This is a genomic window from Sphingomonas sp. (assembly GCF_048595155.1).
Classification (GTDB): domain Bacteria; phylum Pseudomonadota; class Alphaproteobacteria; order Sphingomonadales; family Sphingomonadaceae; genus Sphingomonas_I.
Genome location: NZ_JBMDXN010000038.1, coordinates 1 through 57,671 on the forward strand (window position 1 = coordinate 1; position 57,671 = coordinate 57,671).

At 64.0% G+C, this 57,671-nt stretch carries 49 protein-coding genes (1 of these 49 running past the window's edge); 27 read left to right on the forward strand and 22 right to left on the reverse strand.

Annotation, left to right across the window (positions count from 1 at the left end):
- A partial coding sequence (locus tag ACOJSI_RS06080; protein WP_420137368.1) for an alkene reductase occupies positions 1 to 1,090 on the reverse strand: 1,090 nt, incomplete at its 3' end.
- A 33-nt stretch (positions 1,091 to 1,123) separates the two neighbouring features.
- Here ACOJSI_RS06080 and ACOJSI_RS06085 point away from each other — a divergent pair.
- The gene (locus ACOJSI_RS06085; protein WP_420137369.1) at positions 1,124 to 2,257 is read left to right on the forward strand and encodes an NADH oxidase; all 1,134 of its coding nucleotides are present in this window, start codon (positions 1,124 to 1,126) and stop codon (positions 2,255 to 2,257) included.
- Positions 2,254 to 2,829, forward strand: coding sequence for a TetR/AcrR family transcriptional regulator (locus ACOJSI_RS06090; protein ID WP_420137370.1), 576 nt, complete (start codon positions 2,254 to 2,256; stop codon positions 2,827 to 2,829). Before ACOJSI_RS06085 ends, ACOJSI_RS06090 begins: the two co-directional genes overlap by 4 nt.
- A 156-nt stretch (positions 2,830 to 2,985) precedes the next feature.
- Here the strand turns inward: ACOJSI_RS06090 and ACOJSI_RS06095 are convergent, their stop codons facing one another.
- The gene (locus tag ACOJSI_RS06095) at positions 2,986 to 3,450 is read right to left on the reverse strand and encodes a MarR family winged helix-turn-helix transcriptional regulator (RefSeq protein ID WP_420137371.1); all 465 of its coding nucleotides are present in this window, start codon (positions 3,448 to 3,450) and stop codon (positions 2,986 to 2,988) included.
- Between the two features lie 186 nt (positions 3,451 to 3,636).
- Between ACOJSI_RS06095 and ACOJSI_RS06100 the strand changes: the two genes are divergently transcribed.
- From ACOJSI_RS06100 to ACOJSI_RS06110, 3 genes are read left to right on the forward strand one after another with little or no spacing between them, the layout of a single operon-like run.
- Positions 3,637 to 5,064 carry an aldehyde dehydrogenase gene (locus ACOJSI_RS06100; RefSeq protein ID WP_420137454.1) on the forward strand — a complete coding sequence of 476 codons (1,428 nt, stop codon included), beginning with the start codon at positions 3,637 to 3,639 and terminating at the stop codon, positions 5,062 to 5,064.
- Between the two features lie 42 nt (positions 5,065 to 5,106).
- Entirely contained in the window at positions 5,107 to 5,943 is an 837-nt protein-coding gene (locus ACOJSI_RS06105) for a p-hydroxycinnamoyl CoA hydratase/lyase (RefSeq protein WP_420137372.1), read from the forward strand.
- Positions 5,944 to 5,948: 5 nt separating this feature from the next.
- The gene (locus ACOJSI_RS06110) at positions 5,949 to 8,066 is read left to right on the forward strand and encodes an acetate--CoA ligase family protein (RefSeq protein ID WP_420137373.1); all 2,118 of its coding nucleotides are present in this window, start codon (positions 5,949 to 5,951) and stop codon (positions 8,064 to 8,066) included.
- A gap of 10 nt (positions 8,067 to 8,076) precedes the next feature.
- Here ACOJSI_RS06110 and ACOJSI_RS06115 read toward each other — a convergent pair whose 3' ends face one another.
- The 8 genes from ACOJSI_RS06115 to ACOJSI_RS06150 form a co-directional block, all read right to left on the reverse strand.
- Entirely contained in the window at positions 8,077 to 9,378 is a 1,302-nt protein-coding gene (locus ACOJSI_RS06115; protein ID WP_420137374.1) for an MFS transporter, read from the reverse strand.
- Positions 9,379 to 9,438: 60 nt separating this feature from the next.
- Positions 9,439 to 10,605, reverse strand: coding sequence for a 4-hydroxybenzoate 3-monooxygenase (gene pobA, locus ACOJSI_RS06120; protein WP_420137375.1), 1,167 nt, complete (start codon positions 10,603 to 10,605; stop codon positions 9,439 to 9,441).
- Positions 10,602 to 11,546: a Gfo/Idh/MocA family oxidoreductase gene (locus ACOJSI_RS06125; RefSeq protein WP_420137376.1), complete on the reverse strand. Its 945-nt coding sequence runs from the start codon at positions 11,544 to 11,546 to the stop codon at positions 10,602 to 10,604. The genes pobA and ACOJSI_RS06125 overlap by 4 nt, the downstream gene beginning before the upstream one ends.
- Positions 11,543 to 12,400 (reverse strand): class III extradiol dioxygenase subunit beta, encoded by an 858-nt coding sequence (locus ACOJSI_RS06130; protein ID WP_420137377.1) that lies wholly within the window; start codon positions 12,398 to 12,400, stop codon positions 11,543 to 11,545. Before ACOJSI_RS06130 ends, ACOJSI_RS06125 begins: the two co-directional genes overlap by 4 nt.
- A complete protein-coding gene (gene ligA / locus ACOJSI_RS06135) occupies positions 12,400 to 12,810 on the reverse strand; it encodes a protocatechuate 4,5-dioxygenase subunit alpha (RefSeq protein ID WP_420137378.1) in 411 nt (136 codons plus the stop codon). Before ligA ends, ACOJSI_RS06130 begins: the two co-directional genes overlap by 1 nt.
- On the reverse strand, positions 12,807 to 13,832 hold the full coding sequence (locus ACOJSI_RS06140; RefSeq protein WP_420137379.1) for an amidohydrolase family protein: 1,026 nt from the start codon (positions 13,830 to 13,832) through the stop codon (positions 12,807 to 12,809). Before ACOJSI_RS06140 ends, ligA begins: the two co-directional genes overlap by 4 nt.
- On the reverse strand, positions 13,829 to 14,710 hold the full coding sequence (locus tag ACOJSI_RS06145; protein ID WP_420137380.1) for a DUF1932 domain-containing protein: 882 nt from the start codon (positions 14,708 to 14,710) through the stop codon (positions 13,829 to 13,831). Before ACOJSI_RS06145 ends, ACOJSI_RS06140 begins: the two co-directional genes overlap by 4 nt.
- Before the next feature lie 75 nt (positions 14,711 to 14,785).
- Positions 14,786 to 15,973 carry a LysR family transcriptional regulator gene (locus tag ACOJSI_RS06150; RefSeq protein WP_420137381.1) on the reverse strand — a complete coding sequence of 396 codons (1,188 nt, stop codon included), beginning with the start codon at positions 15,971 to 15,973 and terminating at the stop codon, positions 14,786 to 14,788.
- 94 nt (positions 15,974 to 16,067) lie between these two features.
- Between ACOJSI_RS06150 and ligK the strand changes: the two genes are divergently transcribed.
- The 5 genes from ligK (at position 16,068) to ACOJSI_RS06175 (ending at position 20,634) form a co-directional block, all read left to right on the forward strand.
- A complete protein-coding gene (gene ligK / locus ACOJSI_RS06155; protein WP_420137382.1) occupies positions 16,068 to 16,739 on the forward strand; it encodes a 4-carboxy-4-hydroxy-2-oxoadipate aldolase/oxaloacetate decarboxylase in 672 nt (223 codons plus the stop codon).
- A complete protein-coding gene (locus ACOJSI_RS06160; protein WP_420137383.1) occupies positions 16,732 to 17,787 on the forward strand; it encodes a 4-oxalomesaconate tautomerase in 1,056 nt (351 codons plus the stop codon). Before ligK ends, ACOJSI_RS06160 begins: the two co-directional genes overlap by 8 nt.
- Complete coding sequence (locus ACOJSI_RS06165) at positions 17,784 to 18,665, forward strand: amidohydrolase family protein (RefSeq protein ID WP_420137384.1); 882 nt, start codon at positions 17,784 to 17,786, stop codon at positions 18,663 to 18,665. Before ACOJSI_RS06160 ends, ACOJSI_RS06165 begins: the two co-directional genes overlap by 4 nt.
- Positions 18,666 to 18,813: 148 nt before the next feature.
- Positions 18,814 to 19,398 carry a carboxymuconolactone decarboxylase family protein gene (locus ACOJSI_RS06170; RefSeq protein WP_420137385.1) on the forward strand — a complete coding sequence of 195 codons (585 nt, stop codon included), beginning with the start codon at positions 18,814 to 18,816 and terminating at the stop codon, positions 19,396 to 19,398.
- A 27-nt stretch (positions 19,399 to 19,425) separates the two neighbouring features.
- Complete coding sequence (locus tag ACOJSI_RS06175; RefSeq protein WP_420137386.1) at positions 19,426 to 20,634, forward strand: zinc-dependent alcohol dehydrogenase; 1,209 nt, start codon at positions 19,426 to 19,428, stop codon at positions 20,632 to 20,634.
- 52 nt (positions 20,635 to 20,686) lie between these two features.
- Here the strand turns inward: ACOJSI_RS06175 and ACOJSI_RS06180 are convergent, their stop codons facing one another.
- Both ACOJSI_RS06180 and ACOJSI_RS06185 read right to left on the reverse strand, forming a co-directional pair.
- Positions 20,687 to 22,192 (reverse strand): tryptophan halogenase family protein, encoded by a 1,506-nt coding sequence (locus ACOJSI_RS06180; protein WP_420137387.1) that lies wholly within the window; start codon positions 22,190 to 22,192, stop codon positions 20,687 to 20,689.
- A gap of 114 nt (positions 22,193 to 22,306) precedes the next feature.
- Positions 22,307 to 25,474: a TonB-dependent receptor gene (locus tag ACOJSI_RS06185; RefSeq protein ID WP_420137388.1), complete on the reverse strand. Its 3,168-nt coding sequence runs from the start codon at positions 25,472 to 25,474 to the stop codon at positions 22,307 to 22,309.
- A 270-nt stretch (positions 25,475 to 25,744) separates the two neighbouring features.
- Between ACOJSI_RS06185 and ACOJSI_RS06190 the strand changes: the two genes are divergently transcribed.
- The 3 genes from ACOJSI_RS06190 (at position 25,745) to ACOJSI_RS06200 (ending at position 29,257) form a co-directional block, all read left to right on the forward strand.
- Positions 25,745 to 26,980: an ROK family transcriptional regulator gene (locus ACOJSI_RS06190; protein WP_420137389.1), complete on the forward strand. Its 1,236-nt coding sequence runs from the start codon at positions 25,745 to 25,747 to the stop codon at positions 26,978 to 26,980.
- Positions 26,981 to 27,066: 86 nt separating this feature from the next.
- Positions 27,067 to 28,332, forward strand: a complete 1,266-nt coding sequence (locus ACOJSI_RS06195) for a sugar MFS transporter (protein ID WP_420137390.1) — start codon at positions 27,067 to 27,069, stop codon at positions 28,330 to 28,332.
- 25 nt (positions 28,333 to 28,357) lie between these two features.
- Complete coding sequence (locus ACOJSI_RS06200; RefSeq protein WP_420137391.1) at positions 28,358 to 29,257, forward strand: ROK family protein; 900 nt, start codon at positions 28,358 to 28,360, stop codon at positions 29,255 to 29,257.
- 2 nt (positions 29,258 to 29,259) lie between these two features.
- Here ACOJSI_RS06200 and ACOJSI_RS06205 read toward each other — a convergent pair whose 3' ends face one another.
- Entirely contained in the window at positions 29,260 to 30,732 is a 1,473-nt protein-coding gene (locus ACOJSI_RS06205; RefSeq protein ID WP_420137392.1) for a carboxylesterase/lipase family protein, read from the reverse strand.
- Positions 30,733 to 30,796: 64 nt separating this feature from the next.
- A complete protein-coding gene (locus tag ACOJSI_RS06210) occupies positions 30,797 to 31,558 on the reverse strand; it encodes an SGNH/GDSL hydrolase family protein (protein ID WP_420137393.1) in 762 nt (253 codons plus the stop codon).
- A 301-nt stretch (positions 31,559 to 31,859) separates the two neighbouring features.
- On the opposite strand from ACOJSI_RS06210, the gene ACOJSI_RS06215 reads away from it, so the two are divergent.
- From ACOJSI_RS06215 to ACOJSI_RS06235, 5 genes are all read left to right on the forward strand, one after another.
- Positions 31,860 to 32,726, forward strand: coding sequence for an OmpA family protein (locus tag ACOJSI_RS06215; protein ID WP_420137394.1), 867 nt, complete (start codon positions 31,860 to 31,862; stop codon positions 32,724 to 32,726).
- Between the two features lie 252 nt (positions 32,727 to 32,978).
- Positions 32,979 to 33,596: a DMP19 family protein gene (locus ACOJSI_RS06220; RefSeq protein WP_420137395.1), complete on the forward strand. Its 618-nt coding sequence runs from the start codon at positions 32,979 to 32,981 to the stop codon at positions 33,594 to 33,596.
- A gap of 332 nt (positions 33,597 to 33,928) precedes the next feature.
- The gene (locus ACOJSI_RS06225; protein WP_420137396.1) at positions 33,929 to 35,035 is read left to right on the forward strand and encodes an MBL fold metallo-hydrolase; all 1,107 of its coding nucleotides are present in this window, start codon (positions 33,929 to 33,931) and stop codon (positions 35,033 to 35,035) included.
- A gap of 37 nt (positions 35,036 to 35,072) precedes the next feature.
- On the forward strand, positions 35,073 to 36,068 hold the full coding sequence (locus ACOJSI_RS06230) for an MBL fold metallo-hydrolase (RefSeq protein WP_420137397.1): 996 nt from the start codon (positions 35,073 to 35,075) through the stop codon (positions 36,066 to 36,068).
- A 65-nt stretch (positions 36,069 to 36,133) separates the two neighbouring features.
- Positions 36,134 to 36,529: a cupin domain-containing protein gene (locus ACOJSI_RS06235; RefSeq protein WP_420137398.1), complete on the forward strand. Its 396-nt coding sequence runs from the start codon at positions 36,134 to 36,136 to the stop codon at positions 36,527 to 36,529.
- A gap of 7 nt (positions 36,530 to 36,536) precedes the next feature.
- On the opposite strand, the gene ACOJSI_RS06240 is transcribed toward ACOJSI_RS06235, so the two are convergent.
- Together ACOJSI_RS06240 and ACOJSI_RS06245 are read right to left on the reverse strand one after the other, a co-directional pair.
- The gene (locus ACOJSI_RS06240) at positions 36,537 to 36,989 is read right to left on the reverse strand and encodes a tRNA (cytidine(34)-2'-O)-methyltransferase (RefSeq protein WP_420137399.1); all 453 of its coding nucleotides are present in this window, start codon (positions 36,987 to 36,989) and stop codon (positions 36,537 to 36,539) included.
- A gap of 171 nt (positions 36,990 to 37,160) precedes the next feature.
- Positions 37,161 to 40,553, reverse strand: a complete 3,393-nt coding sequence (locus tag ACOJSI_RS06245) for a glycosyl hydrolase 2 galactose-binding domain-containing protein (protein WP_420137400.1) — start codon at positions 40,551 to 40,553, stop codon at positions 37,161 to 37,163.
- Between the two features lie 433 nt (positions 40,554 to 40,986).
- Here ACOJSI_RS06245 and ACOJSI_RS06250 point away from each other — a divergent pair, with 433 nt between their 5' ends.
- The 6 genes from ACOJSI_RS06250 to ACOJSI_RS06275 are packed head-to-tail and all read left to right on the forward strand — an operon-like array spanning position 40,987 to position 47,126.
- Positions 40,987 to 41,934: a glycosyltransferase family 2 protein gene (locus ACOJSI_RS06250; protein ID WP_420137401.1), complete on the forward strand. Its 948-nt coding sequence runs from the start codon at positions 40,987 to 40,989 to the stop codon at positions 41,932 to 41,934.
- A gap of 5 nt (positions 41,935 to 41,939) precedes the next feature.
- Complete coding sequence (locus ACOJSI_RS06255) at positions 41,940 to 43,013, forward strand: acyltransferase family protein (protein ID WP_420137402.1); 1,074 nt, start codon at positions 41,940 to 41,942, stop codon at positions 43,011 to 43,013.
- A complete protein-coding gene (locus ACOJSI_RS06260) occupies positions 43,006 to 44,037 on the forward strand; it encodes a glycosyltransferase family 4 protein (protein ID WP_420137403.1) in 1,032 nt (343 codons plus the stop codon). The genes ACOJSI_RS06255 and ACOJSI_RS06260 overlap by 8 nt, the downstream gene beginning before the upstream one ends.
- Before the next feature lie 4 nt (positions 44,038 to 44,041).
- The gene (locus ACOJSI_RS06265; protein WP_420137404.1) at positions 44,042 to 45,136 is read left to right on the forward strand and encodes a glycosyltransferase; all 1,095 of its coding nucleotides are present in this window, start codon (positions 44,042 to 44,044) and stop codon (positions 45,134 to 45,136) included.
- Entirely contained in the window at positions 45,117 to 46,151 is a 1,035-nt protein-coding gene (locus ACOJSI_RS06270; RefSeq protein ID WP_420137405.1) for a glycosyltransferase family 8 protein, read from the forward strand. Before ACOJSI_RS06265 ends, ACOJSI_RS06270 begins: the two co-directional genes overlap by 20 nt.
- 30 nt (positions 46,152 to 46,181) lie before the next feature.
- Positions 46,182 to 47,126, forward strand: a complete 945-nt coding sequence (locus tag ACOJSI_RS06275) for a polysaccharide pyruvyl transferase family protein (RefSeq protein WP_420137406.1) — start codon at positions 46,182 to 46,184, stop codon at positions 47,124 to 47,126.
- 69 nt (positions 47,127 to 47,195) lie between these two features.
- Here the strand turns inward: ACOJSI_RS06275 and ACOJSI_RS06280 are convergent, their stop codons facing one another.
- Complete coding sequence (locus ACOJSI_RS06280; protein ID WP_420137407.1) at positions 47,196 to 48,629, reverse strand: lipopolysaccharide biosynthesis protein; 1,434 nt, start codon at positions 48,627 to 48,629, stop codon at positions 47,196 to 47,198.
- Between the two features lie 555 nt (positions 48,630 to 49,184).
- On the opposite strand from ACOJSI_RS06280, the gene galE reads away from it, so the two are divergent.
- The gene (gene galE / locus ACOJSI_RS06285; protein WP_420137408.1) at positions 49,185 to 50,207 is read left to right on the forward strand and encodes a UDP-glucose 4-epimerase GalE; all 1,023 of its coding nucleotides are present in this window, start codon (positions 49,185 to 49,187) and stop codon (positions 50,205 to 50,207) included.
- 29 nt (positions 50,208 to 50,236) lie between these two features.
- Here galE and ACOJSI_RS06290 read toward each other — a convergent pair whose 3' ends face one another.
- Positions 50,237 to 51,088 carry a glycoside hydrolase family 16 protein gene (locus ACOJSI_RS06290; protein WP_420137409.1) on the reverse strand — a complete coding sequence of 284 codons (852 nt, stop codon included), beginning with the start codon at positions 51,086 to 51,088 and terminating at the stop codon, positions 50,237 to 50,239.
- A 187-nt stretch (positions 51,089 to 51,275) separates the two neighbouring features.
- Between ACOJSI_RS06290 and ACOJSI_RS06295 the strand changes: the two genes are divergently transcribed.
- Entirely contained in the window at positions 51,276 to 52,709 is a 1,434-nt protein-coding gene (locus ACOJSI_RS06295; RefSeq protein ID WP_420137410.1) for a hypothetical protein, read from the forward strand.
- Between the two features lie 14 nt (positions 52,710 to 52,723).
- Here the strand turns inward: ACOJSI_RS06295 and ACOJSI_RS06300 are convergent, their stop codons facing one another.
- The 4 genes from ACOJSI_RS06300 to ACOJSI_RS06315 form a co-directional block, all read right to left on the reverse strand.
- Complete coding sequence (locus ACOJSI_RS06300) at positions 52,724 to 53,596, reverse strand: polysaccharide biosynthesis tyrosine autokinase (protein WP_420137411.1); 873 nt, start codon at positions 53,594 to 53,596, stop codon at positions 52,724 to 52,726.
- 4 nt (positions 53,597 to 53,600) lie between these two features.
- The gene (locus ACOJSI_RS06305) at positions 53,601 to 54,992 is read right to left on the reverse strand and encodes a GNVR domain-containing protein (protein ID WP_420137412.1); all 1,392 of its coding nucleotides are present in this window, start codon (positions 54,990 to 54,992) and stop codon (positions 53,601 to 53,603) included.
- Between the two features lie 12 nt (positions 54,993 to 55,004).
- Positions 55,005 to 55,790: a polysaccharide biosynthesis/export family protein gene (locus tag ACOJSI_RS06310; protein ID WP_420137413.1), complete on the reverse strand. Its 786-nt coding sequence runs from the start codon at positions 55,788 to 55,790 to the stop codon at positions 55,005 to 55,007.
- An 84-nt stretch (positions 55,791 to 55,874) separates the two neighbouring features.
- Entirely contained in the window at positions 55,875 to 56,630 is a 756-nt protein-coding gene (locus tag ACOJSI_RS06315) for a sugar transferase (RefSeq protein ID WP_420137414.1), read from the reverse strand.
- A gap of 643 nt (positions 56,631 to 57,273) precedes the next feature.
- Here ACOJSI_RS06315 and ACOJSI_RS06320 point away from each other — a divergent pair.
- A protein-coding gene (locus tag ACOJSI_RS06320) for an outer membrane beta-barrel protein (protein ID WP_420137415.1) crosses the window boundary here: on the forward strand, positions 57,274 to 57,671 show its beginning. 805 nt of this gene lie beyond the right edge of the window; 398 of the gene's 1,203 nt are visible here — the first part of the coding sequence; it begins with the start codon at positions 57,274 to 57,276; its stop codon lies beyond the right edge, outside the window.

The window sequence follows — 57,671 nt, forward strand, 5'->3', positions numbered from 1 at the left end:
GCGCAACCAGATCGGGATTGGCAATGAAGGGGCGCCCGAATGCGATTGCGTCGGCGTGGCCTGCGGCGAGCGCCGCCTCGCCCGATGCGAGATCATAGCCGTTATTGGCCATATACGGCCCTTTGAACGCCCGACGCAGCACGCCGAAATCGAAGCCGGGCACGATATCCCGCGGGCCGCCGGTCGCTCCCTCGATCATATGCAAATAGGCCAGGCCGAATCGGTTCAGGCCTTCGACGGCGTGGAGGAAGAGCGGGGCGGGATCGCTGTCGCGCGCGTCATTGACCGGGGTGACCGGCGACAGGCGTAGACCCGTCCGATCGGCACCGATTGCGGCGGTGACGGCATCGACAACCTCGAACAGGAAGCGGGCGCGGTTTTCGATGCTGCCGCCATAATCATCGGTACGGTGGTTCGATCCGTCGCGCAGGAATTGATCGATCAGATAGCCGTTCGCGCCATGGATCTCGACGCCGTCAAAGCCGGCCGTGCGTGCCATCGCGGCCGCATGCGCGAAATCGTCGACGATCCGCCGGATTTCGTCGCGTTCCAGCGCACGCGGTTCCGCATGCGGCTGGAATCCGCGTTCGGTAAAGGCCTGCCCCTCGGGGGTAACCGCGGAAGGGGCGACCGGCTGAGCGCCACCGGGCTGAAGCGAAGGGTGCGAGATGCGACCGACATGCCAAAGCTGGACGACGATCGTTCCGCCGTTGGCGTGAACCGCGTCCGTCACACGGCGCCACGCCGCGATCTGATCGTCGGTGTAGCACCCTGGCGTCCAGGCATAGCCTTTTGCGTCAGCGCTGATGTGGGTTGCCTCACTGATGATCAGGCCGGCCGATGCGCGCTGGGCATAGTAGGTCGCGGCGGAGGGGCGCGGCACATCGCCGGCCAAAGCCCGGCTTCGTGTCAGCGGCGCCATGACGACACGGTTGGCGAGCTGGAGCGCGCCGAGCCGGGTGGGCTGGAAGAGCAGGCTGGAGGCGGTGTCGAGTGGCACGCGATAGTCCTTGCCGAAGGGGAGGTCGGCGCCGGCAAATATTACGATACGGACCGTGTCACAATGCTTGAAAAGAGTGAACAGGCTCATTACGATACGCAGCGTATCGCTGGAATATGAGCCATGGCGTTGATCAATTACGAGCTGCGTTCGCGCATCGATGACGCCGGCAGGCTGCGTGTGTGGCTGGAGGAATTGGAGGTGGCCGCGCCTGCTGCCGACGAGGTGGTCGTGCAGGTGGAGGCCGCGCCGCTCAATCCGTCGGATCAGATATTGTTGTTCGGACCGGCCGATCCAAAGACGCTGAAGCAGACGGGAAGCGCCGCCTTTCCCGTCATTGAGGGGCAGGTGCCGGCCGAGCGACTTCCCGCCATTTCGGGCCGGCTGGGGCAGGCTTTGCCGGTCGGGAACGAAGGGGCGGGTACCGTCGTGTCGGCAGGCGACGCCGCCAAGCACCTGGTGGGGCGCCAGGTGGCGATCCGCGCGGCAACCGGCACTTATTCGCGCTACCAGACGGTCAAGGCGGCCGCCTGTCTGCTCCTTCCGGAGGGCGTCTCCGCCCGCGAAGGTGCGGCGGCCTGCATCAATCCGCTGACCGCGCTTGGCATGGTCGAGACGTTACGGCGAGAGGGGCATAGAGCGCTCGTCCACACGGCGGCGGCCTCCAACCTCGGGCAGATGCTGAACCGACAGTGCCTCGCCGATGGCGTACCGCTGGTGAACATCGTTCGCAGCCAGGCGCAGGTATCGCTGCTGCACGAGCAGGGTGCCCGCTATGTGATCGACAGCAGCGCCGATCATTTCCAGGACGCGTTGGTCGCGGCCCTGGACGAGACGGGGGCGACGCTTGCCTTCGATGCGATCGGAGGCGGGACGATGGCGGCCACGATCCTGTCCGCGATGGAAAAGGTCGCGGCGCGCCGGCTGTCGACATACAGCCGCTACGGCTCGCCGACGCACAAGCAGGTCTATATTTACGGCGGGCTCGATCCCAGCCCGCGCGTGCTGGATGGGCAATTCGGCATGGCATGGGGCGTTGGCGGGTGGCTGATGACCTGGTTCTATGACCGGATCGGCAGCGATGCCGCCGCCCCGCTCCTGAAACGGGCGGCGGACGAGCTCACTACCACTTTCGCCAGCCAGTTTTCGGATGAAATCGGGCTGGCCGAGATGCTCTCGCTCGATGCGATCCGCGCATATACCCGCCGTGCGACCGGAGAGAAATTCCTCGTCCTGCCGCAGCAGGATCGCGCATGACGGTCGCGCGGGGCCGCAAGCGCGACGAGACATCGCGGCAGGCGATCCTGAGCGCGACCTTCGCGCTGCTGGAGGAACAGGGGTTCGACCGCCTTTCGATCGAGGGGGTGGCGGCGCGCGCGGGAACCGCCAAGACCACCATCTACCGCTGGTGGCCGAGCAAGGGCGTGCTCGCCGTCGAGGCGTTCCTGGCTACGACCGAACCCCTGATCGCCTTTCCCGACAGCGAGTCGCCGCGCGAGGATATCATGCGGCAGATGCGATCGCTGGCGGCGCTTTACCGCGGGCCGACAGGACGATTCGTGCGCGAGATGATCGGCGCGGCGCAGCATGATGCGGCGATGAGCACGGCGTTTGTCTCCGGTTTTCTGGAGCCGCGACGCGCGCAGGCGAAGGCGGTGTTCCATCGCGGCGTCGCGGCCGGCGAGTTTCGCGCCGACCTGGATGCCGATATCGCGATCGATGCACTATACGCGCCCATCTACTATCGCCTGCTCGCGTCCGGTGGAGCGATCGACGACGCATTTGTCATTGGCCATGCGGAGCTGGTGCTGCGCGGCCTGCAACCTTGATGCCGGCCAGGCTGTTCGTGCTCGCGCTGGGCACCGGTGCTCCTGTTGCTGCTGGCCGCAGTCTTGGAGAGTGCGGCGCTGGTCTGGGGCTTGGCCCATGTTGCGGCTTCAGGTTGTTGCCGCGCTGATCCTGGCGGCCGAGCGATGCGAGAATGGTTAGCGGCAAGCCTCCAGCGCTTCCAGGCGGCGGAGCAGGGCGATCAGTGTGGCGCGGTCTGCGCTGTCGAAGCCGGAGAGCAGTCGCGCTTCGTGTGAGCCGAGGCGTTGGAGACAGTCGACGATCATGTCGGTGCCTTGAGCGGTCAGGGTCAGCGCGAAAGCGCGGCGATCGTCGGCATCGGCCTGGCGGTCGATCAGGCCGAGACCGACCAGTTCGGTGATGAGCGACACCATGTTGGCGCGCTTGATCCCGAGCGCGCGACCAACCTCCCCCTGGTTGATGCCGGGATTGGCAGAGACCACCGACAGGATGCCGAACAGCACCTGGCGCATGCCGGTGCCCTCGACCGCGCGCGCGAAATCGCTGCCGAACAGGTGGGACGCACGGCGCAGATGGTAGCCGACAAAGTCTTCCAGCGGCCCCAATGCCGTGTTGCCCCGCGCATTGTCGCTGCCCGTCAAAATCTTCTCCCTGCTCCCGCTCAGCACCGTGCGTGATCCCGCCAGTCTCCGCAACAACAGCTGCGTTCCGCGCCGGCGAACGCCAGCTGCTGAGCCGTGCAAACCCGCTTGAAATCACCGCGCAGCTTAGAGTAAGCTATGTGGTATAACAATATTGGAGAGTGCGTGGTGGCAACGTCCGTATCAATGCTCGTCGCCGGCGAGGATCATCCCGTCGCCACCAGCTTCGATCGCATCAACCCTGTCACCGGGGACGTGGCGACGACCGCGCCCGCCGCCAGCGCCGACGATGCGCGCGCCGCAGCGGATGCGGCGGCGGCGGCCTTTCCCGCCTGGTCGGCACTCGGCCCCAATGCGCGCCGTGCCTTGCTCAACAAGGCGGCGGCGGCGCTGGAAGCCAAGGCTTCCGATTTCGTCGACGCTATGATGGGCGAGATCGGCGCGACCGAAGGCTGGGCGCGTTTCAACCTGATGCTGGCAGCCAGCATGGTGCGCGAAGCCGCCGCGCTGACGACGCAGATCAGCGGCGAGGTCATCCCGTCCGACAAGCCGGGCTGCATCGCCATGGCGCTGCGCGAGCCGGTGGGCGTAATCCTGGGCATCGCGCCGTGGAACGCGCCGATCATCCTGGGCGTACGCGCGATCGCGGTGCCGCTCGCCTGCGGCAATACGGTGGTGCTGAAGGCGTCGGAGCAATGCCCGCGCACGCACGCGCTGATCGTCGAAGCCTTCAACGAGGCGCTGCCCAAGGGCGCGGTCAATCTCGTCACCAACGCGCCGAAGGATGCGGGCGACATTGTCGGCGCGCTGATCGATCATGAGGCGGTGCGGCGGATCAACTTCACCGGATCGACCGCCGTCGGCCGTATCATCGCCAAGCGCGCGGCCGAGCATCTGAAGCCGGTATTGCTGGAACTGGGCGGCAAGGCGCCGCTGATCGTGCTGGAGGATGCCGATCTGGACGAAGCGGTGAAGGCCGCGGCCTTTGGCGCGTTCATGAATTCCGGCCAGATCTGCATGTCGACCGAGCGGATCATCGTCGTCGATGCGATCGCCGACGAATTCGCTGCCAAGTTCAAGGCCAAGGTCGGCGCGATGCCGGTCGGCGATCCCCGCCAGGGCACCACGCCGCTGGGTGCGGTGGTCGACCAAAAGACGGTCGACGGCGTGCAGAGCCTGATTACGGATGCGCTGGCGCAGGGTGCGGAAAAGCTGGTCGGCGGGGATGCCGATGGCGTGCTGATGCCTGCCCATGTGATCGACAAGGTCACGCCTGCGATGCGCCTGTTCCGGGACGAGAGTTTCGGGCCGGTTGTGGGCATCATCCGCGCCAAGGATGAGGCGGAGGCGATCGCGCTGGCGAACGACACCGAATATGGCCTGTCGGCCGCCGTCTTCACGCGCGACACCGCGCGCGGCTTGCGCGTCGCGCGCCAGATCAAATCCGGCATCTGCCATGTCAACGGGCCGACCGTGCATGACGAAGCACAGATGCCCTTCGGCGGCACCAAGGCGTCCGGCTATGGCCGCTTCGGCGGCAAGGCCGGCATCGACAGTTTCACCGAGCTGCGCTGGATCACGATCGAGACCCAGCCCGGCCATTTCCCGATCTGATCCGACCCCACTCCGCCCGAACCGGCCAAGCAAGGAATGATGATGAGCGAGACCAGCCCGCACGGCACTGTCGCCTATGACATTGTCGACAACGTCGCCTGGGTGAAGTTCAACCGCCCCGAAAAGCGCAACTGCATGTCGCCGACGCTCAATCGCGAGATGATGGACCTGCTCGACGCGCTGGAATTTCGCGACGATGTCGGTGTGCTGGTGCTGAGCGGCGAGGGCACCTCCTGGTCGGCGGGCATGGATCTCAAGGAATATTTCCGGGAGAATGAGGCCAAGGGCCTGGGCGCGACCCGCGGCGCGCAACGCGAGGCCTATGGCTGGTGGCGGCGGCTGCGCTGGTATCAGAAGCCGACGATCGCGATGGTCAACGGCTGGTGCTTCGGCGGCGGTTATGGCCCGCTGTTCGGATGCGACCTCGCCTTTGCTGCGGACGAGGCGACGTTCGGGCTGAGCGAGATCAACTGGGGCATCCTGCCAGGTGGCGGCGCGACCAAGGTCGCGGTGGAGCTGCTACCGTTCCGCAAGGCGATGTACCATGCGATGATGGGCGAGAATATCGACGGCAAGACCGCCGCCGAATGGGGCCTGGTCAACGAATCCATCCCGCTCGCGGGGCTGAAGGACCGCGTCGCCGCGGTGGCGGCGGTACTGTTGCAGAAGAACCCGGTCGCGCTGAAGGCGACCAAGGACGCCGTCCGCCGCGTCGGCGAGATGACCTACGACAATGCCGAGGATTATTTGATCCGCGCGCAGGAGGCGGCCAACAGCTTCGACAGCGAGGGCCGTAAGGAAGGCATCAAGCAGTTCATCGACGACAAGACCTATAAGCCCGGGCTCGGCGCCTACGACAAGAACCGCAAGGCGGATTGATTCCCATGACCGATGTGGCTTCCGCGACGCCCGCAGCGCGTTCGCTCGATCGTTTGCTCAAGCCACGATCGGTGGCGATCCTGGGCGTTTCGGAACGCCCAACCGCGCTCGGCAATCAGGTGCTGGCCAATCTGGAGCGGCATGGCTTCGATGGCGCCATCCACCTGATCAACCCCAAGCATGACATGCTGGCGGGGCGGCCGTGCCTGCGATCGGTGGAGAGCCTGCCCGACGGCGTCGACGTGGCGGTGCTGGCGATCCCCGGCGGCGCGGTGCTGGATACGGTACGGGCGCTCGCGGCGCGCGGGGTTGGGGCGGCAGTCGTGTTCGCGGCGGGCTTTGCCGAGGGCGGCGAGGAAGGTCTCGCCGCACAGCGCGAGGTCGCGAAGATCGCGGCCGAGGCCGGCATGGTCGTGGAAGGGCCAAACTGCCTGGGCCTGACCAATTATGTCGACGGGATCGCGCTGACCTTTGTCGAAACGCCGGCGGAGCGGCTGGGCGATCGCCAGGGTGTCGGGATCGTGTCGCAATCGGGCGCGATGGCGATCGTGCTCGGCACCACGCTCTATGCCAAGGGCCTCGGGGTCTCGATGGGCGTTTCTACCGGTAACGAAGCGGCATCGGGCGTCGAGGATTATGTCGAATATCTGATCGACGAACCGCATACCAAGACGATTGCGATGATCGTCGAGCAATTCCGGCAGCCGCAGCGTTTCCTGGCACTGGCGCGGCGCGCGCGCAGCGTCGGCAAGCAGATCGTGCTGCTCCATCCGGGACGTTCGAGCGCCGCGCGGGAATCGGCTGCGACCCATACCGGGGCGATGGCGGGCGACTGGCAGGTCATGCGCACGCTGGTCGAACATGCCGGCGTCGTCCTCGTCGAAGGGCTGGAGGAGCTGGGCGACGTGGTCGACCTGGCGATGCGGGCAGGGCCGATTCCGGCGCCTGGCACGGCCGTGCTGACTGAATCCGGCGCGTTCAAGGCGCTGACATTGGATCTATGCGAGCAGATCGGCCTGCCCTTGCCTGCGCCTGCGCCGGAGACGTTGGCCGCGTTGCGGGCGGCGATTCCCGATTTCATCCCGGTCAGCAACCCGATGGACCTGACCGCGCAGGCGCTGGTCGATCCCGACATGTATCGCCGGACGCTCGCCCCTCTGCTGGCGGATGATCGTTATGGCGCGATCGTGCTCGCGATCATCCAGACCGACATCGCTACAGCACATCTGAAATTCGTGCCGATTATCCAGGCCATCCGGGCGTTGGCGCCGACGAAGCCGATCGTCTTCGCGGGCATGGATGAGGGCGCGCCCGTGCCGCCCGAATATCTGGCGGAACTGCGGGACATCGGTGTGTCCTATTTCCCTTCGCCGGATCGTGCATTCCGGGCGATCGCGCGGCTTGCCGGGGCGCGGCCGGAGAGTGACGCCGAAGGCGCGCCAGTGCGTGCGATATTGCCGCATGGCGGTGTCATCCCCGAATATGAAGCCAAGGCGCTGCTCGCACCCTTGGCCATTCCGTTCCCGCAAGGCGGCTTTGCGCGCACCGCGGCTGAGGCGGTGGAGGTGGCCGAACGGATCGGCTATCCCGTCGTCCTGAAGGTGCAGGCCCAGGCGCTGTCGCACAAAAGCGATGTCGGCGGCGTGATCCTGAACCTCGCCGATGCGGCGGCGGTCACCGGCGGTTGGAGCAAGCTGGAGGCCAATCTGGCGCGGCATGCGGCGGGCGTGCCGATCGATGGCGTCCTGGTGGAACGGATGGGCGCACGTGGGACCGAGCTGATCGTCGGCGCGCGCAACGACCCCGAATGGGGTGCGGTGATCCTGGTTGGGTTCGGCGGGGTGCAGGCGGAAATCCTGCAGGACGTACGGCTGATCCCGGCCGATCTGCCGCGCGATGACGTGATGGCCGAGCTGCGCAAGCTGAAGAGCGGTGCCTTGCTGGATGGGTGGCGCGGCGCGCCCGCATTGGACGTGAACGCGGTGGCGGACATCGTCGTTGCGCTGGGGCGGATGCTGCGGGGTACGCCGCAGATCCGCGAGGTCGATCTCAATCCGGTGCTGATCTATCCGGTGGGCGAAGGCGCGGTCGCGCTCGACGCGTTGGTCCTGGCCGACGACTGACGTTCGCCGGTCACTGATCGGCGAGCGAGCGCCGGGCGGCGAACAAGGTCGCGGCCGCGATCAGTGAGCCGCCGGCCATCAGCGTGGCGACCAGGGGCAGGCCATAGCCGATCTGGAAGAGGCCGCCGGCCAGGGCTGGGGCCAGTGCCGAACCGCCGCGGCCGATGCCGATGACGAAGCCGGTCGCGCCGGCGCGCAGCCGGGTCGGGAAGCTCTTGGCGATCAGCGCGTAGAGACCGACCACGCCGGCATTGGTGGCAAAGCCGGCGATACCGGCGGTCAGCGACAGCCAGCCCAGCCCACCCATCTGGCGACCGAATGCGGTCACCAATATGGCCGACGCCAGCATGGCGATGATCGTCAGGCCGTAGAGCCGGAAGCGCAGCGTCATGAAGCCGAGCAGCAGCGATCCCGCCGCACCGCCGACGCTGGCCCACACCAGCACACCGGCGGCGAGCGGCGGCGGATAACCCATGTCGACCACGATCTTCGGAATCCATTTCAGGATGAAATAGAAGGTCATGATGTGGGCGAGATACGCGATCGTCAGCGCGACCGTGCGCTGCAGATATTCGCCTGCGAACAGCTCGGCCGGGCCGGCTTTGCGGACACGCGGCTCGGCATCCGGCACGGCCGAGAGGGGGGCGTGGCCGAAGCGGGCGAGCGTATGGTTGATGCGCGCCAGCATGTCCGCGCCGCGCCGGTGCATCAGGAAGGCGATCGATTCCGGCGCGGCGAGCAGGACGATGGGGATGAAAGCCACGGTCGCGCAGCCGCCGAACACGAAAACGGCGCGCCAATCGAAGGACGCCAGCAGCACCTTGGAGATAAGGCCGCCCACTATGGTGCCGATCGGGTAGCCCGCCGCCATCAGGATGACGGCCAGGTTGCGGCGGCGGTCATTGGCGGCTTCGGCGACGGCCGCATTGGTGGCGGCCAACATGCCGCCAATCCCGGTGCCGGTAAGCACGCGCCAGATCGACAGCGTCACCACGTCATGCGCGGTCGCGGCGCCGAACATGCCTGCCGCCATGGCAATCAGGCAGAACAATATGGTGCGCCGCCGGCCGATGCGATCGGCAATGCCGCCCAGCAGCAGCGACCCCGCCGCCATGCCGATCAACTCCATCGAAAGGACGAGACCCAGCGCACCGCGATCGATGCCCCACGCTTTCGCGATCCCGGGGGAGGCGAAGCTGATCGACAGGACGTCGAAGCCGTCGAGCGCGTTCAGGCCGACCATCACGGCCACGATTAGCCATTGGGTCGTCGACATCGGCGCAGCGGCGATGATCTTGCGCGGGTCTTCCATATTTCCCCTCCGTCCGTGCCGTTTCGGCTTATCGGTCCGCTGTGATGCCTTGTGCCTGCGCTATAACGGCAGGCCTACATAATTTTCGGCGATGGCCGTCTGCATCGCATGCGAGCCGGCGAGATAATCGAGCTCCGCCATCTGCATGCGCCGCTCAAAACTGCCATCTTCGGGGAAGCGGTGCATCAGTTTGGTCAACGACCAACTGAACCGTTCCGCTTTCCAGATGCGGGCGAGTGCGCGGGCGGGATAGGCCTTCAGCCCGCTTTCATCGCCCGACCCGAAAAAGGCGATCAGCGCATCCGAAAGATACGCGACGTCGGACGCGGCGAGGTTGAGGCCCTTGGCGCCCGTTGGGGGTACGATGTGCGCGGCGTCCCCGGCCAGAAACAGGCGGCCATGCCGCATCGCTTCGGACACGAAGGATCGGAGCGGCGCGATCGACATTTCGATCGCCGGGCCGCGCACGACCGGCCGGCTGGCAAGGGGGGCGAAGCGGCGTTCCAGCTCATCCCAAAGCCGATCCTCCGGCCAATCTTCCAGCCGTTCGGTGAGCGGAACCTGGATATAATAACGGCTGCGCGTGGGGGAGCGCATCGAGGCGAGCGCAAAGCCTTCATCGCTGTTGGAGTAGATCAGCTCCGGATGACAGGGCGGCACGTCGGCGAGAATGCCGAGCCAACCGAACGGATATTCGCGTTCGTAATGGTGCGCGCGGTCGAACGGCACCGCCTTGCGCGACGGCCCGTGAAAGCCATCGCAGCCGGCGATGAAATCCGCCTCGATCCGATGGAGAACGCCGTCCTTGCGATATTCAACCGATGGGTTGCCGGTGAGATCGTAGAGCGTGACATCGCCGGCTTCCCAGATGATCTCCAGTCCGCGGGACGGAGCCGCCGCGATCAGGTCTCGCGTGACTTCGGTCTGGCCGTAGACGGTGACGTGCTTGCCGGTGAGCGCGGTGATGTCGATACGGATCGTACGGTTACCGTCGGCGAGGTTGAAGCCTTCTTCCAGCATGCCGCCCGCATTGAGGCCCTGATCGATGCCGAGCCGATGGAGCAGATCGGTGGTGACCGTCTCCAGCACACCGGCGCGAATGCGGCTTTCGACATAGGCGCGGGTCTGCCGCTCGACGATGATGCAGTCGATGCCCTCGGCGCGCAGCAAGTGGCCGAGCAGCAGCCCGGCCGGGCCGGCTCCGACGATCGCGACCCGCGTTTTCACCGTCCGGCCAGCTGGCGTTCGAGCTGGCCGAGCACGCGGTAACAGGGAATGACCTGGCCGACGGAAGCGTTGGGCTCGCGCCCCTCGCGGATGGCGGCGATGAATTCCCGATCCTGCAGCTCGATGCCGTTGGAGGAGACCGCCACGCCGCTCAGATCGACCGGCTCTTCCTTGCCGGTGACGAGATCGTCATAGCGCGCGATCCAGGTGCCGTTGTCGCAAATGTAGCGGAAGAAGGTGCCGAGCGGCCCGTCATTGTTGAAGCTCAGCGACAAAGTGCAGATCGCGCCACTCTCGCTCTTGAGCTGGATCGACATGTCCATGGCGATGCCGAGCTCGGGATGAATCGGCCCCTCGATTGCGTTCGCCTGCACGATTGGACCGGCCTGATAGGCGAACAGGTCAACCGTGTGGGCGGCATGGTGCCACAGCAGATGATCGGTCCAGGACCGTGGCTCGCCCTTGGCGTTGATATTCTTGCGGCGGAAGAAATAGGTCTGGACGTCCATTTGCTGGACGTTCGCTTCGCCGGCCGTGAATTTTCGATGCAGATATTGGTGGCTCGGATTGAAGCGGCGGGTGTGGCCGACCATGCAGACCAGGCCGGTTTCCTGCTGCTTGGCAAGGACGGCCTCGGCGTCAGCCAAACTGTCGGCAAGCGGTATCTCGACCTGCACATGCTTGCCGGCTTCCAGGCACTGAATGGCCTGCGCGGCGTGGATCTGCGTCGGCGTGCACAAAATGGCGGCATCCACGCCCGGCAAGGCGAGCGCCTCGGCCAAGTCGGTGCACGCATGGGCGATGCCATATTTGGCGGCGACCGCCTGGGTCGGCTCCAGATGAGCGCCAACGACGCTGACGACTTCTACACCCTCGATATTCTTGAGGCCGTCGAGATGCTTTTCGCCGAACGCACCGGCGCCGGCGAGGACGATCTTCATATCACTGTCTCCGAAGCCACGGGCTCGAGCACGATATGCCCGACCGCGGTGTTGCTGGCGGGCACATGATAGTGCCGGTGAAGCTGACGGGTGGCCTTGCCGAGCGCGCCGCGCATGACGAGCCACATCACCATCTCGATACCCTCGCTACCGGTCTCGCGCAGATATTCGATGTGCGGGATGTGGCGCAGGCGATCCGTGTCACCGGAAAGGCCATCGAGGAAATCATTGTCCCACGCTTTGTTGATCAGGCCGGCGCGGGGACCCTGAAGCTGGTGGCTCATGCCGCCCGTGCCCCACACCTGGACGTTCAGATCCTCGGGGAAACTTTCCACCGCGCGCGCGATCGCCTCGCCCAAAGCCCAGCAGCGATTGCCCGAGGGCGGTGGATAAGTGACGACGTTGACCGCGAGTGGGATCACCTTGCACGGCCATTCCGCCGGCTGGCCGAACATCATCGACAAAGGCACGGTCAGGCCGTGATCGACGTCCATCTCGTTGATGATCGTCATGTCGAACTCGTCGAGGATCAGGCTCTGCGCAATATGCCAGGCGAGCTCAGGATGGCCGTGCACCGTCGGAACCTGGCGGCGGCCCCAGCCTTCGTCCGCCGGTTGATAGCTCTCGCCGCAGCCGATCGCGAAGGTCGGGATGATCTTCATGTCGAAGGCGGAGGCGTGGTCGTTATAGACCAGGATCACTACGTCCGGCTTTTGCTCCGCCTCCCACTGGCGGGTCCATTCGTAGCCGGCGAAGGCGGGCGCCCAATATTCTTCGCCGGTCTTGCCAAGATCGGAGGCGACGCCGAGCGCGGGGATGTGGCTGGAGGCCACGCCGGCGGTGATGCGGGCCATCAGCGTTTGTCCTTTATCGAACGGAGACCTTCGGGCGAGCGGCCGCCCGCGATCATCATCGCGGAATAATCTTCCAGGCTCATGCCCGACATGGTCGAGACAGCCTGGAGGAAGCTCTTGCCGTCGGTGGAGAAGAGCTTGGCGAGGAAGTAAATATTCCCGCCCAGATCCAGCAGGCGATTATAGTCGCGCGCCAGGATCGCTTCTTTCTGTTCCTCCGTGATCGGCCATTCGTCCAGATAGGCGCGCTCGTCCGCTTTCCAGCGTTCACGATTTTCCGGTTTCATCAGGCTCATCGCAAACTGGTTCAGATGATAGCCTTCGCGCGCGCGCCGGGCGGTGAAGACGCGCGTTCCGGGAATATCGTCAAACTCCGCCAGATAGGCGTGGATGTCGCGTGGTCCGCTCATAATCCGCGTGCTTTCAATTGCGCGTCGAGGCGCGGGAAGACGCGGCGGGCATTGCCTTCGAAAATGGCGTGGCGCTGCGCGTCGCTGATCGGCAAGGCATCGATGTAGCGTTTCGTGTCGTCGAAATAATGGCCGGTCTGTGGATCGATACCGCGTACGGCGCCGACCATTTCCGACCCGAACAGGATATTCTTGGTCTCGATCACTTCGGCCAGCAGATCGATTCCGGGCTGGTGGTAGACGCAGGTGTCGAAATAGACGTTTCGCATCACATGCGCTTCTAGCTCGGGCTGCTTGAGCATGTCGGCGAGGCCCCGGTAGCGCCCCCAATGATAGGGCACCGCGCCGCCGCCGTGCGGGATGATGAAGCGCAACGTCGGGAAGTCGCGGAACAGATCGCCCTGGATCAATTGCATGAAAGCGATCGTGTCGGCGGCGATGTAGAAGGCGCCGGTCGCGTGCAGCCCCGGATTGCAGGAGCCGGAGACATGGATCATGGCCGGCACGTCCAGCTCGACCATCTTCTCGTAGAAAGGATACCAGTAACGGTCGGTCAGTGGCGGGAAGGCGAAATGGCCGCCGCCCGGATCGGGATTGAGGTTGCAGCCGATGAAGCCGAGTTCAGTGACGCAGCGCTCGAGCTCGCTGATCGAGCCGGCCAGATCAGCCTTGGGCGATTGCGGGAGCATGCAAACGCCGGCGAACGTCTCCGGATAGAGGCCGCAGACGCGTGCGATCAGATCGTTGGAGGCGCGGCTCCAGGCGATGCTGACACCCTCGTCGCCGACATGATGCGCCATGGTGGAGGCGCGTGGCGAGAAGATCGTCATGTCCGCGCCACGTTCTTTCAGTAGGCGCAGCTGATTGGCCTCGATCGTCTCCCGGATCTCGTCGTCGGAAATGGCCGGATAGGGCGGTGGGGCGGTACCGTCCCTGAAGGCCTGCTTCTGGGCGTCGCGCCATTGATCATGCTGCGCCGGCGCAGTCGTGTAGTGGCCGTGACAGTCGATCACCAGGGTCATGCATCATCCCTTCGGGGCGCGGACAGGATCGCGTCCAGCTTGGCTTCCAGCCCTTCCGGAAGTTGTGGCAGCGCAAGATTGCCGAGCGCACGCTGGCGGGTCACCGTGCCGCGCGTCAGGGCGGCCTCGACCCCGAGCGTTTCGAGCGTTTTCACGACCTCTTCCATCTCGGCCGCGCGACGCAAGCCGTGCACGAGCATCCGGTCCAGATTGTAATCCGCGCGCTCACGCCAAGCTTTGGGCGGCGGGCTGGCATCGAGCGAAGCGATCACGTCGTCCAGCACGCCGGCCTCGCGCGCCGCGATCACGCACTCCGCGGTGAGCGCTTCCATGCCCTTGATCATGACGGAGCGGATCATCTTGATGGCGGATGCGGCGCCGACGGGGCCATCCTTCTTGCGCACCTTCGGGAAGCCGTAATGCTGCAACAGCGCGATTGCGGAGTCGGCATGGGGACCGCCGACCAGCAACGGCGTGGCGCGACCCCCGGGATGGACCGGTGACATGACCGCGACATCGACATAGCGGGCGCCCGCTGCCTCGATCACCTCGGCCGCGGCGAGCTTCGTCGCCGGGGCCACGCTGTTCATGTCGAGCCAGAGCGCGTCCGGCTCCAGCGCGCCGGCATAGGAATGCGCCGCCGACAACGCCTGATCGGCGGTGACCACGCAGATCGCTGCCTGGGCGTCTGCCAGCGCCTCTTCGGGCGAGTCATGGATATCGACGCCAGCCTGTGCCGCCTGGATCAGCTTGGCCGATCGCAAGGCGGGATCGCGGGTTTTCAGGTCGATCGCCCGGGGGCGCGGATGATCCGCGTCGAGACCGGTCGCGAAGGCGATGCCAGCCTCCCCCAAGCCAATGAACGCGAGTGCCTTCATGCCGTGCGGGCTAGAGCAGGCAGGGTGCAGACATCCAATCGGAATGCCGCTGGGGCCATCAGTTTTTGTGAATAGTCAAGTCGCGCTTTGCAACGCCGATAGGAAGAAACGCTGCGCCGTCGTGGGTTTCCAGTCGCGCCGCACGGTTACGCCGATCGATCGCACATGATCGTCCAGCGGAGGGCCGACCATGGCAAGCAGGCCAGATCGCAATTCCATTCCCACCTGTTCCGGCGAGAGCAAGGTCAGATAATCGCCGGACGCCAGGAGCCAGCGTATCACCATGACCGACCCGCAATCGACCGGGGCGGCCGGGCGGGGGCCAGCCGCGAACATATCCTCCCAATGCTGGCGGAGAGGCGAGCCCGGCAGCCCGACCAGCCAACGGTGACGGGCCAGCTCCTCCAGCGGTGGAAGCTTTGGCCCGGCCAGCGGATGTCCGCGGCCCGCGAGGATGGCGAGACGATCTTCCAGCAGCGGCGATTGGACGACATCGGGCCCGGGGGCAGGAGAGCGCAGCGCGCCGATCGCCATATCGATGTGGCCGTCGCGTAGCTGCTCCATCAGCTCGCGATGCGCCCCTTCCACGATCGTCACGTGGGTGCGTGGATGCCGCGCCTGCAAGAGCGCGACGGAGGCCGGGAGCAATCGGGCACGGCATAACGGCATGGCGCCAACGATCAGGCGGTCGGGCGCATCGGTATCGGTCAGCGCGGCAAGTTCGACCAACCCGGATTTGAGCGCGCTTACCGCAAACCGGAAGGCGCGTGCGGCGCTGCGGCCGGCTGGCGTCAGCGCCACACCGCGGCCGCGACGCTTCACCAGCGGCGTTCCCGTGAGGCGCTCGATGTCCCGGACCGATCGATGTAGTGCGGGCTCGGACAGGCCGGTCTGCTGGGCGCTGGCGACGTAACTGCCCTGATCCGCGAGCGCGAGCAGGGCGCGTACCTGGGCGGTGGTAATCAGTCGTTCGGGCTTGCTGAAGCCGCGACCGCCCGGCCCATTCGGGCTCAGCCCGGTTGCAAGATGCGTGTAGGCCTCATCGACCCGCGCCGCGAGCGTCGCACCGGCGGGCGTGGCGGTCATCCCGGCCCGGCTCCGCAGGAAGAGCGGGCCCAGGCGCGTCTCCAGCCCGGCAATGGCCGCGGTAAGCGCAGGCTGGGTGATGCCGACATCCTGCGCCGCCGCGCTCAGGCTGCCGAGGCGAACGACCGTCGCCAGCGCGCGGAGATGACGCAAATTCAAGGCGAACGGATCGACCACTTGGCCTATCCTTAGCCAAAATTGATGGCTGATCCCATCTTTCGATTGGCGTTGCCGTGCATCTCTGGTCACGCGATAGGAAGGAGGATCCGACATGGCGAAGGTTGTTCGGGATATTGTGCGCGCGGCGCGGGACGTGATCGACGGCCTGGCCGCCTGTGGCGTGGCGACGGTGCACGAGGCGCAAGGACGCATCGGCCTGCTCGCGCATCATATGCGGCCAATCTATGCCGGAGCGCGCATCGCTGGATCGGCCGTCACCATTTCGGCACCGCCGGGCGACAATTGGATGGTGCATGTCGCGATCGAGCAGTTGCAGGCGGGCGACATATTGGTGCTCGCGCCGACGTCCCCCTGCGTCGACGGATATTTTGGCGATTTGCTGGCAACCTCGGCGATGGCGCGCGGCTGCCGTGGGTTGGTGATCGACGCCGGGGTGCGCGACGTGCGCGACCTGACCCAAATGGGCTTTCCAGTGTGGTCCAAGGCGGTGTTCGCGCAAGGGACGGTCAAGGCAACGCTGGGTTCGGTCAACGTGCCGGTGGTTTGTGCAGGCGCCGCAATCGATCCGGGCGACGTCATCGTGGCGGATGATGACGGCGTATGCGTGATCAAGCAGGCAGATGCTGCCGCCGTTCTGCAGAAAGCGCAGGCACGCGAGGCCAATGAGGAAGCCAAGCGGCAGCGGCTGGCCGCGGGCGAGCTGGGCCTCGACATCTATGACATGCGTGGCAAGCTGGAGGCGATGGGGCTGAAATATGTCTGATGGCGTGGGCTGCATGTGGATGCGTGGCGGATCGTCCAAGGGCGGCTATTTCCTGCGTGAGGATCTGCCGACGGACGTCGCTAAGCGCGATGCCTTTCTGCTGCGCGTGATGGGATCGCCCGATCCGCGTCAGATCGACGGTATGGGCGGCGCCGATCCACTCACGTCCAAGGTCGCGGTCGTATCGAAGTCAGCGCGCGAAGGCGTGGATGTCGATTATCTGTTCCTGCAGGTCTTCGTAGATCAGGCGATCGTCACGGATGCGCAGAATTGCGGGAATATCCTGGCCGGCGTCGGCCCGTTTGCGATCGAACGCGGCCTGATCGCGGCCACCGGCGAAGAAACGCGCGTCGCCATTTTCATGGAGAATACCGGCCAGGTGGCGGTCGCCACCGTGCAGACGCCGGGCGGGTGCGTCCGCTATGATGGGCATGCAACGATCAGCAGCGTGCCCGGCAGTGCCGCCCCGATCCCGCTTGCCTTTCGCGACACGGCCGGGTCTTCGTGCGGCGCGCTGCTGCCGACAGGTAACGGCGTCGATGAGATCGACGGGGTGCGCGTGACGATGATCGACAATGGCATGCCATGTGTCGTGATGGCCGCGGCCGATGTGGGGATCAGCGGCTATGAGGATCGCGATACGCTGGACGGCAATGGGGCGATGAAGGCGCAGGTTGAGGCGATCCGACTGAAGGCGGGGCCGCTGATGAACCTGGGCGACGTGACCGAAAAGTCGGTGCCCAAGATGATGCTGGTCGCGCGCCCGCAGGATGGCGGCGCGATCGCGGTCCGATCGCTGATCCCGCATCGTGTCCATGCCTCGATCGGCGTCTTGGGGGCGGTCAGCGTTGCGACCGCCTGCCTGATCGAGGGATCGCCGGCGCAACAGGTTGCGATCGTCCCGGACGGTCGTACCAAGACGTTGGGGGTGGAGCATCCCAGCGGCGTGACCGAATGCGTCGTGACGGTCGATGAGGCGGGGGCGCCCACCGAAGCGGGTATGCTGCGGACCGCGCGCAAGCTGATGGACGGGACAGTGTTCGCATGAGCCAGGACGCACAAGGCCGCATCCGCAGCTGGACGGAGACGCCGTCGCGGCCGCATTTTGCGCCGCCGCCGGGCGCGGTCGATGCGCATTGCCATGTCTTCGGACCGCAAGCGCGCTTTCCCTTTTCGGCGAAGGCCAAATATCTGCCGCAGGACGCGGGACCGGACATGCTGTTCGCGCTGCGGCACCGGCTCGGCTTTGACCGCAATGTTATCGTTCAGGCGAGCTGCCACGGCACCGACAATGCGGCCACGCTGGACGCGATCGCACGTTCGGACGGACGTGCGCGCGGCGTGGCGGTGGTGGATCCGGCGATTTCGGAAGCGCACCTGGCGGCGCTGCACGACGGCGGCATTCGTGGCATCCGCTTCAACTTCCTCAAGCGGCTGGTGGACGACGCGCCCAAGGACAAATTCCTGGAAGTGGCCGCGCGTCTGCCCGCCGGCTGGCATGTGGTGGTTTATTTCGAGGCCGACATCCTCGCCGAACTGCGCCCGTTCCTAGACGCCATTCCGGTCCCGCTCGTGATCGATCATATGGGACGGCCGGATGTGATGCAGGGGCCGGACGGGCCGGATATGCGCGCGTTTCGCGCGTTGTTGGACAGCCGCCCGGACATCTCCTTCAAGGCGACCTGTCCGGACCGGCTCGATGCCGCCGGACCGCCGTGGGACGATTTCGCCGCGGCGGTCGCGCCGCTGGTGGCCGACTATCCCGACCGGGCCTTATGGGGCACCGATTGGCCGCACCCCAATATGCAGGACGCCATTCCCGACGACGGCGCGCTCGTCGACATGATCCCGCGGATCGCACCGACGGCCGAATTACAGCGAAAGCTGCTGATCGACAATCCGATGCGGCTTTACTGGGCGGATTGAGGCGCGCCGAGGAAAGTATGCGGTACGAACCCCGCGCTGCTTTTACTCGAATTAAGCAGAGTTAACGGCAACATAGCGGCCCCGAACGGTTGTGATCGCTGGCCTCGCCCAATGTCGGGGAGGCTCGCGATCACCGACCGGAGCCGACATGCGACTTGAACCGATCCCCCCTGACGATCTGCCTCCCGAGGTCAGCGGGATGTATCGGCAGATGCAGGATGTCATTGCAGGCCATCTCAACAATTTCGTGACGCAACGGCCGGACGGCGCGCTCGTCGGGCCCTTCCCGCCCTTGCTCCATTTCCCGCATTTCGGCGCACCGGCGTGGGAATTGATCCGGCGCCTGATCGCATCCTCAACGCTTCCCGCATCGGTGCGCGAGGTGGTTATTTTATCCACGGGTGCGCGCTATGATTCCCGGTACGAAATCTATTCGCACGAGCGTAGTGCGCGCAAATCGACTTTGTCGGCCGAGAAGATCGCGACCTTAAGCGCCGGCGAACGGCCTACTGACCTGAGCGAGCAGGAGGCTGCGGCGTTCGACGTCACGGCGGCGCTGTTGCGCGGCAACCAACTGCCGCAATCCACCTATGATCGCGCGCTGCGCAGCTTCGAGCCGCAGCAATTGGCCGAGATCGTCTATCTCATCAGCGGCTATGTGCTGATCTCGCTCCTGCTCAATGCCTACGACATCTCCGTTCCCGGCCGCGAGGATGGTCTTCTCACCGGCTGATGCCGCACTTCCCAAGGAGTAGATGCCATGAAAGCTGTCATTTTCCATGGTCTCGGCGACATTCGCATCGACGATGTTCCCGAACCCGTAATCGAAGCACCCACGGATGCGATCGTACGGCTGACCGCATCGGCCATCTGTGGGACCGACCTGCATTTCGTCCGCGGCACGGTGAGTGGATTGCAGAAAGGCCAGACGCTGGGGCACGAAGGCGTCGGCATCGTCGAGAGTGTGGGGCCGGAGGTGACCGACATTCAGATCGGCGACCGGGTCATCATTCCGTCCACGGTCGGATGCGGCGCCTGCCAATATTGCCGCCGCGGTTTTTGGGCGCAGTGCGATGTCGCCAACCCGAATGGCAAGCTGGCCGGCACGGTTTATTACGGCGCAACGCAGGAAAATGGCGGGCTGAAAGGCCTGCAGGCGGAGAAAGCGCGCGTGCCTTTTGCCGACGCCAATCTGGTGCGGGTGCCTGAAGAGATTAGCGACGATCAGGCCATCCTGATGAGTGACATCCTGCCGACTGGCTGGTTCGGCGCGGATCTGGCCGAGATAGAAGCCGGCGATAACGTCCTGATCTTCGGATGCGGCCCGGTTGGGCAGATGGCTATCGCATCGGCGCGTCTGATGGGCGGCCATGTGATCGCGGTCGATCGCCTGCCCGATCGGCTGGCGCTTGCCCGTCGTCAGGGGGCGCAGACGATCGATTTTGACGAGCAGGATGTGGTGCAAGCCGTGCGCGACCTAACCGATGGTGACGGTGCCGCCCGCGTGATCGACGTGGTCGGCGTGGATGCGCAACATGCGCAGCATGGACCAGCCAAGCCCGGCCTGCTGGAACAGGCCAAAGGTGCGGTCGAGCAGATGCTGATCGAACCGGGTGCGCACAAGCACGGCCGTCATTTCATTGCGGGCGATGGGCCGGCGCAGGTGCATGATTGGGCGGTGGCTTGCGCCGCCAAGGCGGGCACGGTTGCCATCATCGGCGTCTATCCGCCGACCGACCGGATATTCCCCATCGGCCAGGCGATGAACAAGAACCTGACGATTCGTATGGGGAATGCCAATCATCGCCGCTATTACGACGTGCTGATCGATCATGTGCTGGCGGGGCGGCTCAATCCGGTCGAGATCCTCAGCAATGTCGAGCCGCTGAGCGACGCGATCAGCGCCTACAAGGCGTTTGACGAGCGCCAGCCTGGCTGGATCAAGGTGGAATTGCAGCCCACCGAATGATCGGCGAGGGCGGCGCTCGCGGCCGACGGAGGCCGCGGCGCCACCCGCCCGGTCAGGCGCGGCAATGTTCCGCGATGAAGCGCTCGTGCGGCATGGCGAGCGCCTTGGCGCGGGTGACAGCCTCACGCATCTTGGCGAAGGCGCCTTCCAGCTCCGCCTCCGTGAAGAAGTCGGCAAGGGGATCGTGCTGGCGCGGGGTGAGGCCGAGGCCGACATAGAGCGACAGCCAGCTGGGATCACCGAACGATTCCCACAGATAGCGCACGAAGCGGCCGCGCGATTGCCAGAGGTCGATCTTGTGTTGGAGCTCGTCCGGCAGGCGTTGCGCGCCCATTGCGTCCCAGAACGGTTCGCCGTGCCGCTGATTGCCCCAGTAATGCAGGATCAGGAAATCGCGGATGCGGGCATATTCTTGATCGGCTATCCGATTATATTCGGTACGCAGTGCCGGATCGAAGTGGCGATCCGGCCAGAAATCCAGCAGCCGCTCGATACCGGTCTGGATCAGGGTGATGCTGGTGGACTCCAAGGGCTCCAGAAAGCCTGCGGCCAGGCCCAAAGCCACGCAATTCCCCGCCCACACCTGCGCACGTTTACCGGTCGTGAAGCGGATGAGATTGGGATCGGCGAGCGGTTCGCCTTCAAGGTCGGCCGTAAGCGAAGCCACCGCCTCGTCATCTGAGATGTGCCGGCTGGAATAGACATAGCCGTTGCCGACCCGGCTCTGCAGTGGAATGCGCCATTGCCAGCCAGCGGCGCGAGCAGTCGAGCGGGTGTAAGGCGTCAACGCGCCGGTGCGGGCGCACGGAATGGCGACCGCGCGGTCGCACGGCAGCAGCTCGCTCCAATCGATATAAGGCACCTCCAGCGCCTGGCCGATCAGCAAGGCGCGGAAGCCGGTGCAGTCGATGAACAGATCGCCCTGGATGCGGCGTCCGTCGTCCAGCGTCACGGCGGCGATGTGGCCGGTCGCGCTGTCCTTCTCCGTACCAGCGATGCGCGCATCGATATGGCGGACATGACCGGCCTTGGCACGGGCCGCAAGAAAGTCGGCGAAGGCTGCCGCTTCGAAATGGACCGCCCAGTCGAACGTGCCGAGATCGTTCGGCGGCGCCTCCGGCGGAGGCATGAACAGATTGTGTGCCGCCAGCGCGCTGGCCAGGCAATAATCGGCAAGCGGGGTGCCCTTGCCGGCGGCCTGCAGCTTCAGCCAATATTGGTGGAACTGAACACCGCGCGACGGCGCGCCGTAAAGTCCGAAAGGGTGGAAGAAGCGGTGCCCGTTGCGGCGCCAATCGGCAAATTCGATGCCCAGCTTCACCGTGCCGTTGGTGGCCTTCATCACCTCCGTTCCGCTGGTGCCGATATCGCGGAAATAATCGCGGATGCCGGGGACGGTCGCCTCACCCACACCGATCGTGCGGATCGCGCTGGATTCGATCAGCGTGATGGTGACGTGTTGCCGTTCGAGCCGCCGGGCAAGCGCGGCGGCGGCCATCCATCCGGCAGTGCCGCCACCCGCAATGACAATGGACCGTATGGGGTCAGGCGCTGCCATAGCTCTCCTGCTCGTTGTGCGGCGCTGTCATCGCAGCCCGTTCAAGAAAAAGAAATGCCCGCCGCGGCCTTGGCCGGGCGGGCAAGGTTCCGTCACAGGGGACGGGGGGGCGAATTAGAACTTGACGCGGACGCCGGCCGTGTAGCGGCGCTCGTAAATATTGTTGTAGGCCTTCTGATCCTTGAAGGTCAGATAATATTTCTCATACTCGCCCGTGAGGTTCGAGCCCTGCGCATAGATTGTGACGTGCGGATTGAAATCGTAGCTGACCGATGCATCGACGTAATTGGTCGGCGCCTGGTAAAGTTCTAGACCGGTCAAGCCGCCGAAATTCTGTGAGGCGGCGCGCTTCGAACGATAATTATAGGCGATACGCGCCTGCAGATGTTCGTCCTGGTAGAACAGGGCCGCGTTGGCCTGCCACTTGGAATTGTCCTGGAACGGCACCTTGTTGCCGGCAAGGTCCTTCACGCCGGAATCGGAGGGCGAGAAGGTCAGGTTGGTGTCAAAGCCAAAATTGGTGAGCAAGCCCGGCATGAAGGCCAGATCGCCAAAGGATTGCTTCCACTGCGCTTCGACACCCTTCAGCGTGCCGCCTTCGCCCTGGATCTGGGTGTTGATCGCTACCGTGCGGTTGCGCACGACGCCGTCATTGTCGGGCAGATCGGAGCGCAGCACCGAACCGCTCTGGATGAAGCTCTTCACGTTGATCTTGAACACGCCGATGCTGATCAAGCTGGCGCGGCCCATATAATATTCGAGGCTGGCATCGAAATTGTCGGCGCGCCACGGATCGAGATCGGGGTTGCCGTTGGAGGTGCCGCCGGTGACGCGGAAAACGGGCGCGCCGGGGTTGGATGTGTCGATCGCATAGGTCGGATTGAGACCGCCGCCCCACTGATTGAGATCCAGCAGGGTCATCGTCTTGCTGTAGGCAAGACGCAGCTTGAGGTTGGGCGTGAAGCTCAACGCCACGTTCACCGACGGCAGATAATCGTTGAAGCTGCGCTTCGTGGTGATCGTGCCGGCGATCAGATTGGCGAGGCCGTACGGCCGCGGCGATCCGGTGACGTACTGCATCACGTCCAGCTTGGTGTTGATGAATTTCAGGCCACCATTGCCGTTGAAATCCAGGCCGAACAGTGTGCCGCCGAAGTTGAGTTGGGCGTAACCGGAAATCTGCTTCACGCCGACACGGAAGGACGCGCCCGGATTTTGAACCTCGACATTGCCGGGATAGAAATTGTTCTGGAAGTTCAGCGCATTGTCCATCCGCTTGGGATCGACCGCGAACATATCCGGCACGCCCGGGGCGGGCACGCTGAACGATTTCACATAGTCGCGGATGGTGGCGTCGGTTGCGGGGCGTGTGACGCCGGCCGTGTAGAATTGGCCGGCCGCGTTTTGTGCGAAGCAGCTACTGTCGCTGACCGGCACGTCGAACGCCTTCCACTTGACGAGGCAGCCGCCGGGCTGGCTCGCCTGACCTGCATAAAGCGGGGCTGCGCGATCGAACTCATAATCATTGACCGAGCGATCGCTGTAGCGTGCGCCGAATTCCAGATTGACCTGATCCGAGAATTTGTACGTGCCGTCGGCGCGCACAAGTTTCAGATCGCCGCGGCGGCGGTAATTGCCTTCGGACGAAATCGTCTTGAGCGCATAGGCGCTCTGCGTGCCGAGTGCGCTGACGAGCTGCGAGGGCAGCTGGAAGGTCGGGGTGTTGCCGCTGTAATCGACCACAGCCTGTAGCGAATTGGCGCCGGCAATGGTGTTGACAGCATAACCGCCCGGGTTGAACGCGCGCGCGCCGTCCGGATAGATGCCGATCCCGCCGGGTTGCCATTGCGCGCCGTTCGACAGGCTGAATTGCGCATAGGACTGATCGTAATTGTTGTGCGCCTTGCCATAGATGCCGCGCAGGTTGAGCGTCAGCGGGCCGCCATTGTCGAACTTCAGTTCCAGATTGTAGTTTTGTGACTGCGATTTGTAGCGATCTGTCTGCGCGTACGAATCGAAGTTGCCGAGATCGTAATTATAGACCTGGGTCGTGTTCAGATTGTACGTGTGACTGATACCGTTGACCGTCTGCGTGATCTTCCGGCCTGTGTCGCGGGATTGACCGGGCACGAATTCGGCCGCCTGCCAGTTCACGTCCTGCATCTGGAAGCCGGCGGTACGGTCATATTCCGTCTGGCGGGTGAAGAAGGCATCGCCGGTCAGTTGCAAGGCGTCGTTGATGCGCCACTGGAACGATCCGTTGACGCCTAGCCGCTGGCGCTCGTTGACGCGATCCCAGCCGGTGAAGCCCTGCGGGACGATGAAGATATCGTCGGAGCTGCCGTTGCCGTTAACGTCGCGACCGGTGCCGACGATCGTGCCGTGCGGCCGGTTGGCGGGCGAGAAGCCGCCATTGCTGTCGACGTCGCCGGTGGGGTTGGCGGCGGTGTTGAACTGCTCATTATGCAGCGCCGCGCCATAGCCTTCCTGGATGCCGTTATGCGAATTGGAAAGGTTCACATCGGCATAGGCGGCCGATACCAGCACGCCGAAATCGGCGCCATGCCAGCCTACCAAAGCGTTGACCTTGGGGTCGAGCTTTTTGACGCGGTCGCCATATTGCCCTTCGGCCGAACCCGCGACGGTGAAGCCTGACTTCAGATCGAACGGGCGGCGGGTACGCAGATTGACCGTGCCGGTGATACCGGCATTCAGCAGGTCGGCAGTCGCCGATTTGATCACGTCGGCACCCGAAAAGAGCTGCGACGGAATGTCCTGGAAGTTGGGCTGGACGGTCGTGATGGACTGCGCGCCGAGATAGGCCTCGCCGTTGAGCAGGGTCGTGACCTGCGGCAAGCCGCGGATGTTGACGGTGGAACCCTCGCCTGCGCTGCGCAGGATCTGCACGCCCGGAATACGCTGCAGCGAATCCGAAATGGTGACGTCGGGCAGCTTGCCGATATCCTCGGCCGAAATGGCATCGACGACGGACGCGGCATTGCGCTTGATGCTGACCGCGCGCTGCTGCGCGGCGCGGATGCCGGTGACGACGACTTCGTCGGGTTCGGCGGCCGTCGCGCTTGCCGGCGTCGTCGGAGCGACGGCTTCGCCGGCTGCGTCGGCGCTGACCTGGCTGGGACTTGCCGCCTGATCGGTCGGCGCAACGGCATTGGTGCCCTGCGTCGTCGAACTTTGCTGGGCAAGGGCGGCGGCAGGCACCAGCGCGATCAGCGAGGCGGCGGCCAAAAGATGGGCACGATGGGTATGGATGATGGGCTTCACGATGTTCCCCCTCTGGCGCTTGCAAACGACATCAGAAGAGAAAGGCGAAGCGGCTATGCCGTTCGCTATGATCCTCGCCTGAAGCCTTCGCGGCTGTACGCGCCGCTTGATTGTTGCTGTCTTGTGACCAGCCGCGATGCCTGTCAATAATAAAGAATGTAATTTTCATTTATAATGATGATGTGAATGCAAAGGCGATTGAGCCGTGCTTCATTGGGCACAGCATGATAGCGTCGGATCGGGGTGGGGATGGCCACGGAGGGAGATAGGGTGGCGAGCGCGATCAGGACGGCAATTGCAGCGCATGATGGTACGATCGGCGCTGATGATCGCGGAACCCGCCTCGCAGGCAGCCTGTCGGGCACCAATCTGGAACGGGCTGCCGATTATAATCAGCGGATCGTGCTGCAGGCGATCCGGATTGCGGATGAGACCACGCGATCGGATCTGGCGACGATCACGGGCCTGACGCCGCCGACGATCGCGAATATCACGCGCCGGCTGCTTGATCTGGGGCTGATCGCGGAAGCGGGCCGGCGGTTCGGTATGCGGGGGCAGCCGGCCTTGCGGCTGCGGGTCAATCCGGACGGCTGCTTTTCGATCGGCATCAACATCGATCGCGATCATTACACGATCGTCTCGCTCGATCTGGCCGGCAATGTGCGCACGCGTGCCGTCAAGGAAATCAGCTTCGCCATGCCGGAACATGTGCGCAGCTGCCTGCGCGACGAGGTCGCGGCGATCCGGGCGTCGGGCGCGATCGACGAGAAGCGGCTGATCGGGATCGGCGTGGCCCTGCCCGATGATCTTGGCAGCGTCGCGCTGCCGCATCGCCCGGAAGGCTATACTGTCTGGAACGAGCTGGATGTGGCCGAATTGGTGCGGGAGGTGCTGCCGCTTCCGGTCCATATTGATAATGACGCGGCCGCTGCCGCGATCGGCGAGGCGCAGTTCGGCAGCGGATTGACGCAGCCAAGCTTCTTCTACGTGCTGATCAGCGCCGGCCTGGGCGGCGGCCTGGTGATGGACGGCACCTACGTCCGCGGCGCGACCGCGCGCAGCGGCGAGATCGGCTTTCTGCCCGATCCGTCGGCCGCCAAAGCGGGGGCAACGGTGCAGGATACGGTGTCTTTGTCGGCGCTGCTCGCGCGCATGGAGGCAGCAGGCGAACCGATCGAGGGTATCGATGCTTTGTCGGAGGAGATGCCGGTGGTGCGCGGCTGGCTGGATGATGCCGCACGATCGCTGACCGACCCGCTGGTCGCAGTGAACTGCCTGGTCAATCCTGCGGCCGTGCTGATCGGCGGGCGCCTGCCCGAACCGCTGATCGATGCGCTGGTGATGCGGCTCAACGATGCGCTCGGCAAGGTGCGGGCGCCCGCTATCGCACCGGTATTGCGCGCCGCCACGTCCGGCGACGCACCGGCAATCGGTGCAGCGATCTTGCCCTTCCTCGATCGCGTCTTGCCCACCGAGTCAGCGCTGATGCAGGCAGGTCGCAGCTGAATAAAACAAATCTCTTTCGTAATTAGCCGGGGCTGATTAGAGGTTCGGCAAGCGCCGCTCAGGCGCGCTTCAGGGGGAGGCACGCAGTGGCTGCAAATGCACCGCGCCAAGGGCTGGCATTCGTTTACATAACGACCTTGTTCTTCATCTGGGGCGCCGTGACGTCGGTCAACGATGTGCTGATCCCGGCGGTGAAGGAAATTTTCACCCTCACCGATACACAGGGCTTCCTGACCCAGTTCGCCTTCTTCATGGCCTATGGTGTCGTGTCGCTGCCGGCCGCTTTGGTCGTTTCGCGCCTGGGTGCGGCGCGTTCGATCATACTGGCACTGGCGATCATGGTGGTGGGCTGTCTGCTGATGCCGGTCGCCACCCATTGGCGTACCTACACGATCGTCCTCGTCGCGCTGTTCATCATCGCCAGCGGTATCACCCTGCTGCAGGTGTCGGCCAATCCGCTTTCGGCCGTGCTGGGGCCGCCGGAGAAGTCGCATTTCCGGTTGGTGTTGAGCCAGGGGTTCAACTCGCTTGGTACGGTAATCGGCCCCTATGTCGCGGCGCATACGCTGCTGCAGGGCGGCCTGTTCTCGGGCGGCGAGGCCAGCGAAGCCAAGATCGTGGAGTCGCTCGGGCGGCTCGACCTCGCTTATTATTTCATCGCGGGGGTCATCGTCCTGCTGGCGATCTTTCTGTTCAGCGTACGCGGCCGAATTACGGCAGCGGCGCCTGCCGTCGATAAAGATGCCGCGAGCATCGGCGCGGCATTCCGGTCAAAATGGGCGTTGCTCGGTGCGGGTGCGATCTTCCTCTATGTCGGCGCGGAAGTGTCGATCGGCTCGACGATGGTCAACTTCCTTGAGCAACCCAACATCCTCGCCTTAAGCGCCGTCGAGGCCGGCAAGCTCGTCAGCCTCTATTGGCTGGGCGCGATGATCGGCCGTTTCCTGGGCAGCGGGCTATTGACCCGCATCCCCGCCAGTCGATTGTTGCTGTTCGTTGCCGCTGTGGCAGCGATCCTCTGTCTGATCGTCAGCCAGATCGACGGACGGGCCGCGGCCGTGCTTGCCATTGCGATCGGCCTGTTCAATGCGATCATGTTCCCAGTGATCTTCACGCTAACGCTGGAACGATCGCGCGCACCGGCCGCCGCGGTGGCGGGCTTGCTGTGCATGGCGATCGTCGGCGGCGCGCTGGTGCCGCTTGTGTTCGCCTATGTCGCGGACATCACCACCAGCCGGTCCACCGCCTTCCAGGTGCCGATGCTCTGCTATCTGCTGATTGCCGGCTTTGCGTTGGCGGCTGCCCGCGCTCCGGTCGTGGCACGCGCGGCGGCCCCGGCGGCCGGCCATTGATGTCGCGAACAGACGAGGCGAGCGTGTGATTCAGATTGGCGTAGATTTCGGCGGAACGAAGATAGAGGCGGCCGCGCTGGGCGGCGACGGCGCCTTTCTCGTCCGCCAGCGCGTGCCAACGCCGGACACGTATCCTGCGGCAATTCGGGCCGTTGCCGATCTGGTGGCGGCAGTCGAGGCGGAGGTGGGGCAGGTCCGATCGATCGGTGTCGGCCTGCCAGGGTCGATTTCGCCACGCACGGGCGCGATGCGCAACGCCAACACCGTCTATTTGAACGGATCATCCTTTCGCGAGGATCTCGCACACGCGTCCGGCCGCCAAGTGCGCATCGCCAACGATGCGAATTGTCTCGCCTTGTCGGAAGCGCGCGACGGCGCTGCGGCGGGCGCACATGTGACGTTTGCGGTGATTATCGGCACAGGCTGCGGCGGTGGGGTCGTGGTGGGGGGCGAACTGATCGAAGGCGCGAACGGCATTGCCGGTGAATGGGGCCACATCCCACTGCCGTGGGCGCGCGAAGATGAATTGCCCGGGCCGGATTGCTGGTGCGGCCAGCGCAACTGTCTGGAGAAATGGATTTCCGGCACCGGCTTCCGCAAGGATTTCGAACGCCGCAGCGGCCGGCTGTTGAAGGGCGAGGAGATTGTGGAGCTTGCCCGCAACGGCGATCCCATCGCGGCCGCCACGCTCGACGATTATATTGATCGGCTCGGCCGTGGGCTGGCGATCATCGCCAATATCCTCGATCCCGACTGCTTCGTAATGGGGGGCGGCATGTCCAACGTGACCGAGCTGTACGGGCGGCTACCCGCCGTCATTGACCGTCACACGTTCAGCGATGGTTGGCAGGGCAAGATCGTCCAGGCCAAATGGGGCGATAGTTCCGGCGTGCGCGGGGCCGCGCATCTGTGGCCGGCAAGCTGAGGTCAGGGCGCATTGCGCAGGCGGCACACGTCACCGCGCAGGTTGCTCGCCTCTGAAACGCCGCGATCGGTGAAGCGCACATAGCGCTTGCCCGGCGCATAACCCGGCCAAGCCGGTAGGCCGGCGCCGTTCGGATCGCCGGTCCGCGCGAAGTTGAGCCAATAAGCGTGCATCGGCGGCGCACCCGCTGGCAGGCGTGCACCCGCCTGCATCACATAAGGAAGCTCGCCGGCATGAACGACCGGTTTGCCGCCGGGGCCGACATAGCCGAACTCATATTGCCAGACGGGCAAACCAGCTGCTGCATGATGTGCGGCGACCACGCCGGCGGGGCAGGCGAAGATGAGATCGGTCGATACTTGCAGCCGACGATCGCCGCGTTCCGGATCAGGATCCGGCGTTGAATCGTAAAAGGAACGCGCTTGTGCCGCGTTCGCGCCAAAACCCGTGGAGATCGCTCGATCGAGCGGATCTTTCGCGCCGAGATAGGCGAATTCCCGGCTATTGGAGCCGATGATCAGCGGCACGCGGGCCCCCTCCCGGCGGGCAAGCGTGGTCGCCGGGGGCGCGCGCAACACCCAGCCATCCGCCGTTGCTGCCAGCCAGATGAAACTGTCTGAAGCGAGACCCGGTATCTTGCTGTCTTCGGAGATTTTGAGCAGCGTCTCCACCGGGAGCGCCCGCAGCGTAGCCGCATCGGCATTGGCGGGTGCCCCGGCTGCCTGCGCGAGCAGCGTGCCGATCCGTTCATTCTCTGCGAGCGTGCGGGGCGGGATGCCGAAGCCGGCGGTGCCGCTTTCTTCGATCGCCTTGTGAAACAGGCCCCGCGCCAGCGGCGACAGCTGCTGCAGCCCCACGTCCTGCGCGCCGGCGGACTCTCCGAAGATGGTGACGTTGCTTTCATCGCCGCCGAAGCGGGCGATATTGGCCTGCACCCAGCGCAAGGCCGCCTGCTGATCCATCAGCGCATAATTGCCGGACGTGTGGTGCGGTGATTCGGCTGTCAGCGCCGGATGCGAAAGGAAGCCCAGCGCGCCCAACCGATATTGGACCGTGACGAGCACGACCTCCTTGCCGAAATCCGATCCCGTCGTGTCGGCGCCGCTGCCGGCCCGATTGCCGCCGCCATGGATCCACACCATGACCGGCAGCTTCTTCTTGCTGGCGGGCGAGGCCGGCGTCGCGACCTCCAGATAGAGACAGTCTTCCGATTGGCGGGCGGCGGCCGCATGGTTCCAGCCATAGTCGATCTGCGGACAGGCAGGCGCGGAATGGGTGGCGTCGCGCACGCTCGTCCAGTGCGGCACCGCGACCGGTTCACGCCAGCGCAACGGCCCGACCGGCGGCTGCGCGAATGGGATGCCTCGGAACAGACGGCGGCCATCCGGCATCGCCTCGCCGGCGATCGCGCCGTTGGTGGTGGACACGATGGTGCCGGGCGTGGCGGCGGCCAGGGCAAGGGCGGTGAGGATCATCAGAGTCTGTCCACTTCAGGCTGATGGAAGGTGAGCGGCCGGGATTGCGGGCGGCCCGGCCTTGTCAATCGACAGCGGTCTTGCGGGGCGCGGGCAGCGCCAGCGCTTGCTTGATCGCACGTTCCGCAACCGGGGCCATCACCTCGTAGCCGGCCCGCGTCGGATGAACGTGATCGGAGGACAGCCCCTCGCGGATGCCCAGACCCGGGCCCTTCAGCGCGGTCCAATAATCGGCGTAGATGCAGCCGGCGCGCGCGGCATAAGCCTTCAGCCAGCCGTTCATCGCCACGATCTTGCTGCCGGTCTCCAGCCCCGGCTTCCAAGGAAACAGATCCGCAGGCGGAATCGAGGCCAGGATCACGCGGATGCCGTTGGCATGTGCCAGCTCCACCATCGAGCGGATGTTGCCCTGCGTTTCCTCCGGCGTCATCGGGCCGGTATTGCCGGCGATGTCGTTCGTGCCGGCCATGATCTGCACGACCGCCGGGCGAAGATTGATCACGTCGGCGCGAAAGCGCGTCAGCATCTGCGGCGTGGTCTGGCCGCCAATGCCGCGGCCGACCCGATCGTTACTGAAGAATTCCGGCCACATGCTGGCCCAATTGTCCGTGATGGAATCGCCCATGAAGACGATGCGGGGATGTTTGGAATTCGGCGCAAGCGCCGCATTGGCCGCGCGATAGCGGGCCAGATAGGGCCAGTCCGAACCGAGCCGCGCATTCCATTCGACCGAGAATTTATTGGCGGGATCCAGCGCGATCTGGGTCGAACCCGGACCTGCCAGCAACGCGGACAACGCGACGCCCAACAGCACATTCATACGCATCAGATTTCCTCCGATCCGGCATCCACTTTCACGATGGAATATCCGGTACGAGAACGCCTTAGCATTGCCATTCCGCCACGCCAGACGGACATTGGCCGTGGCGCACGAAAGCGCCTCAATGAGTCGGTTTTTGTAACCTTTTGCGTGTCCTCCGGCCCCTATCACAGGCGTTGCGAGTGATCCATTCGCCGCACGCCGCGCCCCGATTGGCCGCTCCCGCAAAGCCGATTGAGCGACATTCATCTGCCCGACAGGTTTCGTGGACACCCTTGCGGCAGAGTGATCGAAAGGGAGAAGCTGAATGGCTGTCATGTCTCAAAAGTCGGGCGTCCGCATCCTGCTGGCGGCGTCCGCATTATCGGCGTCCGGCGTGGTGTTCGCGCAAGTGCAGGATCCATCCGATCCGAATGTAGTCGTCAATGGCCGGAAGACGGATGGGCCAGAGATCAAGGGCGTGATTTCCGCGCGTAACGGCGACAAGCTGAAGGTCACTGCCGAAGATGGCACCAGCACCATCATCGCCATCGACGATGCAACGCAAATCAGATCCGGTGGCGGGTTGTTCAGCAGCCACGGCAAACGCGACGCTGCGGCGTTGCTCAACGGCTTGCCCGTGTCGGTGAAGACGGTGCGCTTTGGCGCCGATCAATCGAACGATGCCCTGGTGGCGAGCCAGATCAAGTTCCGCAACAACGACTTCAAGACCGCGTCGATGATCCGTAACGGCACCGCCCAGCGCTTCGACGAGCAGACGGCAGCCACCGAAGCCCTGAAGGGCCGCATGGCCGATATCGACAAATATAACATCAAGGCCACGACCAACGTCCATTTCGACACCGGCAAGGCGGTGCTGTCGGCGGAAGACAAGGCGGCGCTGTGCAATACAGCGAGCTCGGCGGAGGGCATGGAAAATGCCCTGATGCTGGTGGTCGGCTATACCGACTCCACCGGTGGAGACGATCTCAACCAGGAACTCAGCGAGAAGCGCGCCAATCGCGTGATCAACTATCTGCAGCAGGCGTGCGGCTGGAAGCCCTATCGGATGCTGACCCCGACCGGCATGGCGAAGGCGGATCCGCTGGCCAGCAACGATACGCCGGAAGGCAAGGCGCAGAACCGCCGCGTGGCCGTGAACATCCTCGTCAGCAAGAGCGTCGACGGGCTGTAAACCTCGACGCACATGCCCGAGCGGGATAGCTATCGCTGTCTCCGGACCGGCCGGGATGCGCGTGGAGGCCCAAGGCTCGCGCATCCTGGCCGTTCCTTTTCTCGGCCTCTGATCGGCTTGCCTTGCGATCGTTCGTCGGACGCTTCATCATGCGGCCAGGCGCGAAGAATTGCGGGCAGCCACGCCGATCCCGGCACAAGCTGAAAGCCGCCATCACGACCCGCTGGTGCGCGCTTCACGACGGGAGAAAATATGGCCGATAACCTCATTTTCCTGCCCGAGGGGAGCCTGGGGCGCCCGTCCGACGCGGTTGAGTCATTCTGCTGGATCACGAGCGCGAAGCTGTCGTTCGATGTCCTCTGGAACACCGACGGCACGGATGATGCCATCAACCTCTACCATGCGGCGGAGTATGAGGGTGAGGTCAATAACGGTGGCCACGACCAATATTTCCACAACCGCAACAACCACACGCCCGTATATCGGTCCGCCTTGAAGGGGCTGGAGATGATCGGGGCCGATGCCTATGCGCGGCTCGTTGCCGCGATGATCACTTGGGCCGAGCAGCACCCCGAAGAGGTGGCGGCGACGCCGGACACACCCCGGTCCTCCACGCTTGATCGCTTGGACGACCAGTTTTTCAGCCTGAGCAAAGAGCGATCGGTCCGGGATTTCACGCGCGATTGGCTTTCGCGATCCCCAAAGGTGCGCCTCATTCCCAAAGCGGAATTTGAACGAATGGGGCTCGATGCACAAAAGGCGAGAAGTGCGCGATCTGACGCGGTCGCACAGGCGCCGCAGACGGAAACAGCCGTGCTGCGTGGATTCGCACGTCGGTTGATCGATCGATTGACCCACTGGAAGCTCTAACAAGGGTTCATGAATGTCGCTCGCATCGGGCGGCTTACAGGCGTTCCGAACCAGATGACTGTTTCGGTCGAGAGGGCGACGATAGGATCGATCACCTTCGGCCAGAATCCGCGAGCGCCGATCCCGCGTCAGCTGGTTAAGCGCATCCCGGTACGTCATTTGACTTAAGGCCGATCGGCCCGCGCTCAGGCCATAACATGCAGGCGGGGCGGGATACGTAGCTCGTTCTGCATGAGATATTTCGTGCCGGCGCGTCTTGCCGACGCCGCAGCTTCGCCACCTGGTCTTACACCTTGGGGGGAGAGACCGGCGCCCGTTCCTCCTGCCCGAGAATGCCGATGCCGCCTGCCACCGTGCCCAGTCTCGTTCCGTACAATCCCAATTTGAACGGCAATCCCGCATCGGCGACCGGATCGGCTTACCCTAATGGCAATCCCGCGCTGGGCTATAATCCGCCCGGTGTGCGGAACACCGACACCGCCGTTCCCCTGCATGAGCGGGAACCGGTGGTGCATGATTATGAGAGCGAGGGACCGGCGCCCGGTAACATCGCGCTGCGCTGGATGTACGGTTCCAACGTAGCGGCAAAGAACCGCGATCCGCGCATCCAGGTGATGCAGTATAATGAAGACACATTCCTGCTGCGCCAGAATGTCTGCAGCCACTGGGAAGCGCCGTTCACCTATCTTCTGTTCGGCAATGACCGCGCGCTGCTGATCGACACCGGCGCGACCGCGAACGCACGCCATTATCCGCTGCGGGATACGGTCGATGCGATCATGACCCGCTGGGGTCAGGCCCGGCGCCGCCCCAATCTGCCGCTGACGGTGGTGATGACGTCCGGCGAAGACGTCGCGCAGAATCAGGGGCTGGGGCAGTTTGCCGGCCGACCGCATACGACGCTTCAGCCAACACCGCCGGCGCTCATGAAACGTTTTCACCGGCTTGCCTCCTGGCCTGCGGGCACGGGCAAGATCGATCTGGGCGGCCGCGTGGTTGACGTGATCCCGACGCCCGGCACGCATAAGGACGGGATCAGCCTGTACGATCCTTACTGCGACTTGCTGTTCACCGGCGACCTTTTCTATCCGGGCAAGATCCAGATCGCCAACGATCGCGATTTCGTCACCTCGCTCGAACGGTTGCGGCAGTTCAGAGATGAGCATCCCGTGAAGTGGATCCTGGGCGGACATGTCGAGATGATGTTCGTGCCCGGCAAAGCCTATCCTCGCTTCGCCACCTATAAGCCGTACGAGCGCGTGCTGCAGATGGACCCTGCCCTGCTGGATGAGGGGGTGCGTTATGCACACGAGGTGGCCGGCAAATCGCTGATGCTGATCCGCCCCGATTTCATCCTGCTGAACGACGTGAGCCCCGACCAGCGCACGCGGGTGTGGCCGGAGGGCGTGCCCAACATCGACCCGCCCCGGCCCTTCTGAAATCGGCTGCCTGTTTTCCTTCGAAGCGTGAGATCTGATGCAGCGTAGAGACTTTCTGACATTGACGGCCGCTGCCGCGGTCGTGCCCGTCCAATCGGTGCTGCGGGCGGCCGTCCCGGCGCCAGGTCCGCGCATCGATTTCAAACGCGCCGACGCGGCGCCGGGCGCTTTCCCTGCCAAGTGGATCTGCGGCTCGTCCTCGCTGATGGATAACCAGGATCCACCGGTACAGGTGCATTGGTACAATCCGCACACCGCGATCCTGCGTCAGAACAAGGCCTATAGCTACGAAGCGCCGTTCGCGCCGCTCTACTTCGGCAATGATCGCGTGCTGCTGCTGGATGAGGGCTTCACCCAGCTGCGCACCGACTGGGATTTGCGGGGCGTCGTAGATGATTGCATCGCCGGCTGGTGCCGGCGGAACGGGCGCAACCCGGCGGATATGGAATTGCTGGTGGCCTTCTCGCACCTGCACGCGGATCATTATGCTGCGGTCAACCAGTTCGCCGATCGGCCCAACACGCGCTACATGGGCCTGACCCACGAAGAGATGCTCGGCTTCTGGGGAATGACCAATTTTCCGGAGCAGCGCGTATCGCTGGATCTGGGCGGCCGCGAAATCCTGATCTGGGGATCGCCCGGCCATGTCATATCCGAATGCGCCTTTTACGATAGCTACACCTACATCCTGTTCACGGGGGACATGTTTTATCGCGGGCGCTGCTATATCAGCTTCTGGCAGCCCTGGTTCGACAGCATGCAGCGGCTGATCCGGTTCGTGGATACGCATCCCGTCAGCCATGTGATGGGCTGCCATATCGAGATCAGCAACGCGGGGGTGGATTATCCCTATGGCACTACCTGGCAGCCGGACGAGGCGCCGGTGCATATGTCGGTCGACGATCTGCGCCATGCGTTCGAGATCGCGAAGACGATCAAGGAGCCCGGCATCTACTTCACCGGCAAGGTTTTTCTCTGCAACCAGACCCGCGGCACGACCACGATCGACCGGAATCCCTATCGCTACGATTGACGGGAGCGGACCGCGCGGAGCGGTCGCGCTGGCTTTGCGTCGGCAGAGATTCTAGCATTTCCATCATGCCCCATCTGCCGACCAACCCTGCCCATCTTGGTCTTGGCGCCTCGGCGTCGATCGAGCCGGAATTCACCGACGAAAGCTGGTATGCGGCCTATACGGCGCGCCATGCCGAGGACGGCGCCGAGGGACGACTCGTCTCTCAATTCAGCTTCAGCGAGTCGTGGGCGAGCTGGGAAATGCATCCACGGGGCGCGGAACTGGTCATCTGTACCGCTGGTAAGATCGTGCTCCATCAGGAGCATGCCGATGGGTCGACGGACAGCGTCGTGTTGGGCCCGGGAGATTATGTCATCAATCCGCCCTGCAGCTGGCATACCGCCGACGTAGACGCGGGGACATCCGCGACGGCGATCTTCATCACGCCGGGCGTGGGGACGCAGCACAGGCCGCGCTGAGCGGCATCTATTCGGGCAGCCTCTGCGTCTGGCGCAAAGCTTCCCCCACTGCCAGCGCGGCCGTAGTGGCAAGGTTCATCGAACGTACCTGTGGGCGCATCGGGATGCGAATGCGCCCGTCGCAATTCTCTGCAATCATCGTGGGCACGCCCGCGCTTTCCTTGCCGAACAGGAGAATATCGTCGACCCTGAACCGGAAGTCATAAGCGGACTCGCTGCTCTTGGTGGTGAACAGGATCAACCGGGCCGCGCCGATGCCCGCCCGAAACGCGTCGAAGCCGGTATGACGGGTCACAACGACATGGTCGATATAGTCCATCGCCGTCCGGCGGACGCGGCGGTCGTCCCAGGCAAACCCCATCGGCTCGATCAGATCGACTGCCACGCCCATGCAGGCGCCCAGCCGCAGGACCGCACCGACATTGCCGGCGATTTCGGGTTCGAACAGAGCAATGCGCATGCGCGCTGCTAGGCGGCGAGGGCAGGCGCTTGCAAGCGGAGAGCGTGCGCGTTGCTATCTCCTGGAACGGTCATGAAACGCAGACGCTGTTCGATGCGGTTGTCGAAAGGCGCATGAGGTATGCGGAGGCCGGCGCGGCCCCACCGTTAGACGCGCCTGCTTCGCCGCGGATCAGCGCGCGGTGATGGAGGTCGGCACCACGTTCCAGCCCCGCAGCTTCACCGCTACAGCGCCCTTCGCCGCACTGGCGGGGTAGCGCACCTCGATCCGACGTTTCTCGCCGGGCATCAGGGACACGTAATTGTCCGTGAAGTAAGCGGGCAGGATCTGGGCGCCGTTCGAGCCGAACAGGGTGAGCTTGGTCGCGAGCGCCGCAGCCGGGCCGGTATTGGTGAGATCGACGCTGGTCACGCGATCCGCGCCGTCGTTCCGGCTGGAGGCGGTGGCGGTCACCTTGACCTGCGGCATCGCGCCGAGCGCGCGATAGGCGGCCTCGTCGCGGCCTTGCCAATAGGTGTTGCGCGACAGGATCTCGCCCGATGCGCTCGTCACGTCCAGCGCGACCAGGACGACCCCTTGCTGAAGCGCCGGGGCAAGATCGAGCATGAAGGCATCTGCCGTCAGGCCGGCAGCGGCTGTGATCGGCGCGCTGCGTTCGCTGACCAGCGTGTTGTCGAGCGTGGTGACGCGGGCGTGCACGGTCGCGCCGGCCAGGGCCGTACGTCCGTTATTGACCACGATCACCTTGTAATCGGGCAGGTTCATCTGGACGTGGACCGGCTCCGACGCTTTCTTGGTGCCGTAGAAGGCGGCATGCGTATCGTAATCGGAGGAGAAGATCTGCCAGGCGGAGGACGGCCAGGCCGGCTGGGTCATCCAGAACATGCGCGCGCTGTTGGTGGTCCACAGCCCGGCGTTGAAGCCTTCGAGGATGGCGCGGTAGCTCACATATTGCAGCATCTGCGCCTTGCGCTCGAAATCCCCCAGGCTGGTGGCCGGTCCGAATTCCGTATCCATTGCCTTCATATAGCTGGCGACGGCGCCATTCCCGGTCTGGTGCCAGTCATGATAGGCCCAGACGTCGCTGATCGGCCATTGATCCGGGGCGGGAATCGTCCGCTTCCAGCTTTCGAGCGTCGGGAAGCTGGGCGTGCCGAGCTCGACCGAGAAACCCTTGGCATGCTCGGTGAAATAGGAGGCCGGCTCGCGCCAGTTATAGGGGCCGCTATTCTGGAGCGAGATGCGGTTGGACGACGCCATATACAGGCGCGTGCCGTCTTCCTGCTCGATCAGCTTCTCGATGCCCTCGTTTAGGATCGGCTGCGGCACGCCTTCGTTGCGCGGGACCCAGACAACGATGGAGGGATGATTGCGGAAGCGGCGGACGACGTCCTTCGCATTGGCGAGGAACAAAGGAACGTCCTGTGCCTCAATGTTATAATCCTGGGTGGATTCCCAGAAATCGTTGAACACCATCAGGCCATATTCGTCGGCGAGCTCGTAGAAGGTCTCGCCGGTATCCTGGCCCATCCAGTTGCGGATGATGTTCATGTGCGCGTCGCGGTGGAGCTTGAAATAAGGCTCCTGCCGCGCGCGATCCACGCGTTTCATGAAATCGTCCATGCCGATGCTGCCACCACGCGCGGCGATGCGCACGCCATTCACGCGCAGGACGAGGAAGGGGGAGAGGCCTTCGTCCCCGGCGATCGGCGTGATCGCGGGCGACGTCTCCCCGCCGGTTGCAAAGCTGTAGGCCCAGCCGTTCGGCACCTGCCGAATGGCTTGATGCCGATGATCGATCACCTGCTGGTGCAGCGAGCGCGCCTTGGTGGGATCGACCAAGACACGGCGGAGCGCGCCCTGATGGTCCATCAGGGACAATTCGTATGTGATCTCCCGCATGCCGAAGCGGACGTCCTTCGCATCGGAGCCGCCGGCGGTGAGATGGAGCATATGCAGATCGGGCGCACCATAGCCGTTCGGCCACCAGAGCTTCGGATTGCGTACGGCAAGCTGCGGGAACTCGGCAGGCGTGAAGGCGACGGTGGTTTCGCCCGGCGCCAGTGTCACGCTTTTGGTGACGCTGACATCGTCGAAGGCGGCGCGCAGCTCGGTCGTGACCGGCCGATCCGTCACATTGGTGAGGGGTACTTCGATCGCGACGTTGGCGATGCTGTTGTCGGCATTGGGTAATGTCGTGATGACCTGCGCGTCGCCGATCTGCACATCGCCGGTAGCCACCAGATCCACGCCCTGCCACAGACCGGTATTGCGATCGCGGATGGTGGGGATCCAGTCCCAACCTTCGGTGGCCGAGAAGGTCGGGCCATCCAGCATCATCATGCCGCCATTCTCACCCACACCGGCCGTCAGCGATTCCTCATGCGTGATACCGGCATGGGGTGGGGGAGAGACGCGCACCGCAATGGCATTGCGCTGGCCCGGCAACAGCTTTCCGGTCACGTCGAAGCGGCCGCGAATGAAGGCGCCCTTCATGTCGCCGACGCGCACGCCGTTGACCCAGGCTTCGGCCGCGTAGTTCGCGCCTTTGAAGAGCAGGGCGAGATGCTTGCCGGCGGCATCGGCGGGCACGTCGATCTCGGTGCGATACCAATAATCCTGGTGGGCAAGCCGTTCCGGAATGGCGAGGTTGTTCAGGCCATAAGCGGGATCGGGATAGACGCCACGATCCACCAAGGTGGTCAAGGCGGTGCCCGGCACGGTCGCGGCATACCAACGGCCCGCGCCATAACCGGGGCGCGAGATCGTCGCCCCGTCCGGCGCCTGCAAGGCTGATCCTTCGGCCATCCGCCAGCCGGCGACCGTCCAAACTCCGGGCGCGCGCGGCGATAGCGCCGGCCCTTTAGCTTCCGGCTTGGCGACAGCTTTCTGGGCGGGGGCGCCGCTCTTGGGCCGGGTCCATGCCGGTTGCGGAGTCACCTGCCCCGCCATCTGGCGAACCTGCACCGGCCATGTCGGGCTGGAGAGCGTAAAGATGGTGAGGTCGGGGTCGGGCGCCCGCCCGGCAAGCGTGCGGATCTCGGCCGCCGGGATGGCCGTGGGAGCATAGCGGAAACCGGCTATGCGTCCGCCAAAGCCGCCGCCGCCGAGCCGGGCTTCGCCGCTGAGCTGCGCGGCTGTGGCCGGGCCGCGCGCAACGTCCCGCCCATCGACGTAAAGATGCGCGACGCCCTTGTCGGCCGTGGCGGCAAGCAGCGTCCAGCGCCCGATCGGCAGCCGCTGTGGCGCACGGACGAGGCCTTGCGCTGACTGCAAGGCCGGAATGCCATCGACCAGCATCAGGAATAGGCCAGAGCCGGGCGCGCCGATCCCGGCGAGAGTGGCCGTACCGGCCGGCATGATGCGGGGCTCGATCCAGGCCTGCATCGTCCAGCTGTCGGTGGCGGGAGCAAGGCTGCGGGGATCGCCGATCGAGGCGACATATGAAGTGCCACCGGCTGCGACGTCGACATTGAAGGGGCCGATCGTCGAGGGCGTTTGCGCCAGCAGAGGCAGTGCAGTTGCCCCGAGCAGCACTCCACCCAGGCGTTGGAGGCATTTCATTCGTCTTCTCCCCGTTGGCGCGTCAGCTTCGCGGCCGATGCCTATGCTGCCCATGATCATGACCTAGCCAAAAAGGAAAATCAATTTACTTATCTTCTTGATTCCGATCGAGGATGATGGGCTTTTTCAGCTATGTTCCGGAACATAGATGCATATCTGCATCCGAACTGACGGCGGGTCGTCTGACGATCTCTGACCGGGATGGGGCAAGTTTAAGCGCCGCTAGGCAGCGTATCCTGGTACGTGAGCGTGAGGCGCGTAGGTCTGTAGATGCGACCAACCGGCCTCGGCTGAGCCGCCATACAGGAAGCGGTCATCGGCTCCAGACTACCGTTCTGGCGCAAAATCATGGCGCATTTGTCATCAATTTGCTGCACTGCAGCATCACAAATGGTCCGTTCTCTAAGTTGATACGTCAGGAAAGGCGGCTAACATGCTGCACACGCGAAATAACGCTGCGCTGACGAGCCCGGGTTCTCAAGGGGGTGACGAGTTGAAACAGGTGAGCGTTGCCGTCGCGATCGCGACGGCAGGCCGGCGCGATACGCTGAGCCAGGTCTTGGGTGAACTCGTTCACCAGCAGCGGGCGCCCGCGCGGGTGGCAGTATGCCCCGCCAAGCCCGAAGATGCCGATTTGGAGGCTTTTGCGCGACTGCCGTTCAAGGTCGATGTGGTCAGCGGACCCGTAGGGCTTTGCGCTCAGCGCAATGCGTTGATGCGGCATCTATCCGACGTCGATGTCGTCCTGATGCTGGACGACGATTTCGTGATGGAGCCCCATTACGTCGGCGAATGTGCGGACCTGTTCGCCCGCCATCCGGATGTCGTGATGACCACGGGTGAAGTGATCGCAGACGGTATTATGGGGCCGGGACTGGAACTGGCTGACGCGCAAGCAAAGCTCGCGGCGGATCGGATGCCTGGCACAGAACGGCTGCGGGACGTGCATAATGGCTACGGCTGCAACATGGCGATCAGGATGGCGCCGGTACGGGCGCATGGCATGACGTTTGACGAGCGCCTGCCTCTTTATGGTTGGCTGGAGGATGTCGATTTCAGCCGACGGATCGCCGAATATGGTCGGATCGTCAAAAGTCAGCGCTGCCGCGGTGTTCATATGGGTGTGAAGCGGGGGCGCAGCCCAGGCAAGCGGCTCGGTTATTCGCAGGTCGCCAATCCTTATTATATGTGGCGCAAGGGTTCCCTATCGGCGCGGTTCGCCTCCATCCAGATGGCACGCAACCTCGCTTCCAATTTCGGTAAGATGCTGCGGCCAGAGCCGTGGGTCGATCGGACGGGCCGCGTGCGCGGCAATCTGCTGGCCATGAGCGATCTGGTGCGCGGACGGATCGATCCGCAACGCGCGCGCGAGTTGAGCTGAAGAATATGGCAACTACGCATCCCGCGCCCGCAGGCGTGCTGTCCGCGCGCGGCCGTGAAGAACCGGTCAAGGCCGCGCCGCGGCTCGGTTGGGTCGACGTCGCCAAGGGGATCGGCATCGTGCTGGTCGTTCACGGACACGCGATCGACGGATTGATGTCCGCCGGCCTGTTGTCCCGCGCCGGCCTGGCCGCGTTCAGCTTCTACGCTGTCTATTGCTTCCACATGCCGCTGTTCTTCCTGCTGAGCGGGCTGTTCGTGCCGGGGCAGATTGCGCGCGACCGGCGGCGGTTTGCCTGGCGGCAGATCGGATCAATCGTCTGGCCCTATTTCCTCTGGTCGATCATCCAGATCACGGTGCTGTATCTGGCGTCCTCCTACGTCAACAAGCCGCGTGAGCACCTGGATTACATCCAGATATTGTGGGCGCCACCCAGCCAGTTCTGGTTCCTCTACGTGCTGTTCCTGTTCCACATGGTGTCCCGCCTGCTGGTGCGGCGCGATACGATCGTCCCGATGCTGGTCGCGGGTGCAATCGCATTCGTCGGCTTCCATATCCTGTGGCCGCGCATGACGATCCCGCACTTCTTCAGCGAATTGCTGATCTTCTACGCGGTCGGCACCGCGCTTGCTGGGCAGATGGCAGGGATTCCCGCAGTCATGGCGCGGTTTCGCCTCCCCATTGCGGCCGCGTGCCTGCTGGTCGTCCCTTATATGTGGTTCGGCTTCACCCGGGGGCTGGGCTTCGACTACCTTGCGATGATCCCAGCCACGCTGATCGGGATTTGTGGCGTGCTCGCTGCGGCGACCTTGCTGTCCGGGCGCGCGGCCGCCTTGTTCCGCTACTTGGGGGAACGGGCGATGGCGATCTACGTCCTCCACGTCCTGTTCGTGGCCGGCACGCGCATCGTTCTGGCCAAGGCCCTGCATCTTCAGAATGGCGCGCTGCTGTGGCCGATCCTGTTGGGCGCGGGCGTCGTGGGGCCGATCGTGGTATTCGAGATTGCCGCTCGGGCCGGGTGGAACCAGCGTCTTGGGCTGGGTGCCAAGCCGCGCGCAGCAAAGGCCAGCAATGCCTGAGCTCGCCATCAACGGACGCTTCCGCCATCAGCGCCTGACCGGTGTGCAACGCGTTGCGGCGGAGATCACGCGCCGGTTGAAGACGCCCTATCGGATCGTCGAGCCTGCCAAGGATATGAATGGCGGGCGCGGACATCTGTGGGAGCAGCTGGTGCTGCCGGTGCGTGCAGGCGGCAAGTTGCTCTGGGGGCCGTGCAATACCGGGCCGATCGTCAAGGCGCGGCAGATCGTGACCATCCACGACGCCGCCGTCCTGGAGCATCCCGAGTGGTTCTCGCCCAATTTCGCGCGCCTCTACGGCCAGCTGCTGCCGCTGCTTGCGCGCCGGATCGACCGCGTCGTGACCGTATCCGAATTCTCGCGGGAGCGGCTGAGCGCGCTGCTCGGCATCGGGCTGGATCGCATCGCGGTCGTGGCCAACGGCGTGTCGGATCACTTCCGTCCGGTGCCGGCGGCCGAGCGCGAATTGCCGCCGGCCTTGGTCGGCCGTCCGTATTTCGCTACCTTGTTCACCCGCGAACCGCGCAAGAATCTCGACCTCGTCCTGAAGGCCTGGAAGGCCGCGCGCCCGCAATTGCCGCCCGAAACGGTGTTGGCGGTGATCGGCGGTCGCGGCGCGGCGGGCGTATTCGGGGAAGGTCGCGGCGAAAGCGATGTGGGCGATGATGGCGTCGTTCATTGCGGCTATCTGCCGGATGCGGTGCTGCCGGCGGTCCTCTCCGGCGCATGGGGGTTGGTCTATCCGAGCCTGTACGAAGGCTTCGGATTGCCCGCACTGGAGGCGATGGCCTGCGGTACGCCGGCCGTCGTGACGGCGCTCACCAGCCTTCCCGAAGTGTGCGGGGATGCCGCGCTCTATGTGGACGCGCTCGATCCACGCGGGCTGGTCGATGCCTTCCTGACGCTCGCGGATGATCCGGCGCTGCGCACCAAGCTCGGCGCCCAAGGGATTGCCCGCGCAAAAATCTTCAGCTGGGACGGTGCCGCCGCCCGGATGGACTCGATCCTCGCGGAGCATTTGTGAGACAATGAAGGTAGCGATCATCCACTATTGGCTGGTCGCAATGCGCGGCGGCGAGCGCGTGTTGGAACGGCTTCTGACGCTGTACCCGCAGGCGGACATCTTTACCCACGTCTATGATCCCGATGCGATGTCGGCGCTGATCCGATCGCACAAGGTTACGACCAGCTTCATCCAGAAGCTGCCCGGGGCGACGCGGCGCTATCAGAGCTACTTGCCGCTGATGCCGTTGGCGCTGGAGCAGTTCGATCTGCGCGAATACGACCTCGTCATCGCGTCCGAAGCCGGCCCGGCCAAAGGCGTGATCACGCGGCCCGATGCGCTGAGCCTCTGCTATTGCCATTCGCCGATGCGCTACATCTGGGATCAATATCCCGTGTATCGCGCGCAGGCCGGCGCGGTGACGCGCATGCTGATGCCGATGCTCAGCCACAAGCTGCGTCTATGGGATACCGTCAGTGCATCGCGGGTGGATAGCTTCTCCAGCAACTCCGCGTTCGTGCGCTCGCGCGTTCGCAAATTCTACGGCCGGGATGCACAGGTGATCCACCCGCCGGTGCCGATCGACGATTTCGCCATCGGGGAGGCGGGCGACCATTATCTGTGGCTCAGCCAGCTGGTGCCGTACAAGCGCCCCGACCTGGTGGTGGACGCGTTCAATGCCAACGGATTGCCGCTGCTGATCGTCGGCGACGGTCCCTGTGCTGCCGACGTGCGCAAGCGTGCCAAGGGCAATATCCGGTTCGAGACAAGGCTCAATTATGCGGGACTGCGTGATGCTTATGCCCGCGCTCGTGCGCTGATCTTCACGGCCGAAGAGGATTTCGGAATCGTACCGGTGGAGGCCCAGGCCTCCGGCCGCCCCGTGATCGCTTATGGCCGCGGTGGCGCATTGGAGACGGTTGTCGATGGATCGACGGGCTTGTTCTTCTACGAACAGACGGCGGATGCGCTAAACGACGCGATCCGTCGCTTCGAGGGCTGGCTGCCCGGGTTCGAGCCGGAAGTGGCGCGGGAGCATGCGCGCAAATTTGCGCCGGAGCGGTTCGATGAACAGTTCCGCGCCTTCGTGGAGCAGGGCATTGACCGACGTTTTTCCTGACGCCGTGCCAACAAGGGCTCAAGGTGGTGGTGCGAAGCGCCACCTGATCATCTTCACGACCGATGCCGGCTTCATGATGCCGACCATGTCGGTGATCGATCAGCTGCTTGCGCAGCCGCGGGTCATGGCCCTGGCCGACATCATCGTTTACCTTGTGGATATCGACCAGGATCGCCGTCGCGCGCTGGAGGATGCGTTCGGTCATTTGCCGGTCCGCTTCGCCGAGATTCCGCCTGAGCTTTTGCAATTGTCCGGCGACGTCAGCTTCAATCCCACCCACGTGCCGCATTCGACCCTGGCCCGGTTGTCGCTGGGGGATCTGCTGCCCGATCAATATGATCATGTCCTGTATCTGGATGGCGACATCCAGTTGCTCGGCGATATTACGCCGCTGGTCGAGCATCAGGTTGCTCCCGGCAAGATCGCTTCCGTCAACGAAGGCATCTGGATGTATCAGGGCGACGGCGGCGGCTATTGGCGCGGGATGAGCGCCTATCTCTCGGGGCTCGGCCTGCAATCGCCCTATGATTACTTCAATGCCGGCATATTGGCGTTCCGGCGCGATACCTGGCGAACCAAATCGGCCGAAGCGCTGCGCTTCTTCACCGAACATTCCGACCTGTGCCGCTTTCATGATCAGAGCGCGCTGAACTTCGTGTTCAACGGCCAGCGCGAAGTGCTGTCGCCGCTCTATAATTATATCTCCAGCTACGCCGATCTTGGACTGGCCGATCGGCTAAAGCCCAGGATCGTCCACTTCACGGGCGCGGCCAAGCCATGGTTCAGCGGCGCGCGTCCCTGGAAGGGGCGGTTCCTGCCTTACTATGACGCATTGCGTGCCCGTTATCCGGTGCTGGCCGAGTTCGAGAAACGCAAAAGCGCCGATGACATCGCGAAAATCGATCGCGAGGTGGAGGCGCGGCACCGCAAGATGATGCTGATGACACCCTGGCGGCCGACGCTGCGCCGGCGGAAGCTGCTTCGATATTTCCAGGATACCCGCTTCGCTTTTTGAGCGAGCCAAGACAAAGATAGGAACTTGCCCATGCGGCTTATCGCGCTCCTCGACACCAGTGTTTCGTCCGACAATCTCGGCGACGAGATCATCATGGATGCGGTTCGGTACGAATTGCTCGATGCGATGCCGGATGCTTATTTCACGACGGTAGCGACCCATGATTATCTCGGTCGCATCGGCCGCAAGATCCTGAAGCAGTGCGAGTTCGGAATCCTGGGGGGCGCCAATTCCATGTCGTCGCAGATGCTGCGTGGCGCGAACTGGAAGATTTCTCCCCTGGATCTATCGCCGATGCAGGACAAGGTCGTCCTGATGGGGGTGGGCTGGCAGGATTATCATCCCAATGCCAGCCGCTACGCGCGCTATGTTTATGAGCGGGTGCTGTCCAAGAAATATGCTCATTCCTTCCGGGACAGCTACACGCTCGGCAAAGCGCAGCAACTTGGCCGCAAGACGCTCAATACGGCGTGCCCGACCATGTGGCGGCTGGACGCCGCCCATTGCGCGACCATCCCCACCACCAAGGCGGACAAGGCGGTTGCCGCGCTGACCTTTTATCGACCGGATCCGGACAATGATCGCAAGCTGATGAAGCAGATCTGCGATAGCTATGGCAAAGTCTATTTCTGGAGCCAGCAGGCGGAAGATTGGGAATATCTGCAGTCGCTCGGCCATTTCGATGTCGAACTGATCCATCCCAATGTCCGCGCCTATACCGACGTGCTGGAGAATGAAGAGGTGGATTTCATCGGCAGTCGTCTGCACGGCGGGATCCGCGCGATGCAGAAGCGTCGGCGCGCCTTGATTGTTATCGTCGACAATCGCGCCGCGGAGATCGGGCGCGACACCGATCTTCCGACCGTTGCCCGGGACAATCACGCCAAGATTGCGGCCTGGATCCAGGGCAGCGACCCGGTCCGGATCAAATTGCCCACTGAGGCGATCGATACCTGGCGTAATCAGTTCGCCTGACGCTCTTCAAATCGCTTGGAGTACATGATCGGCGGGTGGGGTGCCCCACCCGCCGTTTTTTTGGTCCGCTCAGGATCGGCTGAATGCCGTCTTGAGGTCCTTCACCAGCGCACGGGCGGTCGTCAGAACCAGCCCCCCATAGAGCGCGGCACCCGCCACGATCAGCACCGCGACACGCGTCGTCGGATGAAGATCGTGCAACAACGGCCGCAGCAGGAGCAAGGCCAAGCCCATCACCACCGCAGCCGCCAGCGGATGGAGGATTGCGGTCAGCACCGGTCGGCTTTCGATTCCCGTGCTCCGGCGCAGCAAATACATGCTGAGCGGCAAGGTGAGGTAGGTGCGTGCGACATGGGCGATGACGACGGCGATGAGGCCGAACGGCGCCGCGATGGCGGTGATCACCGTCGCCGATGCCACGATCGCTGAAATGCCCAGTGACGCCTGGTCGGATCGGCCCACCGCCGCCATGGCCGGCCAGGTGAAATATTGCAGCGTGATCGGAATGGCGCTGAGGCACAGGATCGACAGCAATTCGCCGCTGGCCGCCCATTGGCGTCCAAATGCCAGCGGCACCAGATCGGGCGCGACGATCGCAAGGCCGAAATAGGCCGGGAAGGTCATCAGAGCCGACGTTCGGACCAGACGAATGAAGGCGCGCGACAGGGCCGGGCGATCCTGCTGAAGGCGCGACAGCGTCGGCAGCGCGACCGATGTCAGCGGGTTCACCGCAAACTGGGTGACCATGTCGAGCACGCGCGAGGCAACGCGCATATAGCCCACTGCCGCCGGCCCCATGAAGAAGCCGAGCAGGAAGTCAAAGATACGTCCGTTCAGCGACATCAGGAAGGTCACCAGCGTCATGTGCGCGCCGAAGCCCGACATGCGGCGGAAGGCGACCATCGAGAAGCGCAGGCGCGGGACCCAGCGGCAGCTGATCCAGATGAAGACGACCGAGAAGAAGGATGCGATCAGGCGTTGGACCACCAAGCTCCACACACCATAGCCGCCGATCGCCATCGCCACGCCGACGGCACCGCCGATCAGGTTGGCGATCAGCGTGCGGACGGCGAGCGCCTTGAAGCCGAAGGATCGGGTCAATCGCCCTTCGTGGGTGGCGCTGAGCGCCGTGATCGGCAGCAGGGCTGAGAGGGCTTGCAGCACCGGCCCGAGCGCGGGGCTGGCGAAGCTGCGCGCGATTGCCGGGGCCGCCAGGAACAGGGCTGCGCCCATGACGAGCGAGAGCGCGACGCCGCTCCAGAAGCAGGTATCGGCTTCCAGTTCGTCCAGTGTTTCGCGCTGGATCAAGGCTTCCGGCAGGCCGGCACGCATCAGCGGAGTCATGATCTCGATGAACGACACCGCCAGCGCCACCACGCCAATGTCCCCCGGCGAGAGGAAGTGGGTGAGGACCAGAAAAACGAGGAACGAGGTCGCCTGATTGCCGATGATCTGCACACCGGACCAAAGCGTGGAGCGCGCGACATGCGCCTTCAGTGACATGATGGCGCAATCCTTTGGATATTGGTGAACCGCCGCGCGTTTGAAAAGCGAAGAAACAAGGTCAAGCTTGGATCCGTCCAAAAGACAATGATGCACTGCAGCAAAGTACGCTGCGGGGCGGAATCGACGACCCGAAATGGCAACGGCACATGAATTACTTGGAAATTCATGCTAGAAAAGAAGATGAGAGGGTAGAAAGCCGCGATGACAAGAGTAGCCGACGCAATGTCCATTTCCCCCATTTTGCCGCCAAATTCGAATGGGCGAGGCAAAAATGACGTGCCAAGAGCGTCACTTGGCGACCTCCACGAAGGCGCGCGCCGCTTAGAACGCGCCGAATCGGCCGCCGAAGGACCCTGGGCGGCGACCCGTGCGCGGCCGCAAAAGCGTGGCATATCGCTGTTGGCATGGGGAATCGCAGCCCTTGTGAGCATTGGCCTCTGGGCGGCAATCCTCTTTCTGATCCGCTAATTGGTCTAAATTGGGGTGACATCAGGGTTGTTGCGACGCAGCAATTCCGACACTGCCGGCTGACAGGCAGTTAGGATTTGCATGATGACCGACACCACGCCTCGTTCCATCCTCGTCACTGGCGGCGCCGGCTATATTGGTAGCCATGCGGTGCTTGCGCTGCTCGCCGCGGGTTATGCCGTGAGCGTTATCGACAATCTGTCGACCGGATTCCGCTTCGCCGTTCCTGCCGACGTGCCCTTCTATGAAGGCGATATCGCCGATCGCGCGCTGCTTGACCGCATCCTTGCCGAGCAGCGTATCGAAGCGATCATGCATTTTGCAGGGTCGATCGTCGTCCCCGAATCGGTTACCGATCCGCTCAAATATTATGGAAACAACACGGTTAACAGCCGCACGCTGATCGAGGCGGCGGTGCAGAACGGCGTATCTCGTTTCGTCTTCTCTTCGACTGCGGCCGTCTACGGCGAGCCGGACGGAGCCGGCCCGATCCTCGAAACCTCGCCGACCGCGCCGATCAATCCTTATGGCGCATCGAAACTGATGACGGAATGGATGCTGCGCGACGTCGCTCGCGCCCATGATTTCGCTTACGTGGCGCTGCGCTACTTCAATGTGGCCGGCGCCGATCCGGAAGGGCGGACGGGGCAGTCGACTGCCGGCGCCACCCACCTGATCAAGGTCGCGTCGGAAGTGCTGGCGGGTAAGCGCGACGGCATCGCCGTGTTCGGCACCGATTATCCGACGCCGGACGGTACCGCCGTGCGGGATTATATCCACGTGAGCGACTTGGCGGCCGCGCATGTGCTCGCACTGGACCATCTGTTCGCCGGCGGCGCGTCGATGGTCGCCAATTGCGGCTATGGCCAGGGCTTCTCGGTCACGGAAGTGCTCGACGCGGTCGAGGCGACGATGGGACGCAGCGTGAACCGCCGCATTGCAGAGCGCCGCGCCGGCGATCCGCCGATGCTGGTCGCCGACAGCGCGCTCATCCGATCGACCTTTGGCTGGGAGCCGCAGTGGCGCGACATGGGCTTGATCATCCGGCATGCTGTTGCATGGGAGGACAAGCTGCGCGCCATCCGGAGCGAATCCCAAGCCGCGTAAGGCAGGCGGCATCCACCGCGTCCGCGCCATCAGCCGGAATTCTTCGGCTGATAGGCGCGGATATAATCGATCTGCATCACCGACGGATCCGGCATGCCGTCGATCGGCCAGCCGCCGCCAGCGGCCAGATTCGTGAGTAGCATCATCCGCTGCATGAATTCCGGTCGGGACGGGAATTGCGCGACCGGCTGGCGATCGAAGTAAATTGTGATGAAATCGGGCGCGATCGAAACGCCATAAAGGTGGTAATCGCTGGTCGCGGCACCGGCCGGGATCGCGATCCGGGCGCTGCGGTGGTAAAGATCCTTCCCGTTCTGCCAGAGGTGCAGATTGGCGTAATAGCCCTTATTGTCAGCGCCATAATATTCGACCGCATCGACCTCGGGCTTCAGATCGTTGGGTCCGCCGAGCGAACCCAGCCAGAAGGCCGGCCATACGCCCGCTCCCTCCGGGAATTTGGCGCGCATCTCAAAATAGCCGCCGCCCTGCTGGAAACCGTTGCCCGACGGATCGGCCGAAGACAAAATTCCGGAGCCCCATTTTCCGTCAGGGCCGCGCTGCATTTTGATCGTAAGCACGCCGTTCGCGACCTTAAAGGGGCCATCGGGAGTGGGATCCAGGAAGCGTGCCGAGCCGAAATCGCCGTTCCAGGGCGTGTGCGCGGTCCAGCGCGTTCCCGGCCCCTTGGACGACACGTCGAGTGTGTCGAACTCATCGCCGAAGGTCTGGCGGTAATTGTCGAGATTGATCGGATTTCCGGTCGGGCTCTGGCCCGAAACGCTTTCTCCTCCGACGACGGTCAATCCTGCGATCATCACGAGAAGGGCGGCACCGATCGCACCATGGCGGAGCAGGTTGTTACGACTTTCACGCTGGGTCATGAGACACCTCCTGACGGGGCTTATTTCTACCGGAAAGGACGTTCGGCACACATAGCTTCCGCCAGGGCTTGGCACGCCTCGCCGTGCTTTCCGTCCGGCGTGGCGGGTTCTTGGTTTTGCTCTTTCGCTGATGCAGCATATTGAGCGAAGGCGCGCATCCTTTCTCATCGCCTACGGGGCAATTTCTATGGCCTATGCACTATTCTGGAGCATGTTCGGCTGGACCATGCTGCGCCGCCGCGAATGGGCGCTGCCGTTGCTGTTTTGCGCGATGAGTTTTGGTGCCTTTTCGGTTCTGCCTCCGGCAGCAACCGGCGGGATCACGATCCTGCCGCGCACCTTGTGCGCGGTGGCTCTGCTCGCAGTGGTCCTGCTGGAGCGGGACGGGCTTAGCAGAGCATGGACCTTCATGACGGATCCCCGGCGGCTGGGCCTGCTGACCGCCTTCATGGTCATGGCGGTTATCATCAGCCTGTTCATGCCACGGCTGTTTGCGGGCCACGTCACGATCATGGGCCTCAATTCGACCCAACCCGAGCTGCTGAAGCCGTCGATGACGATCTATACGCAGATCATCTACCTGACAGCCTCCTACTGCGTTGCGTTGGCGGTGAGCCTGATCGGAACGACCCCGGAAGGGCGGCGAACCATCGCCAACGCCGTGATCCTCGGCACCTTGTGCGCCGTCTTCACCGGCGTGTTGGACGTCGCCACCCACGGCACCAACCTGCTCGCCCCGTTCCGGACCGCGACCTACCGGCTGCTCCTGGTCGGTGAGATATTGGGCTCGTCGCGCATTGTCGGCCTGATGCCGGAGGCGTCTGCCTATGGCGGCCTGTGCGCCGGGTTCGGCACGGCGGCATATTTTATCGGTCGGGTGATCCCGGCTGAGGGATGGTGGGGCAAGCTCGCGCGCATCGCACCCTTTATGGCGCTGGGCATGGCGGCCCTGTCGACCTCATCCTCCGCTTATCTGGGCCTTGGCATGTTCTGTGTCGTGGCGGGGCTGGACTGGGTGATCCGGTTCATGCGTGCCACTGAGCCGCAGGAGCGCCGGACGCTGTTCCGCGAATGCGCAATCGTGGTGACGCTGTTATTTGTGGTGGGTTTAGTTGCGCTGCTCAACAGCAAGGCCTTTGCGCCGGCCTATCGCATGATCGACCTGATGGTCTTCCATAAGTCACAGAGCGCCTCCTACATCGAGCGCAGTACCTGGAACCTGGTATCGTTGCGCGCGCTGGCCGAAACATATTGGCTGGGCGTGGGCGTCGGCTCCACGCGCAGTTCGAGCTGGCCGGTGGCGCTGGTCAGCGGCACCGGCGTGCTGGGCGGCGCTCTGATGGCGGCGTTTCTGCTGCGCTTCCTGTCGGCATCGACGTCCAAGGATGCCGATCGGGTCAGTCGCCAGATCCTCTATGGCGCCAAACTGTCGTGGCTGGTCGTGTTCATTCCGGGCGCGGTGTCCAGTCCCAGCGTCGATTTCGGTGCGATGAGCGCCTCCCTGTTCGGGATGGCCGCTGCCGTAATGGGGACGGACGGCGTTCGGGCGATCCGGGATCGTCGGCGTAAGCCACTTGCCCGGCGAGATATCCGCCAGCCACTGGCCCGCACTGGCGCCTGACGGCGCCGGCGCGATCAGTCAGACAGCATGGTGGCGCCGACCACCTTGATACCCAGATCTTCGCAATCGTTGATCAGGCGCGCGGTGGGGCGAACCCGGCTTTCGCCGGCACGGGTGATCACCAGCGCGCCACCGCACGCGGCCGCGATGGTCTGATAGTCGCTGCTTTCGCTGGCGGCGGGCGTATCGAACAGGATGACGTCGCAATTCTTCTGGGCCGCCGCGATCAGATCGTGCAGGGGGGCTCCCAGCAGCAGTTCCTGCGGATCCGGCGGAGCGTCGCCTACCGGCAGGACAGATAGCGATTCCGGATCGCCAATATTGGGATAATCCGCAGTCGCGCCTGCGCCCTTCAGATAACTGGCAAGTCCCAGGCTGCCATTGACGCCGAACAGCTCATGCTGCCGCGGCGAGCGCATGTCGGCGTCGACCAGCAGGGTGCGCAGGCCGATCTGGGCGAAGCTCACCGCCAGATTGGCGGCACAAACGGAACGGCCTTCATGGCGGTTGGCGCTGATGATGGCGAGCGAACGCGCGCCCTCCGGATGCTTGAACCAGCGCAGCGACAGGGCATTGCGCAGCGCCCGGAAATCCTCCGCCTGCTGCGAACGCGGCTGGTGCGCGACGACGATGTCGCGATGGAACAGGCTGTGGTCCAGCACGCCTGCTTGCGCGCGTCGGGCCGCGATCAGCTGACTAAGATCCTGGGAGGAGATCAGTCCCAGCGCGACCGCGACTTCCGCATAGGATTTGCCGCCATCGCCCTGTGCTGCGTCGATTTCCTTCGCCTGATCGGAGGAGATGATGCCCATCCGCACGAGCATCTCGCCCATGTCGGCGGCGTTCTCGCCCGTTCCGGTCGGCGGCATCTGAGGTGCGTCGTCCATCTGATCAGGCTCCTTGCGGTCGCGGCAGAAGGCGACCGATCCGGGACGTCAGCAGACCACCCCGTGCCTCCGCTTTGCCGCCCCGGATCGCGCCGAGGCTGCGCACGCCGAGCCAGGCCTCAATGTCTTCAACCTTGCGCAGCCGCTGATCGGCCATCTCCGAGATGACGGCATAGGCCATGCCCAGGAAGGCGCCGACCACGATGCCCATCGCTAGCATGATGATCGGGCGTGGCCAGGCCGGCTTTGTCGGCGCCGTGGCGGCCGAGAGGACGGAGACGTTGGCCTGGCCGCCCTCGCTCAGGATATTGAGCTGCGCCCGCCGCGCAACAATCTGCTCATAGGTCTGCTTCAGATTGGAGATCTGATCTTTGAGCATCGCGACCGCGTCGCGGTTCGCGCGCGCCTCGATCGCGCGATTGCGCTGGGCGCCCATCTCGGCCGACAGGCGGCCCAGGCTCATGTTGCTTTGTGCGGCCGCCGCGGACGCACCCCGCGCCACCAGCGCCTGCTGCTGCGCGAGCTGCTGCTTCAGTGCAGCGATCTGCTGGTTGATCTGAACGAGATCCATATTGTTTGGGCCGGCATAGCTTGCGAGCTGCGCCCGCTGCGCTTCCAGTTTGGCGAGCTCCGTCTGGATCCCCTGCGTCACCGGGCTGGCAATCGCGTCGGGTAGGGCACCGTTCGAAGCGCGTGCGCCGCGCTGGGCGGCCTCGACCTGTGACGTGGCAAGTTGCGTCGAAAGGCTGTTCAGGCGGTTAACCTCGGCATCGTTATGATCGTCGTCGGAGGTCACGGCGAGCTTCCGCTCCTTCTCCGACAGCGCCATCTGCACCTTGTTGATCTGATCCTGCACGTCGCGGGCCTGCGCTTCGTAGGATGCGACCGACTGGCGTGCGGGATCCGTCTGCAGCCGCAGGTTGATGTCCTGATAGGCGCGCGCAAAGGCATTGGCCGCCGCAGCCGCGAATTGCGCGTCGGGTGCGGAGTAGGTCAGCGATATCACACGCGAGGTGGAGACCGGCGCCACTGAAAGCCCGCTCCCGACCCGATTGACCAGGAAGTTCTGGAAGGACGTGCTGCCGCTCTCACGGAAGGCCGCCTGTTGGTCGGGATCCTTCTCCAGCCCGAGCGCCTTGACGACCTGCATCGCGACCGCCCGGCTGCGTATGATATCCACCTGCGTCGACAGATAATCCGGCGAGAGCTGATCGGCAAAGGACTGGCTGCCCACCGTCTCAGGTGCGCGGACGTTCACCAGCAATTGCGCCGTGGCATCGAACGTGCGCGAGCTGATCAAGATCCAGCCCACTGCCAGCACGCCACCCACCGCCGCGGCGATGGCGATCGCGCGGAGCCGGGCGCGGAGAAGATAAAGGAATTGCAGAAAGGTCATCCGCCGATCCCGTCAAAACAGCCTTGCGCCAACGATCAGCAGATCGCCCGGCTGCAACGCGACATCACCCTTCACCGACTTCTGGACGATCACGGTGCCATCCGGCGCGTGCCGCTCGATCCGCACCTTCGAAGCGCTGCCGCGGTCGGTCAGGCCGCCGCCGATGGCGATCGCCTTACCCACGGTCAGGCCCGGCGTGAGCGGATATTCGCCTGCCTTGGTCACTTCGCCACGGATGAAGAAGGAAGGCGGGGCCTGGACGAAGAAGACCTCGCCCGGCCGGGCGATTCGGTCGCGTCCGCCCGACGCGAGATCGGACAGCGCGAACTGCTCATGCGTGCCGCCGGCGTCGACCACCGACACGAACCCCGAGGCCGCGGTGAAGGTAGTGCCGGCGCGGGCCAGCACTTCGGAAATGGTTAAATTCGGGCGATCCAGGATGATCTCGCCGGGCTTTTGCACCGCACCGAGGACGGACACAGTCTTGCTGTGGAATTCGGTGACGAGCACATTGACCGATGGATCGAGAAAGATGCCGCGCGCCTTCAGGCCGGCAGCCACCATTGTTGCCACCTCGGCGGCCGTCTTGTCGGCGACGGTCAGCTCGCCAATGGCGGGAAGGACGATCTTGCCCTGGTCCGACACGCGTACCGTGCTTTCCATGTCGGTCGCCCGATAAACGCTGACCTTCAGCACGTCCCCGGCGCCGATCCGGTAATCGTCGCCCGGCGTTGCCGCCATGCTCATGCTGCCCGCGAGCAACGCCACCAGCAGCAGGCAGAGGCGAACCACGGCCATGATCCGGCCAGTCGCACCGGCCGGATCACGACGATCCCAAACGATGGATGGAGAAGTCATCCAGTTACACACCACCTGCTAGGATCAATAACAGCCGCGGGCTCGCAGCATGGCCGGCACCGTGCGCAGGATGATGGTCACATCCAGCGGCAGCGACTTGCTGGCGGCGTAGCGACGGTCGAGCTGCACCCGCTCCGTATAGGAAATGTCGTTACGGCCGCTGACCTGCCACAGGCCAGTCAGGCCGGGGCGGACCGAGCAGTAATCCGCGAAATGGGCGCCGTAGCGCTCGATCTCGGCAGGAACGATCGGGCGGGGCCCGACGATGCTCATATGGCCGACCAGCACGTTGAATAGCTGCGGCAGCTCGTCCAGGCTGGTCTTGCGCAGGATACCGCCGGTCGGGGTAATCCGCGGATCAGCGCGCAGCTTGAAATCCTTTGCCCATTCCGCACGCGCCGCGGGATCCTCTTCCAGCAGGCGCGCCAGCATCTCGGCCGCGTTCACATGCATGGTGCGAATCTTCAGGCACGGAAACATCACGCCGCCGCGCCCGACGCGCTGCTGAACGAACAGCAGCGGGCCAGGGCTGGTCAATTGCATGACAATCGCAACCAGAATCAGCAGCGGTGCAAACAGGAGGATGCCGAAGGCCGCTATCAGGATGTCCATCAGCCGGAAAAATGCACGGTCCACCCGGCCATGCGCGATCCCGAATGTGGCGGAAATGCCGTCCTGATCCTGACTGCCGACTGTCGAGCCTTGCCCACCATGAGCGGCCCGGCCCTGGATTGCCCCTCCGTCAAAGGAAGAATTCACCTCGAAATCGCTCGGTTCCAACGGGGTGCTGTCTTTCCGGAAAGAAGCATTGTTAAACATGACGCCCACCTAGATCTACAAGGATTTGATACACAGTTTGCAGCAAACATTCTGCAAACCTGGCTCATCTCTTTTGCCCATACCGCCGGAGCGGCAGGACGTTATTGTTTGCGGCATCCTCAACTAACGCTCTTCATGTTCCCTCTATCGGCCAACGTATTCGATCACCATGCCCGCACGACCCGTTCAAGCCCTGTTTGCGGATCTGGCTGTCGGGGCTTCCCTTAAACCAGCGCCTGATAACCGTTCATACTGGATTAATACTCGTCCATATTGGTTTAACGCTCATCCAAATTGGTTTAACGCTTGTCCAAACTGGTGTAATCACCGAGAGAGCGATCAATGACCGGCCATCTGTTCTAAATTGTGCGCTGCGGTGGTCTGTATGTCAATGGCTACTTCATCCCGTTTATCTACCATATTGCCATGTAATCGGTTGCTTTGGAGCAGAAATATCGTTTGCCAAGCTGACTGTATTCCGTAGCACTTGCCGGCGTGATAGGGGCTTGATGCGGTGCAGCGAGGACCGGCAATGGCCGATAGCTAAGAAGAGCGGATGGTGGTGTTAACTCTCACGCAGGATCGATGGACGAGGAGCGGCAACGTGCGTGCGCGACTCGCGTTGCATGCCCTGCCTGCCTGCCTGATCGCGATCGGCTGGTGCTCACCGGCGGCTGCTGCCGATTGGGTGATCAACGGACATGGCGAGGCGCGGGACGACGACAACCTGTTCCGCAAGCCGGGCGAGCAGCGGCAAAGCGATCAAATCTATTCCGCAGGTGTCGGCGGCCTCCTGAACCTCAATACCGGCGGATTGACGGGTGTTGTCGGGGGCGAAATCAATAGAAGTCTATTTGCGAAGAATGATTACCTGAATAATACAGGCTACATCCTCAATGCCCGGTTATCGCGGCCTAAGGGACGGTTGACATTCGATCTGACCGCCAGCCGCGAGCGGCGGTTGAGCGACTTTTCGGAGATATTCTCCAATATCCGCAACAT

Excerpts from the sequence above, each read along its gene's own strand:
- ACOJSI_RS06085 (WP_420137369.1), top strand. The coding sequence starts at position 1,124 with ATGGCGTTGATCAATTACGAGCTGCGTTCGCGCATCGATGACGCCGGC.
- ACOJSI_RS06090 (WP_420137370.1), top strand. The coding sequence starts at position 2,254 with ATGACGGTCGCGCGGGGCCGCAAGCGCGACGAGACATCGCGGCAGGCG.
- ACOJSI_RS06100 (WP_420137454.1), top strand. The coding sequence starts at position 3,637 with ATGCTCGTCGCCGGCGAGGATCATCCCGTCGCCACCAGCTTCGATCGC.
- ACOJSI_RS06105 (WP_420137372.1), top strand. The coding sequence starts at position 5,107 with ATGAGCGAGACCAGCCCGCACGGCACTGTCGCCTATGACATTGTCGAC.
- ACOJSI_RS06110 (WP_420137373.1), top strand. The coding sequence starts at position 5,949 with ATGACCGATGTGGCTTCCGCGACGCCCGCAGCGCGTTCGCTCGATCGT.
- ACOJSI_RS06115 (WP_420137374.1), bottom strand. The coding sequence starts at position 9,378 with ATGGAAGACCCGCGCAAGATCATCGCCGCTGCGCCGATGTCGACGACC.
- ACOJSI_RS06125 (WP_420137376.1), bottom strand. The coding sequence starts at position 11,546 with ATGAAGATCGTCCTCGCCGGCGCCGGTGCGTTCGGCGAAAAGCATCTC.
- ACOJSI_RS06130 (WP_420137377.1), bottom strand. The coding sequence starts at position 12,400 with ATGGCCCGCATCACCGCCGGCGTGGCCTCCAGCCACATCCCCGCGCTC.
- ligA (WP_420137378.1), bottom strand. The coding sequence starts at position 12,810 with ATGAGCGGACCACGCGACATCCACGCCTATCTGGCGGAGTTTGACGAT.
- ACOJSI_RS06140 (WP_420137379.1), bottom strand. The coding sequence starts at position 13,832 with ATGACCCTGGTGATCGACTGTCACGGCCACTACACGACTGCGCCGGCG.
- ACOJSI_RS06145 (WP_420137380.1), bottom strand. The coding sequence starts at position 14,710 with ATGAAGGCACTCGCGTTCATTGGCTTGGGGGAGGCTGGCATCGCCTTC.
- ligK (WP_420137382.1), top strand. The coding sequence starts at position 16,068 with ATGGCGAAGGTTGTTCGGGATATTGTGCGCGCGGCGCGGGACGTGATC.
- ACOJSI_RS06160 (WP_420137383.1), top strand. The coding sequence starts at position 16,732 with ATGTCTGATGGCGTGGGCTGCATGTGGATGCGTGGCGGATCGTCCAAG.
- ACOJSI_RS06165 (WP_420137384.1), top strand. The coding sequence starts at position 17,784 with ATGAGCCAGGACGCACAAGGCCGCATCCGCAGCTGGACGGAGACGCCG.
- ACOJSI_RS06170 (WP_420137385.1), top strand. The coding sequence starts at position 18,814 with ATGCGACTTGAACCGATCCCCCCTGACGATCTGCCTCCCGAGGTCAGC.
- ACOJSI_RS06175 (WP_420137386.1), top strand. The coding sequence starts at position 19,426 with ATGAAAGCTGTCATTTTCCATGGTCTCGGCGACATTCGCATCGACGAT.
- ACOJSI_RS06180 (WP_420137387.1), bottom strand. The coding sequence starts at position 22,192 with ATGGCAGCGCCTGACCCCATACGGTCCATTGTCATTGCGGGTGGCGGC.
- ACOJSI_RS06205 (WP_420137392.1), bottom strand. The coding sequence starts at position 30,732 with ATGATCCTCACCGCCCTTGCCCTGGCCGCCGCCACGCCCGGCACCATC.
- ACOJSI_RS06210 (WP_420137393.1), bottom strand. The coding sequence starts at position 31,558 with ATGCGTATGAATGTGCTGTTGGGCGTCGCGTTGTCCGCGTTGCTGGCA.
- ACOJSI_RS06215 (WP_420137394.1), top strand. The coding sequence starts at position 31,860 with ATGGCTGTCATGTCTCAAAAGTCGGGCGTCCGCATCCTGCTGGCGGCG.
- ACOJSI_RS06220 (WP_420137395.1), top strand. The coding sequence starts at position 32,979 with ATGGCCGATAACCTCATTTTCCTGCCCGAGGGGAGCCTGGGGCGCCCG.
- ACOJSI_RS06225 (WP_420137396.1), top strand. The coding sequence starts at position 33,929 with ATGCCGATGCCGCCTGCCACCGTGCCCAGTCTCGTTCCGTACAATCCC.
- ACOJSI_RS06230 (WP_420137397.1), top strand. The coding sequence starts at position 35,073 with ATGCAGCGTAGAGACTTTCTGACATTGACGGCCGCTGCCGCGGTCGTG.
- ACOJSI_RS06235 (WP_420137398.1), top strand. The coding sequence starts at position 36,134 with ATGCCCCATCTGCCGACCAACCCTGCCCATCTTGGTCTTGGCGCCTCG.
- ACOJSI_RS06240 (WP_420137399.1), bottom strand. The coding sequence starts at position 36,989 with ATGCGCATTGCTCTGTTCGAACCCGAAATCGCCGGCAATGTCGGTGCG.
- ACOJSI_RS06245 (WP_420137400.1), bottom strand. The coding sequence starts at position 40,553 with ATGAAATGCCTCCAACGCCTGGGTGGAGTGCTGCTCGGGGCAACTGCA.
- ACOJSI_RS06250 (WP_420137401.1), top strand. The coding sequence starts at position 40,987 with ATGCTGCACACGCGAAATAACGCTGCGCTGACGAGCCCGGGTTCTCAA.
- ACOJSI_RS06255 (WP_420137402.1), top strand. The coding sequence starts at position 41,940 with ATGGCAACTACGCATCCCGCGCCCGCAGGCGTGCTGTCCGCGCGCGGC.
- ACOJSI_RS06260 (WP_420137403.1), top strand. The coding sequence starts at position 43,006 with ATGCCTGAGCTCGCCATCAACGGACGCTTCCGCCATCAGCGCCTGACC.
- ACOJSI_RS06265 (WP_420137404.1), top strand. The coding sequence starts at position 44,042 with ATGAAGGTAGCGATCATCCACTATTGGCTGGTCGCAATGCGCGGCGGC.
- ACOJSI_RS06275 (WP_420137406.1), top strand. The coding sequence starts at position 46,182 with ATGCGGCTTATCGCGCTCCTCGACACCAGTGTTTCGTCCGACAATCTC.
- ACOJSI_RS06280 (WP_420137407.1), bottom strand. The coding sequence starts at position 48,629 with ATGTCACTGAAGGCGCATGTCGCGCGCTCCACGCTTTGGTCCGGTGTG.
- galE (WP_420137408.1), top strand. The coding sequence starts at position 49,185 with ATGACCGACACCACGCCTCGTTCCATCCTCGTCACTGGCGGCGCCGGC.
- ACOJSI_RS06290 (WP_420137409.1), bottom strand. The coding sequence starts at position 51,088 with ATGACCCAGCGTGAAAGTCGTAACAACCTGCTCCGCCATGGTGCGATC.
- ACOJSI_RS06295 (WP_420137410.1), top strand. The coding sequence starts at position 51,276 with ATGGCCTATGCACTATTCTGGAGCATGTTCGGCTGGACCATGCTGCGC.
- ACOJSI_RS06300 (WP_420137411.1), bottom strand. The coding sequence starts at position 53,596 with ATGGACGACGCACCTCAGATGCCGCCGACCGGAACGGGCGAGAACGCC.
- ACOJSI_RS06305 (WP_420137412.1), bottom strand. The coding sequence starts at position 54,992 with ATGACCTTTCTGCAATTCCTTTATCTTCTCCGCGCCCGGCTCCGCGCG.
- ACOJSI_RS06310 (WP_420137413.1), bottom strand. The coding sequence starts at position 55,790 with ATGGCCGTGGTTCGCCTCTGCCTGCTGCTGGTGGCGTTGCTCGCGGGC.